This is a genomic window from Streptococcus mitis SK1080, assembly GCF_000220085.1.
Taxonomy (GTDB): Bacteria; Bacillota; Bacilli; order Lactobacillales; family Streptococcaceae; genus Streptococcus; species Streptococcus mitis_K.
Window position 1 is genome coordinate 1 of sequence record NZ_AFQV01000012.1, and the last position, 40,984, is coordinate 40,984.

A 40,984-nucleotide genomic window follows, 5' to 3' on the forward strand; every position below is an offset into this window, starting at 1 on the left:
AGAGCGTTGACTATTTTCTCATTATCCTTGAGAAAAGTTTTAAAGACGGTCTGAAAAAGAGGATGAACCTGCTTAAGATTGTCCTCAATGAGTCCGAAGAATTTCTCAGGGTCCTTGTTCTGAAAGTGAAAAAGTAAGAGCTGATAGACATTGTAGTGGTGTTTCAAGTCTTCTGAATAGCTCAAAAGCTTGTCTAGAATTTCTTTATTTGTTAAGTGCATACGAAAAGTAGGGCGATAAAATCGTTTATCACTCAGTTTACGACTATCCTGTTGAATGAGCTTCCAGTAACGTTTGATGGCCTTGTATTCATGAGATTTTCGATCGAACTGATTCATGATTTGAACACGGACACGACTCATAGCACGGCTGAGATGTTGGACAATGTGAAAGCGGTCGAGAACGATTTTAGCGTTAGGAAAAAGTTTTCTGGCAATATCGTAGTAGGGGCTAAACATATCCATAGTAATGATTTTCACTCGACATCGGACGGCTCTATCATATTTAAGAAAGTGATCTCGAATGACAGCTTGTGTTCTACCTTCAAGAACGGTGATAATGTTGAGATTATCAAAGTCTTGTGCAATGAAACTCATCTTTCCTTTAGTGAAGGCATACTCGTCCCAGGACATAATCTCAGGAAGACGAGAAAAATCATGCTTAAAGTTGAAATCATTGAGCTTTCGAATGACAGTTGAAGTTGAGATGGAAAGCTGATGGGCAATATCGGTCATAGAAGTCTTTTCAATCAACTTTTGCGCAATTTTTTGGTTGATAATACGAGGAATTTGATGATTCTTCTTGACGAGTGAGGTCTCGGAGACCATTTATTTTAGAGCAATGATAGCACTTGAAACGACGTCTTTTTAAGGAGGATTCTGGTAGGCATACCAGTTGTTTCGAGGTAAGGAATTTTCGACGGTTTTTGAAAGTCATATTTCTTCATTTGACTTCTGCAATCAGGGCAAGATGGGGCCTCATAATCCAGTTTAGCGATGATTTCCTTGTGTGTATCCCTATTGATGATATCCATAAATTGGATATTTGAGTCTTTGATATCGAGTAGTTTTGTGATAAAATGTAATTGTTCCATATGAATCTTTCTAATGAGTTGTTTGGTCGCTTTTCATTATAGGTCATATGGGACTTTTTTTCTACACAAAATAGGCTCCATAATATCCATAGGGGATTTACCCACTACAAATATTATAGAGCCGATTATTTCTTGCGAAATTTTTTTCCGACATTCAACGATTGAAAGTTTATTACGAGAATATCGAAGAAATAGCCAATTAAGACAATTATGCGGACTTCAATCACATTATATTTCTATGAATCATACTAATAATTATGTTCGTATAGTGCCAAGTTCTGCTACGATGTCTCGTTTTATAAAAAAATTAAAGGAACAGCAAGAAGAATTACCGGATGTTGGAAAAGAAGTAGCCGTTGATGGAAAAATTATTCAAAGTTAAGCCAATAAAGTATCTACTAAGGAACCAGATGGCAGAAGAGAAACTCAAGCAGATACGACAGCTAAAACTTATTATTCAAATAACGGAACTAAAACTATGAAGTACCATTTTGGTTTCCGATTTCATTTATTAGCAAATGTAAATTATGAACTATCGTTGGCTTTTAAAGTGACTCCAACAAGTAAAGGAGAACGTGAAGTCGCTGAAGAAATTCTTACAGAATCAGAATTACTATTGAAAAATACAAAGGCAGTGATGGCAGATAAAGGGTATGATAGTGTTGAATTTAGAAAATTCATCGAAGAACAAGGATTGATTGCGATTATCCCTCCAAGACATATGTGGAAAGATGAAGAAAGCCGCCAATATAAAGATACAGCCCTTTATTATAATCAAGATGAAGAAGTATTTTATCGAACAGAAGATTTTCAATTAATACCATTAGTGTACAAAGGGACAGATTCATTGTGTTACGGATTTCATCCAAAATATAATGATAACCGCATTTTTAGAATAAATCGTTCAGAAGATATTCGCATCTTCCCTAAAGTATCACAACAATCACATAAATTTGAGAGACTTTACAATAAGAGAAGTGCCATAGAAAGAATTAATGGTCGGTTAGATAGAGACTTTATGTTTGAGAATCATACGATAAAAGGATTAGAAAAAGTAACTTTATATGTCACAATGGCTTGTTTATGCACATTAGGATTTGCTTATTCAAAAGTGAAAAAACAAGAAACAGAACATTTAAATAGTTGGGTTACTTAATAATTGTATAACTTTTTTTAAAATCGTGAAAATTTAAGGGGGATAGTCTATCCTTTTTTAGGAACTGAGGCTGTCATTGAATCATTACACCTTAAAATGAAAAGGAAATTTACTTTATGAGATATTTTTTTGATTTCTGAAACAGATTTTTATTTTCAAAATTCATGATATCGCTATTTTTGCCCCCAAAAAGGACACAGCGTAAATGATTCACTTGACTTGACAATTCACGATAAAAAGATGATAATACATGGTAGATATTTTAGACAAATTTTATGTAGAGGTTGAGGTGGAAGTTTTGAACAGTGATAACATAGGAGAATTTTGTGGGAGCGTTTTGCTTTCGGAGGATTGTTGGGACAAGAATAAACTGATAAAAGATCTTAGAGATGAGTGGAGTATTGAAATCCCAAATGAAGATTTAACAGATGAAGCTGACGATGTAATCTTTACAGATATCAATGGATATCGTGTGGTTATCAGTAAATTCCCGAATCCCGTACCAAACGAAGAGGCGGAAATCAATGCTTCCAATAATTATATGTGGAGAGAAGCGGTAGAGGTTACTAAAAGCCATAAGGCACATATTGTCGTTGCTGTTTTAGGTGATGGAGAAGATATAAAAGAAAGAGGACTTATTTATACTGAGATTATGGCAGCTTGCAGCATGCAGGAAAATGCCATAGGCGTATTTACAAGCGGAGTGGTCTTTGAACCAAATTCTTATATTGACTGCGCTCAAATGATTAAAGAACAGGAATTACCTATTTTTAACTGGATATGGTTCGGTCTTTATCAAACTGACAAGGGAATATCCGCATACACTTATGGAATGTACGTGTTTGGAAAATATGAGCTTGAGATAATAGATGCAGATGAAAATCCGGGGAATCTAATAAAATTTATATCTTCAATCGTATCGTACATACTCCTTGAGGATGTAGATTTGCAGGATGGTGAGACCGTAGGGTTTTCAAAAAATGACAAGCATAAAATTACATTAAGCAAAGGTGTTGCTCTTCCGGATCAAGACACATTGAAAATTGCTTATTAAGCGGAAACAAGAAAATCTTGGTGGAGGAAATAGAGTGAAGTGACCCCAAAAGTTAGATTTTTTATATCTAGTTTTTGGGGTGTAGTATAAAAGGCTGGGGCAACCTAGTCTTTTTTGTTGGAAAGAATGTTATGTTAGAAAATGCGATATAAAAAGTAAGAGAGCTCTTGACATTTATGTCATACTCAATTATTTTAAAAAAGCAACCTTGTCCACTGTCAGTAGGCTCATATGTCACAATGGCTTGTTTATGTACATTAGGATTTGCTTACTCAAAAGTATAAAAACAAGAAACAGAGCATTTGGACAGTTGGGTTGCTTAATAGTTTTCTAATTTTTTTAAAATGAGAAAATTTAAAGGGCACAGTGTAAATGATTCAGGAGGAATCTTTGGGCTAATCATGGTATAATAAAAGGTAATGAAAAATTCCAACGAGGCAGAGATGAAATTACTTTATACTGATATTCGGACTTCTTTGACAGAAATCCTAACCAGAGAGGCGGAGGAGTTAGTTGCTGCGGGCAAGCGGGTCTTCTACATCGCCCCCAACTCTCTTTCTTTTGAAAAGGAACGCGCCGTGCTGGAATGCTTGTCCCAGCAGGCTTCTTTTGCGATTACCGTCACGCGCTTTGCTCAAATGGCTCGTTATCTGATTTTGAATGACTTGCCTGCTAAGACCAGTCTAGATGACATCGGTCTTGGGATGGCCTTTTACAGATGTCTTGCTGAACTTGTTCCCAAAGATTTACGAGTATACGGTGCCATCAAGCAGGATCCTCAGTTTATCCAGCAGTTGATTGATCTTTATCACGAGATGACGACTGCTCAAATGAGTTTTTTGGACTTGGAGAGTTTGACGGATGAGGACAAGCGAGCAGACTTACTCTTGATTTTTGAGAAAGTAACGGCCTATCTTAATCAAGGTCAATTGGCTCAAGGAAGTCAGTTGTCCCATTTGATTGAGGCTATTGAGAATAACAAAGTTAGTAGTGATTTTACTCAACTCGCCTTGGTTATTGATGGATTTACTCGTTTTTCTGCTGAGGAAGAGCGGATTGTGGACTTACTTCACGGCAAGGGTGTTGAGATTGTTATTGGGGCTTATGCTAGTAAGAAAGCTTATACCAGTCCATTCGCTGAAGGCAATCTCTACCAAGCCAGTGTGGAGTTTCTCCATCATTTAGCTGCAAAATACCAAACTCCTGCTCAAGACCGTTCTCAGACTCATGAGCAGATGGATAGTTTTGATAAGGCCTCTCGTTTGCTGGAGTCTTCTTATGACTTTTCAGAACTCGCTTTGGATGTCGATGAGAAGGACCGTGAAAACTTACAAATCTGGTCTTGCTTGACGCAAAAGGAGGAGTTGGAGCTAGTAGCCCGTAGTATTCGTCAGAAATTACATGAAAATGCAGACCTGAGTTACAAGCATTTCCGTATTCTCTTGGGGGATGTAGCTTCTTATCAGTTATCTCTTAAAACCATTTTTGACCAGTATCAGATTCCTTTCTATCTTGGTAGAAGCGAATCCATGGCGCACCACCCTTTAACTCAGTTTGTCGAGTCTATTTTGGCTTTGAAACGCTATCGTTTCCGTCAAGAAGATTTGATAAATCTTCTCAGAACAGGTTTGTATAGTGACCTTAGCCAAGCGGATATTGATGCTTTTGAGCAATATATCCGCTATCTTGGTATCAATGGCTTGCCAGCCTTTCAGCAAACCTTTACCAAATCCCACCATGGAAAATTTAATCTGGAACGTTTAAATGATCTTCGTCTGCGTATTTTAACACCTCTTGAAACTCTGTTTGCCAGTCGAAAACAGAAGGCTGAAAATCTCTTGCAAAAGTGGAACTCTTTTCTAAAAGAAGGATTAGTGACCAAGCAACTGCAAGATTTGACAGCCACTATGGAAGCTATAGAACAGGAAAGACAGACTGAAGTTTGGAAGGCTTTCTGTCATGTTTTAGAACAATTTTCAACCGTTTTTGCTGGTTCACAGGTTAGTTTAGAGGACTTTCTAGCCTTGCTCCATTCTGGGATGAGTCTATCTCAGTATCGCACCATTCCAGCAACAGTGGACACTGTTCTGGTGCAGAGTTACGATTTGATTGCGCCTTTGACAGCTGACTTTGTCTATGCCATTGGTCTGACTCAGGACAATTTACCAAAAATCGCGCAAAATACCAGTCTTTTGACTGATGAAGAAAGACAAAGCTTAAACCAAGCAACCGAAGAAGGCGTTCAATTGCTGATTGCCAGCAGTGAAAATCTCAAGAAAAATCGCTATACTATGCTTTCCTTGGTCAATTCTGCTCGTAAGCAGTTGGTCTTATCGGCTCCAAGCCTTTTTAACGAAAGTGAAAGCAAGGAATCAGCTTATCTTCAAGAGCTAGTTCATTTTGGATTTAGGCGAAAAGAGAAGAGGATGAATCACAAAGGGCTGTCTAAGGAAGATATGGGTTCCTATCACAGTCTTTTGTCCAGTCTGGTTGCCTATCACCAGCAGGGCGAGATGAGTGAGACTGAGCAAGATTTGACCTTTGTCAAGGTTCTGGCGCGTGTGATGGGTAAAAAACTAGAACAGCAAGGTCTGGAAAATCCAGCCCTCCCAACCAGCCCAAGCAGTAAACCCTTAGCAAAGGACACCTTACAGGCTCTCTATCCTGCTGAACAGGAATTTTACCTGTCTACCTCTGGTTTGACGGAGTTTTACCGCAATGAATACAGTTATTTCCTCCGCTACGTGTTAGGCTTGCAGGAGGAATTGCGCCTGCGTCCAGATGCTCGTAGTCATGGGAATTTCTTACACCGCATTTTTGAACGTGCCTTGCAGTTGCCTGACGAAGATTCCTTTGACCACCGTCTAGAACAAGCTATTCAAGAAACCAGTCAAGAACGCGAATTTGAAGCCATTTATCAAGAAAGTTTGGAAGCCAAGTTTACAAGGGAAGTTTTGCTTGATGTTGCACGGACGACTGGTCATATTCTCCGACACAATCCAGCCATCGAGACTATTAAAGAGGAAGCAAATTTTGGTGGGAAAGAGCAGGCCTTTATTCAATTGGACAATGGACGCAGTGTTTTTGTACGAGGCAAGGTTGACCGCATTGACCGATTGAAAGCTGATGGAGCGATCGGAGTGGTAGACTACAAATCCAGTCTGACTCAGTTCCAGTTTCCTCATTTCTTTAATGGGCTTAATTCCCAGTTGCCAACCTATCTAGCTGCCTTAAAAAGAGAAGGGGAGCAGAACTTTTTTGGTGCCATGTACTTGGAAATGGCTGAGCCTGTCCAATCTTTGATGACCGTTAAAAGTCTAGCAGGTGCAGTAGTAGAAGCCAGCAAGTCAATGAAATACCAAGGCCTCTTTTTAGAAAAAGAAAGCAGTCATTTGGGCGAATTTTATAACAAAAACAAGGCTAATCAGCTGACAGATGAGGAATTCCAGCTCCTGCTGGACTACAATGCCCACCTTTACAGGAAAGCAGCTGAGAAGATTTTAGAAGGTCAGTTCGCCATTAACCCTTATACTGAAAATGGCAGAAGTATTGCACCGTATGTTCAGCAACATCAAGCCATCACAGGATTTGAAGCCAATTACCACTTGGGTCAAGCCCGTTTCCTAGAGAAGTTGGACCTAGCTGATGGCAAACGTCTTGTCGGAGAAAAACTCAAGCAAGCTTGGTTTGAAAAAATAAGAGAGGAGTTGAATCGATGAAGCCCATTCCCTTTTTAACCGAGAAGGAAATTCAAAAACTGCAAGAAGCAGAAGCAAATTCGAGCAAGGAACAAAAGAAAACTGCCGAGCAAATAGAAGCTATCTACACTTCTGGTCAGAATATCCTTGTATCAGCGTCGGCTGGTTCTGGGAAGACCTTTGTCATGGCCGAGCGCATTCTGGATCAGTTGGCGCGTGGTATCGAAATTTCTCAACTCTTTATCTCAACCTTTACTGTCAAGGCTGCCACAGAGCTTAAGGAACGTTTGGAGAAAAAAATCAGCAAGCAAATCCAAGAAAGCAGCGATGTCGACCTCAAACAACACTTAGGACGCCAGTTGGCAGACCTACCCAACGCAGCCATCGGAACCATGGACTCTTTTACACAAAAATTCCTTGGCAAACACGGTTATCTGATTGATATTGCGCCTAATTTCAGGATTTTACAAAACCAGAGCGAGCAACTTCTTCTCAAAAACGAAGTCTTCCATGAGGTCTTTGAAGCGCATTACCAAGGTAAACAGAAAGAGACCTTTAGTCATTTGCTGAAAAACTTTGCTGGGCGCGGCAAGGATGAACGGGGGCTGCGCCAGCAAGTCTATAAAATCTATGACTTCCTCCAATCCACCAGCAATCCTCAGAAATGGCTGAGTGAGTCTTTCCTCAAAGGCTTTGAAAAAGCTGATTTTACTAGTGAAAAAGAAAAACTAACTGAGCAAATCCAGCAAGCCCTTTGGGATTTGGAGAGCTTTTTCCGTTACCATCTGGATAACGATGCCAAGGAGTTTGCAAAGGCTGCTTATTTAGAAAATGTTCAGTTGATTCTGGATGAAATTGGCTCCCTAAATCAGGAGTCCGATAGTCAGGCTTATCAGGCAGTACTTGCGCGTGTTGTCGCAATTTCGAAAGAGAAAAACGGTCGATCTCTGACTAATGCCAGTCGTAAGGCTGATTTGAAACCTCTTGCTGATGCCTACAACGAAGAAAGAAAGACCCAGTTTGCTAAACTAGGACAACTGTCAGACCAGATAACCATTCTCGACTATCAAGAACGTTATCATGAAGACACCTGGGAACTAGCTAAAACCTTCCAAGCCTTCATGAGTGATTTTGTGGAGGCGTATCGAGAACGTAAACGCCAGGAAAACGCCTTTGAATTCGCTGATATCAGCCATTATACCATTGAGATTTTAGAGAAATTCCCGCAAGTTCGTCAGGCTTATCAGGAGCGCTTCCATGAAGTCATGGTCGATGAGTATCAGGATACCAACCATATTCAAGAACGGATGTTGGAATTGCTATCTAATGGTCACAATCGCTTTATGGTGGGAGATATCAAGCAGTCTATCTACCGTTTCCGTCAGGCAGACCCGCAGATTTTCAATGAAAAGTTCCAACGCTATGCGCAAAATCCAAAAGAGGGTAAGCTTATTCTCCTTAAAGAAAATTTCCGTAGTAGTTCAGAAGTGCTGTCAGCAACCAATGATGTCTTTGAACGTCTCATGGACCAAGAGGTCGGCGAAATCAACTATAATAACATGCACCAGCTTGTTTTTGCCAATACCAAACTGACTCCCAATCCAGACAACAAGGCAGAATTTCTCCTCTATGATAAGGACGACACAAGTGAGGAAGAAGAGGGGCAGGCAGAAACGAAACTAACAGGTGAAATGCGCTTAGTTATCAAGGAGATTCTTAAACTCCATCAGGAACAAGGTGTTGCCTTTAAAGAAATTGCCCTTCTGACCTCCAGTCGCAGTCGTAATGACCAGATTATCCTCGCCCTGTCTGAGTACGGAATTCCTGTCAAAACTGACGGAGAGCAAAACAATTATCTCCAATCCCTAGAAGTGCAAGTCATGCTGGACACCCTTCGTGTCATTCACAATCCCCTGCAAGACTATGCCTTGGTTGCCCTTATGAAGTCTCCAATGTTTGGCTTTGATGAGGACGAGTTAGCACGTTTATCTCTTCAGAAAGCAGAGGATAAAGTCCAAGAAAATCTCTATGAAAAACTGGTCAATGCACAAAAAATGGTAACAAGCCAGAAAAACTTGATTCACACGGCTCTAGCTGAGAAACTAAAGCAATTCATGGACATCTTGGCTTCTTGGCGCTTGTATGCCAAAACCCACTCCCTCTATGACCTGATTTGGAAGATTTACAACGACCGTTTTTATTATGACTATGTTGGGGCTTTGCCAAATGGTCCTGCTAGACAAGCCAATCTCTATGCCCTAGCTCTGCGTGCTGATCAATTTGAAAAGAGCAATTTCAAGGGTTTGTCAAGATTTATTAGCATGATTAACCAAGTTTTAGAAGCCCAGCATGATCTTGCAAGCGTGGCCGTCGCACCGCCAAAAGATGCAGTAGAGCTCATGACCATCCACAAGAGTAAAGGGCTGGAGTTTCCTTACGTCTTTATCCTCAATATGGATCAAGATTTCAATAAGCAAGACTCTATGTCAGAAGTCATTCTCAGTCGTCAGAATGGTCTTGGTGTCAAATATATTGCCAAAATGGAGACAGGAGCAGCGGAAGATTACTATCCTAAAACCATCAAACTCTCCATTCCTAGTCTAACCTATAGGCAGAATGAAAAGGAATTACAGCTGGCAAGCTACTCAGAGCAGATGCGTCTGCTGTATGTTGCCATGACGCGGGCTGAGAAAAAGCTCTATCTTGTCGGCAAGGGTTCTCGCGAAAAGCTGGAAGCCAAGGAATACCCAGCAGCTAAAAATGGAAAACTAAATAGCAATACTAGACTGCAAGCACGGAATTTCCAAGATTGGCTTTGGGCTATCAGTAAAGTATTTACCAAGGATCATCTCAACTTTAGCTATCGTTTTGTTGGTGAAGATCAGCTGACTAGAGAAGCTATCGGAGAGTTGGAAAACAAAAGCCCTCTCCAAGATAGCTCCCAAGCAGACAATCGCCAGTCTGAAACTATTAAAGAAGCTCTTGAAATGCTAAAAGAGGTGGAAGTTTATAATACTCTTCACCGGGCAGCCATTGAACTGCCTAGTGTTCAAACCCCAAGTCAAATCAAGAAATTCTACGAACCAGTTATGGATATAGAAGGTGTTGAGATTGCAGGTCAAGGCCAGTCAGTAGACAAGAAAATCAACTTTGATTTGCCAGATTTTTCAACCAAAGAAAAGGTAACAGGAGCTGAGATTGGTAGTGCTACCCACGAACTGATGCAGAGAATGGACCTCAGCCAGCAACCAACCCTTGCTAGCCTGACAGAAACTCTCAAACAAGTTCAAACCAGCCCAGCTGTCAGAGACAAGATTAATCTTGCTAAAATTCTTGCATTCTTTGACACAGCACTCGGTCAGGAAATTCTCGCTAATACCAACCATCTTTATCGCGAGCAACCTTTCTCCATGCTCAAACGAGATCAAAAGAGTAACGAAGACTTTGTTGTCCGTGGTATCCTTGATGGCTATCTGCTTTATGAGGATAGAATCGTTCTTTTCGACTACAAGACAGACCGCTATGATGAGCCCAGTCAACTCATAGACCGTTATCGTGGTCAGTTAGCCCTATACGGAGAGGCTTTATCTCGAGCCTATTCGATTGAAAATATTGAAAAATACTTGATTTTACTCGGTAAAGACGAGGTTCAAGTTGTAAAAGTATAATCTAGAAAGGAGACCTCATGACACTTCCAGTTAGAAAATCCCTACATGATGCGGTTTTACAGGCTTCAAAAGCTGATACTTGGGAACAAGCTACCAAGGAATGGAATGAAGTTTCCTTGATTTTTAACGGTATCGGCCGTAGCAATTGTGTCTGTGGAAATGCCATCAAGTACGCCTACGAACTCTTTAACGGTGTCACAGGTCAACGCCTCTTTCCAATTGGTAGCGACTGTGTTCGTCATTTTCATCGATTGACCCTTGACCAGCAACTGGAAGAGGAAGAAAAACTGCTCAGAAAGGTTGAAAATCTGACCAGAAAAGCCCAGAAAAAGGAAAAAATCAAAGTCAATAAAAGTGACTTTGACGAGCGTCTTCTAAAATGGCTCTGGGAAAAAGGTGTTTTTAAACCCAATCGTGGCAATCAGTTCTCACCTGAGAAAGACTACCAGCTCTTCCTAGAAGTCTTTCAAGGAGGAAGTTGGACCAAGGCGGAGCCAAAGAAAAAGGCTCGGATGGAAGAAGTCCTTGAAAAGTGTATCAAACCCTTTTTACTTGGAAAACCAGATGACCAACTCTACCTTGTCAAGCTAGGCAAGGAGAAAATTGACTACGAGCAAGAACTCCGTATCCAGGCAGAGAAGGAGCGCAAGAAGAGGGATAAAATCGCCAAGCAATATGCAGACAATCTAGTTCTAGCCATGGGCCCGGCAGAGCGTGCCTATCAAGATTACTTTGGCTTTACAGAGACCCTGACTCAAGAAGAACGCAAGTGGGAGAAAATTCTTTTTGGTAAAAATCGAGCAGAACGGGCTATCAAGGCCAAACAATACCAAAAAGAGTTGGAAAAAGACCAACGAATTGCCGGTCAAGATCCAATTGAAAGAAAGCAGAAGCAGACCTGGCTCCTCAATTCTTACTTTCGTGAACTTCCTGAAGAAAAAGCTCGATTTGCTCGCCTCTTATTAGAATATCGAAAAAGTGGAGAAGTGCCTTTTTCAACTGAATACTTATCAGACCATCTGCTAGACTTTTTCTATAAAATGAAAGCCTTTGAGTTTGAAATCGCACCAGAACAAGTCCGAGATTTTCTAAAAGAAAGCCTGCAGACAGAACATCTATCCTCAGCACAAGAAAGTTGGATAGAAGGAATTCTCCTCAACTGCCTCAAACCATTTTTAGAACGATTATTGATATAACTAACACCTACCGTGGAAAATTCCATGGTAGGTGTTAGTTTATCCAAAAAAAATAGAGAAAAGTTGAATATTTTCTGTTAATTTAAAAATCAGAAGAACACATATATTACATAATTTATTTTATGCAATATATGTGTTGTGCAAAATCAAAAGCCTATGCAAAAGCGCTCAAATTATGATAAAATAGACTATAAGAAAAACACTATTTATATTAATTAAATTTTTATTTTATAAGGAAAAAAACTCAATGGCTACTATTCAATGGTTTCCTGGTCACATGTCTAAAGCGCGTCGACAGGTGCAGGAAAATTTAAAATTTGTTGATTTTGTGACGATTTTGGTGGATGCACGCTTACCTTTATCTAGTCAAAATCCTATGTTGACCAAGATTGTTGGTGACAAACCAAAACTCTTGATTTTAAACAAGGCAGACTTGGCCGATCCAGCAATGACCAAAGAATGGCGTCAGTATTTTGAATCACAGGGAATCCAGACGCTGGCTATCAATTCCAAAGAACAAGTAACTGTAAAAGTTGTAACAGATGCGGCAAAAAAGCTCATGGCTGATAAAATTGCTCGCCAAAAGGAACGTGGTATTCAGATTGAAACCTTGCGTACCATGATTATCGGGATTCCAAACGCTGGTAAATCAACTCTCATGAACCGTTTGGCTGGTAAGAAAATTGCCGTTGTCGGTAACAAACCAGGGGTTACCAAGGGACAACAATGGCTTAAAACCAATAAAGACCTGGAAATCTTGGATACACCAGGGATTCTCTGGCCTAAATTCGAAGACGAAACTGTTGCTCTTAAACTAGCCTTGACTGGAGCTATTAAAGATCAGTTGCTCCCTATGGATGAGGTGACCATTTTTGGTCTTAATTATTTCAAAAAACATTATCCAGAAAAGCTAGCTGAACGCTTCAAACAAATGAAAATTGAAGAAGAAGCGCCTGTGATTATTATGGACATGACCCGCGCCCTCGGTTTCCGTGACGACTATGACCGTTTTTACAGTCTCTTCGTGAAGGAAGTCCGTGATGGCAAACTCGGTAACTATACCTTAGATACATTGGAAGACCTCGATGGCGACGATTAAAGAAATCAAAGAACTCCTTGAAACGGTCAAGGAGTTAGAAAGCCCTATTTTTTTAGAGCTTGAAAAGGATAATCGCTCTGGAGTTCAAAAGGAAATCAGCAAGCGTAAAAAAGCTATTCAGGCAGAATTGGATGAGGATCTTCGTTTGGAATCCATGCTTTCCTATGAAAAGGAACTGTATAAGCAAGGATTGACCTTAATTGCTGGTGTTGATGAAGTCGGCCGAGGTCCTCTAGCTGGGCCTGTGGTTGCTGCAGCCGTCATCTTACCTAAAAGTTGTAAGATTAGAGGTCTCAACGACAGCAAGAAAATTCCTAAAAAGAAACATCTGGAGATTTTCCAAGCCGTTCAAAATCAAGCCTTATCAATTGGCATTGGTATCATGGATAATCAGGTCATCGACCAAGTCAATATCTATGAAGCAACCAAACTGGCCATGAAGGAAGCAATCTCCCAGCTTAGTCCTCAACCTGAGCACCTTTTGATAGATGCCATGAAACTGGATTTACCAATTTCACAAACATCTATCATCAAAGGAGATGCTAATTCCCTTTCAATTGCAGCAGCTTCTATAGTAGCCAAGGTGACACGTGATAAATTGATGAAGGAATTCGATCAGCAGTTCCCTGGCTATGATTTCGCTGCTAATGCAGGATATGGAACTGCTAAACACCTGGAAGGACTTGACAAACTAGGAGTTACCCCAATTCACCGAACCAGCTTTGAACCCGTTAAATCACTGGTTTTAGGTAAAAAAGAAAGTTAATTGAAAGGAAATACCATGGAGGAACAGTCGGAAATAGTCCGTTCTAAGAAAGAATTCGCCTTTGCATCCAGCACTATACTATCCCAAGTTGGTCGAGGAATCATTGTCGGCCTCGTCGTTGGAATTATCGTCGGATCCTTTCGTTTCTTAATTGAAAAGGGCTTCCACCTGATACAAGGACTTTATCAAGATCAAGCGCACCTAGTGCGCAATCTTTTTATCATTGGTCTATTTTATTTAATAGTTTGTTGGCTCAGTGCGAAATTAACTCGATCAGAAAAAGATATCAAAGGCTCAGGAATTCCTCAAGTCGAAGCCGAACTGAAAGGCCTCATGTCCCTCAACTGGTGGGGCGTTCTTTGGAAAAAATATGTGCTAGGTATTCTAGCTATTGCCAGTGGTCTTATGCTGGGGCGTGAAGGTCCAAGTATCCAACTGGGAGCAGTTGGTGGTAAAGGTATTGCCAAGTGGCTCAAATCCAGTCCAGTAGAGGAACGTTCCTTGATTGCAAGTGGAGCTGCAGCAGGATTAGCCGCAGCCTTTAATGCACCAATAGCAGGCCTCCTCTTTGTAATAGAAGAAGTTTATCACCATTTTTCGCGCTTTTTCTGGGTTTCTACACTAGCAGCCAGCATCGTAGCAAACTTTGTCTCTCTGCTCATATTTGGTCTAACACCCGTACTGGATATGCCAGATAATATCCCACTCATGACCCTAGATCAGTATTGGATTTACCTCCTCATGGGAATTTTTCTGGGTCTTTCCGGTTTTCTCTATGAGAAGGCTGTACTCAATGTCGGTAGAATTTATGATTGGATTGGTCAAAAAATGCGTTTAGATAGAGCTTATTATCCAATTCTGGCCTTCATTCTCATCATACCAGTCGGAATCTTCTTACCCCAAATCCTTGGTGGTGGAAATCAGCTGGTTCTTTCCTTAACTGAGCAAGATTTTAGTTTTCAAGTTCTATTAGCTTACTTTTTGATCCGTTTTGTTTGGAGCATGATTAGTTATGGAAGTGGTCTTCCAGGAGGAATTTTCCTACCTATTTTGGCTCTCGGTTCCTTGCTTGGTGCCCTAGTTGGTGTCATTTGTGTCAATCTTGGACTTGTCAGTCAAGAGCAATTCCCTATATTTGTCATTCTAGGAATGAGTGGATACTTTGGAGCAATATCCAAGGCTCCCTTAACTGCTATGATACTCGTAACTGAGATGGTAGGAGATATTCGCAACCTCATGCCACTTGGTCTTGTCACTCTTGTTTCTTATATTATCATGGATTTACTCAAGGGTGCACCAGTCTATGAAGCCATGCTGGAAAAAATGCTTCCAGAAGAAGTATCTAGCGAAGGAGAAGTTACACTTATCGAAATACCAGTTTCTGATAAAATTGCTGGGAAACAAGTTCATGAACTCAACTTACCACACAACGTCCTCATCACTACCCAAGTCCATAATGGCAAGAGCCAAACAGTTAATGGTTCAACCAGAATGTATCTCGGAGATATGATTCACCTAGTTATTCCAAAAAGTGAAATTGGGAAAGTAAAAGATTTATTGTTGTAGGAGTTTTTCACATAATTTATGTTATGTAAAAATAAATTTCTTAATTAAATACACTAGAAAACCGATTCTCAGTAATGAGATCGGTTATTTTTTAGAGATAAGACATCTCACATACAAATAATTGAACTTTGGTAAAAATTAGTATTTGGAAACTATAAAAAGCACTAGATAATAATTCACAATAATAACTCCAAAGATTTAGATCTGTTTTGTTTGCAGGTCTAAGTTTTTTGATCATTTTAACAACTAAAAATTTATCTACTTTTCCCTAGACAATGGATAAACCCTTGATACAACTGGGTTTAAAGGGTAATGTACACTCTCTAAAAAATGTACTTTATAATTGAAATGTACTTTATTTTAAGGCAAGATAAAGTACATTTTTTGATTTAGTAGCTTAGATGTATAAAGTACATTTTCAGCCCTTACCAAACCCCTTGTAAGCCTAAAAACGTTGATTTAATAAGGTTGTGAGATTTAGTAAAGTACATTTTCACTAAAATGTACATTTTAGACAATTTTGAACGAAAAAAAATTTTTTAGTTATAGTTTTGGTCTAAGTCTTTTTTAAAGATCTCTACAACATTTTTCCGAAAAACTATAATTTTCTTGAAAAATATGCAAGTCTATGCTATACTACTAATAGACTTACTTTATGGAGAAAATACATGAAACGTGAGATTTTACTAGAACGAATCGACAAACTAAAACAAATCATGCCCTGGTATGTTCTGGAATACTACCAATCTAAGCTTGCTGTTCCTTACAGTTTTACAACCTTGTACGAATATCTCAAGGAATATGATCGATTTTTCAGCTGGGTTTTAGAGTCTGGTATCTCAAACGCTGATAAAATGTCTAATATTCCTTTATCTGTCTTGGAAAACATGTCAAAGAAAGATATGGAGGCTTTTATCCTTTATCTTCGAGAACGTCCTTTGCTGAATGCTAATACAACCAAGCAAGGAGTTTCTCAGACAACTATCAATCGGACTTTGTCAGCACTTTCTAGTCTTTACAAATATCTTACCGAGGAGGTTGAAAACGATCAGGGGGAACCTTATTTTTATCGTAATGTAATGAAGAAAGTTTCAACAAAGAAAAAGAAAGAAACGCTTGCTGCCAGAGCTGAAAACATAAAGCAAAAACTCTTTCTTGGTGATGAAACAGAAGGTTTTCTAACTTATATCGACCAAGAGTACCCTCAACAACTTTCTCATCGAGCTCTTTCATCATTTAACAAAAATAAAGAACGTGATTTGGCCATCATTGCCCTTCTCTTGGCATCTGGCGTCCGCTTATCTGAAGCTGTTAATCTGGATCTAAGAGATCTCAATCTCAAGATGATGGTTATCGATGTCACTCGAAAAGGTGGCAAACGTGACTCGGTCAATGTCGCTGCCTTTGCAAAACCTTATTTAGAGAATTATCTCGCCATTCGAAATCAACGCTATAAGACGGAAAAAACAGATACAGCCCTTTTTTTGACTCTCTACAGAGGAGTTCCTAATCGTATCGATGCTTCCAGCGTTGAGAAAATGGTTGCTAAGTATTCTGAGGACTTCAAAGTCCGTGTAACACCCCATAAACTGCGCCATACGCTAGCAACTAGGCTATATGATGCTACTAAATCACAAGTTTTGGTCAGTCACCAGCTAGGACACGCCAGTACACAAGTCACTGACCTCTATACCCATATCGTCAACGATGAACAAAAAAATGCCTTGGATAGTTTATAAACTACATAAAATAAATTATGTAAAACAAAATTCAAAAAAAGAAGTTGCTTGTTTTAGCAACTTCTTTTTCTTTATATCTGATACCAGTAAAGTAGCGTGGAATATCAATTGTTTCTATATTTTTGAAGTTCTCGTCTACCTACTACTAATTAAAATAATGTAGATAAGGAAGGATATTTTTGCTTGTAGGAATTCTAAAAATCAAGCTTTTCTGGATTCAAATCTCTTCATAATCACAGTTAAACGCCAACGGTAAAGAACCCCACTCACGATTAGACTAATAATCAAACCAATCCAGTAAGAATAAGCTCCAAAATCTGTTAGAGAATCGAATACCATAGCTACTGGGAGTGTCACCCCCCAGTAACCAACCAAACCAAGGTAAAAAGGAATAACGGTATCCTTATACCCCCGTAAAATTCCCTGAAGCGGTGCTGCAAAGGTATCTGCTAACTGGAAAAAAAGACTGTAAGTTAAAAAGCGCGCTGTCAAATCGATAAATTCTGGGTCGTTACCATAAAGACTAGCCACATTTCCTCGAAAAATGTAAAGGAAGGATAAGGTGAATGCCGCAAAAATAAGGGCAGTCCATCTTCCTAGACCAATATAGGTTTTCGCATCATCAAATTGCTTGGCTCCCACTTCATAAGACACAACTATAGCCATAGCCGATGAAATACTCATAGGAAAGGCGTACATAAGACTTGAAAAGTTCATGGCTGACTGGTGACTAGCAATAATCAAGGACGAGAACTTAGCCATAATCAAGCCAACCACGGAAAAGATAGCCACTTCCGCAAAGACAGTTCCCCCAATAGGCAGACCTAAGCGAACTCCTTCCTTAATTTTATCCATATTAAGTGGAATTCGTTTCTCAAGGTGTAAGGCTTTGAGCTTCTCCTGTTTAAATAAAACCAGAATAGAAATCCCAAGCAAGACCCAATAAGCCAAGGAAGTACCTAAACCAGCACCAGCACCTCCCAGTTCTGGAACACCAAAGGCTCCGAAAATCAAGAGATAGTTAAATCCACTATTGAGAGGAAGTAACAAAAGCATGAGGTACATGGACAATTTGGTCAGCCCTAGAGAATCCAGCAAGGAGCGAATGACACTAAAAAGCAACAGGGGGATAATTCCGATAGATAAAAACCAAAGATAGCGAACCGCTACTGCCGCCACTGGTGCTTCTAGTCCGATATGATTTAAAACGGGTGGTGCCAGGAAAACTACCAGTCCCAGCAAGACCACAGATAGACCCAAGGCCAGATAGATGAACTGGTAAAAATCAGATGCAACTTCTTCCTTTTTGCCTCGACCAAGATGGTGACCAATGATGGGCACCAAGGCCGACACAATCCCTGTCAGAAATGTAAAGAAAGGATTCCAGATACTGGTTGCCATAGACACACCAGCCAAGTCCATAGTATTGTATTGACCTGTCATTGCAGTGTCAACAAAAGAGGCAGAATAATTGGCAAATTGGTAGATCAGGATTGGGAAGAAAATTTTTAAAAATAATACTAACTTCTCTCGTAAACACTTTGTCTTATACATACTTCTCTTTCTATTCTGATTTATCTAAACCAAAGAGTTTCAGACCATAGTTTTTCAAACTTAGCGGAGGGTTATTAGATTTTGAAGTAGTATGCCAACACGCACATGTTCGACAATAATAGCTTCTAACTAAATCTCCATTATCATATTGAACCGCATGGTCAGCTTTTTCTTTAGTTTCATATTGAATTTTAGAACGATTAGATGCGGGACAGTAAATTCCGCTATTAGATTTTGCTTTTCTCTCCCTACGTTTTCGAAAATAATTCATATTCCAACTCCTATCAAGCTTGATAGACGATTTGTCCCTTACAGATGGTATATTTAACCTGCCCTTTTAAGGTTTCACCGATGAATGGTGAATTAGCTGCTTTCGAAGCAAAATGGGAGTCCACAAGGCGGTCAGCCTTAGCATCAAAAATAGTGATGTCCGCTGGACCATTCTCAGCCAAGTAACCTGCTTCAAAGTTGTAAAGCTTGGATGGGTTGTATGTCATTTTTTCGAGTAATTCCATCAAGCTTAACTCACCAGCTTCGACCAAATAAGTCAATCCAAGAGATAGAGATGTTTCTAAGCCAGTCATACCAGATGGCGCCTTGGTAATATCTTCGACATTTTTCTCATCTGCATGATGAGGCGCGTGGTCAGTTGCGATAACTGTGATGACGTCTGATTTGAGACCTTCAATCACGGCACGACGGTCTGATTCCAAACGAAGCGGTGGATTCATCTTAGCATTGCTTCCTTGTGTCAAAAGGAGCGCTTCGGTCTTAGAAAAATGCTGTGGCGCTACTTCTGCTGTTACTTGCGCACCTAACCCTTGAGCAAACTCAACTACTTTAACACTTTCTTCCTTAGACAAATGCTGGATATGAACATGGGCCTTAGTTGCATAGGCAATCATGACATCACGCGCCATCATAGCGTACTCAGCCACCCCAGTCGCACCGCAGATATGGAAATGTTCTTTAGCAATATTTTCATTAAATCCAAGTATCCCATTCAAACCTGGATCTTCCTCATGGAGACTAATAAAGGTATTAAGCTTTTGGGCTTCCTCCATGGCTTCCTTGACAACTTTACTGCTTTCAAGTGGGATACCGTCATCAGAGAAACCAACCGCACCAGCTTCTAAAAGTGCCTTAAAGTCAGTCAAATCTTGCCCATTAAAATTCTTCGTAATGGTCGCAACCGTCTTAACATTGATTTTTTCCTTGGCAGCAGATTGAAGAACTTCTTGCAAAGTCTCCACGTCTGAAATGGTTGGACTAGTATTAGCCATCATGACGACAGTTGTAAAACCACCTACAGCAGCAGCTAGGGCACCAGTATGGATATCCTCCTTGTGGGTCTGACCAGGTTCACGGAAATGAACATGGATATCGACCAAGCCAGGAGCAACTACAAGACCAGTAGCATCAAGCACTTCTGCCCCTTCTTCTTTAATTTCAGGTGCAATTTTGATAATTTTCCCATCTTGAACTAAGACATCACACACTTGATCCAAACCAGACTTAGGATCCATTACACGACCATTTTTGATTAGTAGCATCTACTTTCTCCTTTATTCATAGAAATCAACTTGGGTATCCAACAATTTATCCCCATCATAAACAAACTTGGCTGAAAAGAAGGGTTTGTCCTCTAAAAGCCATTCAACAAAGGTGTGGTCACCCTCCCAAGTTGGCTTGCTCAAAACCTCATCATAGGGAACCCATTCTAGCGTCCCCTCGTTGCAATCAATCAAGTCACCCTCGAACTCCGTCACCTTAAAAACATAGGTGTACCAGTCTAGATCTGGCGTGAATTCAGGAAAAGTGATAACACCTTTTAGAACTGGCTTAGCTTTGAGCCCTGTTTCTTCAAGGATTTCACGCGCTGCGCATTCCTGAGGGGTCTCACCTCTCTCTATCTTACCACCCACACCAATCCATTTCCCTTCATGAACATCATTGGGTTTCTTATTACGGTGGAGCATAAGCAGTTCTTTCCCGTTATCAATGTAGCAAATTGTCGCTAACTGAGGCATATTTTCTCCTTATCTAAGCCAATCGATTGGCTCTTGTCCTGTCTCTTTTAAGAATGCATTGGCCTTGGAAAAAGGCTTGGAACCCCAAAATCCTCTATAAACCGATAAAGGACTTGGATGGGCTGATTCGATAATCAAGTGGTGAGGATTGGTAACTAAGGCCTTCTTCTTGCGTGCATAAGCTCCCCAGAGTACAAAAACGACTGGTCTATCTAGTTGATTGACCACCTGAATCACAGCATCTGTAAATGGCTCCCATATTTGACCAGCATGACCATTGGCCTGTCCAGCAGGAACAGTCAGACAGGTATTGAGAAGTAAGACTCCTTGCTCAGCCCAAGCTGTCAAATCATGAGATTTCTTAACCCCGATATCATCTGACAATTCTTTCAAGATATTTTGCAAGGATGGCGGAGCTTGGATAGAGTCAGGTACAGAAAAACTCAAGCCCTGCGCTTGACCTGGCCCGTGATAGGGATCTTGCCCTAGAATCACCACCTTAACCTCTTCAAGCGGTGTTGTCAATAGAGCTTGAAAAACCTTTTCCTTAGGCGGATAAATAGTCCCTTGAGAATAGACCTGCTCCATAAACTGATTGATTTTCCCAAAATAACCTTCAGGCAATTGCGCCTTAATCAAAGCATGCCAAGACGAGTGTTCCATAGCCGACTCCTTCGTTTTTACTGCCTCTATTATAGCAAAAAGTGGCTATCTAAACCACTTTTTACAGTTTATCTAAACAATCCAGCAAGTCTTGGTAAGAATGGACTTCGTAAGTCGGCTGGGCTTGTGTGTGATTTTCGAGGTGATGAGGGTTGTACCAAATCGTGTCAATCCCAGCATTATTGCCACCTTGGATATCGGCAGTTAGAGAATCTCCAATCATCAGCGTCTTTTCTTTACTAAAACCTGCAATCTGCTGACCAATTTTTTCATAAAAGAGAGCATCCGGTTTTTGTGTTTGTAGCTGTTCAGAGATAAAAACTTGATTGAAATAAGGTGCTAGACCCGATTGAGCCAAACGCCCCGTCTGAATGGCAGTAATGCCATTTGTCGCAGCATACAGCTCATAATCACGCTCGATGAGGCTATCTAAAAGTTCATGAGCACCTGAAAAAGCTTGCCCCTGTTGGGATAGGTAAAACTGGTAACGTTGGGCTAGAAAACTACCGTCTTTTTCCTGTCCAAAATGAGCAAATAAACGAGAAAAGCGCGTGTTAACCAGCTCTGGTTTACTGATTTTCTTTTGCTCTAAGTCCTTCCAGAGAGCCTTGTTCATAGGGACATAATAGTCTTTATAAGCCTGAATATCTGCAACCCCTTCTTCTTTTAGAAGTTGCGTCAAAGCCACATCCTCAGCAGCATCAAAATCAAGTAAGGTGTGGTCGAGGTCGAAGAGTAGAAATTTGTAGGACAATTTGAGAGTTTTCCTTTCTAGGATAAACAACTTTCACTTCAGTCGGCTGTTTAATGTAAAAACTTAAAAGTAGTAAATTATAACAAAAATAATAGTTCCAATTGATTAACTAATCCATACTATTCTAGTCAAGTTTATTTTTATTATAGAAAAATCTTCTATAAATTCGAGCAATAGTTAAAATAAATACGGAGACTACCCCTATAATAGTTAAAGTTAATTTTCCTACCCCTGTTTCAGCATTTATTATGTAAGTGTGAAATAAAGGTGCTAGACCTAGCAAAACATATAAAATGTAGAAAGCTAATTTTATCTCTCCGATACCAGCAAAAAAATGTTTCATTTTAAATATTCTCCTTTGAAGCCCCTAATGTTTAAAAATAATGACTTCTTAAAATTAAACAGCTCTAAAATCTAAATATTTGTCAGAGATAAGCTATACTAAGATTATTTTTTAAGCACAACCTTCTTGCTCTTATGGTTTAATTATATTATAACACTATAAAATTTTCAATTTAATTGATATTTACCATTTAATCATATTCGATGAGTTGTATTTTACAGCTTAATATTATTTAGCCTTCTTTTTTAGTCACTTTTTAATTCTCAAATTCACTTTGTTTATACAACCATAATATTATTGGAAAACAACTTGAGATTAAAGATTTTCATCCTTTTTTATTCTGGTAGCACTACACACTCAACTCAACCAATTTATAAAATTCACCTTTCCTATCCATCAAGTTATCAAAAGAACCATCTTCAACAATAACTCCATTTTTCATAAAAAGAATTCTATTGTACTTTTTCAACATGCTCTTATTTAACTTATGCGTAACAACAAGAACCGTCAAATCTTGAATTTCTAAAATTGAATTTTCAATTTCAGTAGTAACTTTATTATCTAAAGACGAGGTAGCCTCATCTAATAATAAGATTGGTGTTTTTCGAATTAAAGCACGCGCAATACTAAGTCTCTGTCTTTCTCCCCCAGATAGATTTGATCCATTCTCGCCACATAAAGTTTGTAGACCTAATTCATTTTCTAAAATAGAACTTTCTAAACCAGACTGCTGTACAGCTTTTTTTATATCATCTTCAGTAAAGGATTGACTAAGGGTAATATTTGCTTTTAAAGTATCATCAAAGATATAAACGTCTTGTTGAACAATAGTCATTAAGTTATAAAGGCTCCCTGCTGAAATAGCTTGTATATCTTGATTATCAATTGAAATATGTCCACTTGTTACATCATAGAAACGCAGTAATAGATTGAGTAAAGTTGATTTTCCACTACCTGACATACCTACTATTGCAATTTTTTCCCCCTTTTTGATCTGTAAAGATAAATTATTAAAAATCTTTTCCTCAGCATTAGGGTAGGAAAAATCTACATTTGAAAAAGAAATGACATCATCAAAATATTCTTTCGTTTTACCAGTTTGAAGTTCGATTACATCTTTTACCTCAAATGAATTCAGTGTAGCCTGACCTTCACGGAATTTACTCATTCCCATACCAATTTCATTTAGTGGCATTACTACAAAATTGACTAGTTGAACAATAGCTGTAACACTCCCAATTGTGGTATGCCCACCGAAGACCAGATACATTCCTCCACCAAAGGCTACTAAAAAAACAATCATCCCTGAAAGTTGAGAAATAACATTAGATAAAACATCAAATTTCCCTTTGATGAAATATATCTCATCCAATTTTTCGCTTTCGTTTTTGTAATCTTGACGGATAGCATCTTTCACATTAAAACTTTTTATAACGAGAAACCCTGCTAAAATATCTTTAACCTTAGCTAAATATTTCTGATCGGCTATCATAGAACTATTTTGTAGAGAGGCTGATTTTTGTCCAATAAATCCTGAAATCATCATAGGAATAATGCTAGCAATGATAACTAATAAGGTCAAAAACCAATTACCTATAAACATGGCTACTAGTGAGAAAATCATTAAGGAAATATTTTTTGAAATATTAAAATATTGGTGCAAATAATCCTGCTCAATTTTCTTCATGTTCTCAGTTAATATTGAAATAAATTTTCCTGATTTTTCCTTAGAAAATTCTCTATAATCCCTATCTAAAATAGATTCAAACACCTTATTTTTGTATCTTGACATAATCTGCCTAACAAGTTTATTTCTTAATCGAAGGGATATAAAATTAAGACTGGCATAGATAAATATTACGATAGCACCTATTAGTATCGCTTGGGTTAGAGCTTCCCTATTTTGGGACATTCCACTATCAATTATAATTTTAATAGAATAAGCAAAAGCAATATTAGTTAAAGGAACTAATATATTAAAAATCATGAAAGTATAAAAATACTTCTTATGGTACTTTGTCAATTGTTTCATTCCTAATCTACCTCGTAATTCTTACATTTCATTTAGAAAATGTGACATAAAATATTCTTCTAAGTCAATATTCTCCCTCCTAATCTCTTTCATAGAGACCTGTTCTAGCATTTCTCCATTTTTGATAAAACCAATTTTATCTGCTATCTGTGAAATTTCCGATAATATATGACTCGATATTAGTATTGTAATTCCATGCTCCTTAGAAAGAGACAACAAAAGATTTCGAATTTCTTGAATTCCTATTGGATCTAAACCATTGATTGGCTCATCTAAAATTAACAATTTAGGTTTTGTTAGAAAGGCACGAGCTAAACCAAGCCTTTGCCTCATTCCTAACGAAAACTCTTTTACTTTTTTAGTCGTATTCTTTAATCCGACCATTCTTAAGGCTCTTATTATATCTGATTCAATAATATTTTTCCCCATATACTGAGCGTGAATTTCCAAAATTTCTTTTGCTGTGAGGTTTTCATAAAAAATTGGTGTTTCAATAACACTTCCAACCTGACTTAGAATCTCCTCTCTGTGATCTTGTAAATTTTTTCCAAAGATTTCAATACTACCAGATGTAACAGTTGATAAGGATAACATGCATTTCATTAAAGTTGTTTTCCCTGCGCCATTTGGTCCTAAAAATCCATAGATTTCTCCTTCAGCAATTTGAAGGTTGATACCACTTAAAATTTCTTCTTTATCAATTGTTTTAAAAACTTCTTTTACTTCAACAATATTTCTCATTTCTATCTCTCTTTCTATATCTAACTTTAAATGCAAGGATTTTTCTTCAGGAGCATAAATACCAATTTATCCAGCTCTTCTTTTAAAGTAATCATTAAAGAATTATCATTTTACTTCCATTAAATTCAGCTATACTACTTGATATTAATATCTTGTCTTGAAATAGTATAAATTGAAAATGAAGTAATCATTAAACTTATGAAACTTGCAAATATCAAAAAGAATAAGTTATCAGCAATATTATTAGATAAACTTCCTGGACTTACATTTGAAAGTAATGCTGCTAAACCAAGTCCTGTAAGCATTGTTATAGCTGTTGAATGCTTAATCATACCTAAAACAAATGGTAGTATTCCGATTAATACTGTTCCAACCGTAATTCCAGCTAAGTTAATCATTTGATTAGCTATTGGGATATAATTTGATTCGGTTAAAACTGCTACTAATTTAATTAATAATTGAATAACTAAATGTGCAGTAAAATGAGCAATAAATGATATCAGAATTACTGTAAGCACTTTTCCCCATAGTAACTTTATTTTAGAAACAGGGTAGGAAAACAGCTGAAAAATTGTTCTTCGTTTAAATTCATCAATAATAATCGTAGACAATAAATAAGATTCGAAAATCAAAAATGCTGCTTTGGTAAATAAAGATGCAAACAATGATGTTGTAATTGCCCAACCTTCCCATTTACCAGTAACTCTAATAACATTAGAATCCTGTCCAGTGAATTCTCCTAGTTTATTGTCAGTACCTAATCCCATAATAATGATTGCTGTAATACCTAACACTATGAATATAGTACCCAACCAGGCTAAAAATAATTTAGATTTAGAAACTTTATTTAATTCAATTTTAATAAGCGACAACATAGATTTTTCCTCCAAAAAATTTTGTTAATATTAATTACACTATTTAAAAAGCACCTTACATACTACCGGTATGTTAAGATTCAAAAAATAAACATACTAAAGGTATGTATACTGGAATTTTTAATACCATATCTAGAGTATGGTATTTTTTAAAATATCAATACTTAAAATTTATTTGACACCTTTTAAGTGATCAAATAATTGGAAAATTACTTCCATCATTTCATCAGTAATCAACTGCACCCCCAAACCTTCAAAAGTTAGTTTAATGAACTTCATTTTACTCTTTAATTCTTCTACTGAATAAATAGAAATTTGGAACCCAATCCAAATATTCAAAGTTAAAACAATCAAATCAGCTAGCTCTTCAGGATATTCTGTTTTAATCGATTTATCTTTAACACCTTCGAAAACTTTTTCTCTAATCCCTGGTAAAAAATCAGAAAATAAACTTAAATACTGCTCTCCTAACAAACGTGGACTTCTTAGCATAATTGAGACAGAGTATACTAATCTTTGTTGTTCTAAATTAGAGAACGCATCCATCAAAGAATTTTGTATTTTTTCTAATGCAGTATTTCCTCTCCAATTGTAATTTAAAATTTCTTGATTATTTTCGCTAATGATTGATTGCAATATTTCATCTTTAGACTCGAAATGATGATAAATAACACCTTTCGTCAATCCACCTAACCCATCGATTATATCTTGTATTGAGGTATTATCAAATCCTTTTTCTAAAAATAAGTCTTTCGAAACTTCTAATATTTTTTTCTAGTCTCATGTGAGTTTCTATTCCTTGCCATCATATCCCCTTTCTATCATACTGTCGGTATGTAATTCTATTGTAATCTAAGAAATTAATATTGTCAAGATTCTTTTTATCCCCTCTAATTTTCAAAATTCATTGGTAAAACACTATCCTATACAATTGACAGCTCAAATCTTTCAGAATAGAACAATCCTATCTATCGAACACCCTAACTTCATAAATATCTATGTAATTCTAGATCTAGAATTCCTATGAACTAAATGTTTTCGCACTATTCTAAGCGATTGATTGCCTTAAATTTTAATTTTTGAAGAATTCTAAAGCTAGAATAGTCGTCCCATCACAATCAGTTTTGAATTATTATACTCAATGAAAATCAAAGAGCAAACTAGGAAACTAGCCGCAGGCTGTACTTGAGTACGGCAAGGCGACGTTGACGTGGTTTGAATTTGATTTTCGAAGAGTATTAACAATTTAGAAACGCTATGATTCCACTCCTTTTACATTAAAAAGGAACTGCCCAAGCAATCCCTTTCTGATTTTGAAATTATTTACTTAAAATTTTATAGTTGAGATAATCAATAGTCCACCTATAAAAAGAGTTATAGTAAAATTCCTTATTTATTGATTTCAAGCTCCGCCAACTGTGTTTGAATAACTGACAGTTCTGCACCAGCCTGAAGAAGAGCTGCTGCAGTATAGGCACCTTCTACAATTGGAACCCTATTGATCATGATACTTTTATCACTGAAATCAGCCACCATTTCTAAGTTCATTTTAGCAGAACCTAGGTCAAAAAAAGCTAATAAAGTATCTGCTGGATTTTCGGAAACAACCCTATCTACTTGATCAAAACTCGTTCCAATTCCTCCATCTTCGGTTCCTCCTACATAAGTAATCGGAACATCTTTAGCTACTTCACTAATCAGTTCAACAACACCTTCTGCAATGTGTTTGGAATGTGAAACGATAACAAGACCAATACTTCCCATTAAAACACCCCAGTTTCTAAAAGAGCAGTAAAGAGCAATCCTGATGAGAATGACCCAGGATCAATATGTCCAAGAGAACGTTCTCCTACATAAGATGCCCTTCCTTTAGTTGCAAGTAAATCTTTGGTAGCATTCACTACCTTATCAATAACGTCTTGAGTCAATTGACCAGCAGACAAAGCAGCAATAACAGGAGTCCAAACATCAACCATTGTCTTTTCTCCAACTTCTGCTTTCCCACGTTTGACAATCATATCCAAACCGCTTTGTAAGATTTCCTCTATTTTCGAATTAGAATCAGCCTTGGCCATGCCCATAAAAGCAGAGCCATACAGAGGACCAGAAGCACCGCCTACCTTACTCAGTAGTTGCATTGAGACAAGTTTAAACACATCACTGCTTGTCTCAAATTGCTTTCCTTCTAAGTTTTCCATAACTGCAGCCATTCCACGCGCCATATTTCCACCGTGGTCTCCATCTCCTATAGGAGTGTCTAACTCACTAAGGTAATCTTTCTGTTCTTGAATCTTTTCATTAAAAAGCTTCATCCATTCAAGAGCTTGTTCAACATTCATGCGACATTTCCTCCTTGAGTTTTACCAAGCTGGTGTAGTAACAGGTGCATTTAGAGCATCCAACCACTCATCATCTGCCAATCGAATCAATGTTAATGACAAGCCAGCCATATCGATTGATGTCATATAGTTTCCAATTTTCTTAAACGCCAACTCAACACCTTTTTCATGGAGTAATTTAGCCACATCATTTGCAAATACGTATTGTTCCATAAGAGGAGTGCTTCCTAAACCATTAATGAGAAGGCCATAGCGTTCACCAGCTTTAAGTCGGAAACCTTCAGATAATTTTTCAACCAATTCTGAAGCCAATTGTGCTGAAGATTGCATTTTCTCTTTTTTATATCCTGGCTCACCATGAATACCAACTCCATATTCAAATTCATCATCTTCTAGAACAAAACCTGGTTTCCCAACCTCAGGAACGGTTGCTCCAGACAAGGCCAACCCAATTGTTTTAATTTCTAAGACAAGTTTGTCGGCCAAGTCCTTCATTTCAGATAATGATTTACCAGAACGAGCTGCATCACCCAAAATTTTATGGACTAAAATAGTACCTGCAACACCTCGACGCCCTTGGGTATAGAGACTATTTTCAACAGCAATATCATCATCAACCACAACGCTTGCTACATCAATACCTTCCATTTCAGCAAGTTCTTGTGCAATTTCAAAGTTCATGATGTCCCCAGAATAGTTCTTGATGACCATGAAAACTCCAGCACCTTCATCAGCCGCCTTGATGGCTTCTAAAATTTGGTCCGGAGTAGGTGAAGTGAAGACTGCTCCACAAATGGCAGCAGACAACATTCCATCTCCTACAAATCCAGCATGACTTGGTTCATGTCCTGAACCTCCACCTGAAATGAGTCCAACTTTTCCTGTCTTTTCTGCCTTTCTAACGATGACATCAAAACCATCTAAACGTTCTACCAAGTCATCATGCATGAATGACAATCCCTGCAACATTTCATCAACAACTTGTGTCGGTTTATTTATAATTTTTTTCATGAGAAACTCCTTTCGGCATGTACCTTTGTTTTCGCTTTCATTATATATTTTTTATTGCTGGCTGATAAGGGACAGATTCTATTATTTGTCCCCTTTTAAACCCGTTTCAAACATTTTTTTGGTAAAATGAAGGAAGTAAAAGAAAGGTTTCCTATGGCATCATCACTCATTACAAAAAAACGGATTGCCAAGGCATTTAGAGACCTATTAACTACTAGAGAATTTGACAAAATCTCTATTGTAGATATCATGGAATCAGCTGGCATTCGTAGACAGACCTTTTATAATCACTTTCTTGACAAATATGAACTGCTCGACTGGATATTTGAAAATGACTTAACCGAGTATATCACCAATAACTTGGACTTCATTTCAGGCCAAAAACTATTACAAGAATTTTTTTTATTTCGAAAAAGAGCGTGACTTCTATATTCAACTTTTTGATATTCAAGGGCAAAATAACTTCTATGACCAATTTATAAGTTACTGTCGCTTGCTTGTATCAAAAATTTTAAGAGAATATGGCCAGATTAATATCGATTCATCTGCTTATACTTGTTTTTTGTTAGACTATCATTCACATGCTCTAGCAGAAATCGTGAAGGCTTACGTCAATAAAAAAAGTCCAGTTCCACAACCAGACTTTCTAATCATGACAATTATTGGAAAGAGACCACAATGACATTTATTTCAAATCATAAACAGAAAATTATTTCAAGTTACATTTCGGCAACTGTCAGCAGCCATCCTGAATTAGAAAAACACCCTACCTTACCATTAGTCTATCAAAAAAATCGCAATCCTCATCAGGTTCCAATATTGTCGGGTGGAGGTTCAGGTCACGAACCTGCTCATATTGGATATGTCGGAGAAGGAATGCTTACTGCTGCTATCTATGGCCAATTATTTACTCCTCCCACAAGAACTGAAATCTTAGAGTCCATTCGTTTTTTAAACAATGGTCACGGTGTCTTCATCATTGTAAAAAATTTCGAAGCAGACATCAAAGAATTTAGTTCGGCCATTAACACTGCTAGACAAGAAGGAATTAAGGTCGGCTATAGTCTAGCACACGACGATATTTCAATTGAACCTCACAATAAATTTCAAATTAGAGGAAGAGGGCTTGCAGGTACAATTTTGCTTCATAAAATCCTAGGGTATGCGGCTCAGAACGGTGCTGACATCGAGCAACTAACTGATTTAGGTCATCAGCTTGCTCCCGAAATCGCAACAATTGGCTTTGCAACGAAAGCTGCTAGTCTCCCCCAAGCCCCCCTTCCACTATTTAACTTAGAAGAAGGAAATATTTCTTATGGTATTGGGATACATGGCGAAGAAGGCTATCGTATCGTCCCATTCCAATCATCGGAAATCCTGGCAAATGAAATTATAAGTAAATTAAGATTGCACTATCATTGGAAAAAGGGTGATCAATTTATATTGCTTGTAAATAATCTAGGCACTACCAGCAACTTAGAAATGGGCATATTTATCAATGATCTCCTTCAACTCTTAGAAATTGAAGGAATCACTATTACCTTTATAAAATCAGGAACATTTATGACCAGTCTAGATATGGCAGGTATATCCGTAACTCTTTGCCCCGTAAAAAATAAACAGTGGTTAGAAGCGCTCAATGCTCCAACGACAGCTTTTGCATGGTAATTTAATTGTATAACTCAAAAGGGCTACATCACTTGATAGCCCCTTGCTTTTATCTTATACTCAATGAAAATCAAAAAGCAAACTAGGAAACTAGCCGCAGGCTGTACTTGAGTACGGCAAGGCGACGTTGACGCAGTTTGAATTTGATTTTCGAAGAGTATTACGTTTAAAAGAACTCATTCTTGCAATTTCAAATAGGCCATCTATCCCTTACAATTCTTCCGATGAACCTTGAGCTTTTTCGTAGCCCAATCATAGTGGCTTGACGTGCTACTAACAAAGTAGGAACCTAGACTTGTTCCTCCCGTCCACTTATAGATACCTTTGGTAAAGAGTTCGTCATTGCTAAAAACTTCTATCAACTCTAAAACCTCCCTATGTGATTGTTCTAGGAGTCTAGTCGCTTCTTCTAAGGACGTTTTCTGGTGCTTCTTCCAAAAAACGACATTCATTTGTCCATAAGTTTTCCAATTATAAAGTTCAGGGAGAAAAGGTCTTTCGTGACCTTCTTGATTAGAATGTACCCAAGTCAAAAGTAACTGCTGCCATTCATAAAGATGGATCAAGACATCCCGTAGATTTTTATCCCTTTTCCAGTGAGCTTCTTTTTTCTTTGGGTCTCTTGAAAAATCAAACGGAGTCTGTAGCTCATCTTCACTTAGTTGGGAGATGAAATGATTGAGCTTTTCATAGTTTTCCTTAGAGGCTAATACTAGTTCCTCTTTCGTTCTCGGTCTAGGCACAGAGTTCTCCCTTTATTTTCAAGTAGGTTGAGGTGTTTTCTTACTTCATTATACCACAATAAAACTGGCTGTTTCTCTCAACAACCAGTTTTTTCATTTTTAAGCTAATTACTTACTGTTTTTCTTCTGAAAGAAAAGTGATACTATAGCTAAGATAGCAAAAGATATACCAACATACCAGTAGGGTTGATCTAGGGCCGTTGAACGACCTGATAGATTGACGATTCCGCGAAAAAGCATACCAGTTGTTAGAACGGCTACTGACGAGTTCCATAAGTTTAGACTGATTCGCCCTAAGTTTGGAATGATTTTCAACAGTAATGCCAGAATGACGCCCCCTACTAGAGGGACTACAAAAAGATAGTGCATATGAAGGGAGGTTTCCCCAAAACTGAAAGACTCGTAGATACGGCTAAATACTAAAAAGAAAATAGTAAGAATGCTATAGCCGACTAGCGCCTTTTGGAGACGTTTGTTTTTATTTTTAGTAACCGATATAGACAATATCACTCACCGCCCTTTCTGATATTTTGCTTCCACCTGTAGTCGGTTTATTGATTACCTGACCATTAAAGTAGAGAGTTGAAGAACCTCCACCATCTAGGTTGTAGGCCGTCTTCACTCCGTAAGATTTCATCACTTCTGCCATCTGGTAAAGAGACAAGCCCTTGCTCTCCGAGGTACGACCATCTGAAACAACAATGATATAGTGGTTTTCATCGATAATTCCAATAGCTGTACGAGGATTTGAAGCCATAGCCTGACCAACTTCTGTATTGATACCGACAGAAATCTCACCATTTTCAACTAGAGACGGACCAAATGCCAGTAGATTAACTACACCATCTTGAACTAACTGGTCAGCTGAGATTTGGTTCTCGTAAATGATTTTAAAAGAGCCATCCTTGTAAATGGCAAGGTCACCATTACTGGCGTCTTCACGGACACTATCCCGATAGACGACACCATTACGGATAACATAACCTGAGCTATTAGCTCCATAGTAGTCGCCATTGACAGCTAAAATAGCATTATTTTTAGCTGCTGTCACGGAGGTTTTAGCTGTGACGTTAGTTCCATAAGAATTTTGAGCTAGGGCTGTTTTCAGATAATCTGCAGAGCTCAGAGTCACATCCGCCACATAGATTTGCGTATCATTCACCGTCTTTTCAGTTAGATTGACACTGATATTTCCATCTGAATAGCTGGTATCCGTTACTTGGGCATTTTTTGCTGCTTGACTTGCTACTGATGTGTTAAATGTCGAGTTAGTATTAGATACAGTGGAGATAGTCTCCGCTAGTACAAATGTCTTTAACATCGAATAGGTAAAGGAACTTGTCAGAAGTAAGCCAAAGACCGAGGCGTATAGATAAGCTTTCTTAAAAAATTTCATACTGGATAACAAGTCCTTTCTTTGAAAATAAATCGTGTTTGAACAGTCCAAGATACCACAAAGAGAAGCATTCCTACAAAAATTTTAGCCATGAATAAATTGATTCCGAAACCTGTATTAAAAAGGCTAATTAGGAGAGTATCTAAGAAAAAGAGAACAACAGACAAGGTTAAATAACCTGCACCTGTTTTTAAATTACTTGCTTTATTTTTAAATACCAATTTTTTATTAGTCGAAAAGTTGAAGATAGAGCTGGTCACACGAGCCAGCCCATTTGATAGGAGGAGGTGTAAACCTGATGGAATAAAGCTCAAGAAAAGAATAGAAAAAGCATAAACTAGATAATCCACGATAAAACTACTAAATGATGAAAGAGCGAATTTCAAAATGTTTTTGTAAATCATTAAACCATCTCGAATAGGTCGGGAGTGAGAAGCTTGATTGTCGTTTATATAGACTGTTTCAATAGGAACTTCCAAAATCGGATATTGCTTGCTGGCTTCCAATAGCATGTTCATTTCATACTCATAACGTTGTCCTTCCACTTCCATCATAAAAGGAATCAAGTCTGTCGTGAAAGCACGAAGTCCTGTCTGTGTGTCTGAAACTGCTACGCCTGTTTGGATTTTAAATAAGATACGTGTCAAGCTATTTCCAAAGCGACTACGCAAGGGAACCTTGCCAGTAAAAGCACGAACACCAAGAACCAGAGTGCTAGGATTTTCGTTGGCCTTGTTACTAGTACGGAGTATGTCCCAAATCTTGTGTTGACCATCCGCATCTGCTGTAACGATAGTTCCAGGCATCTTGAGTGATTGAATGTAAGCAAAAGCTGTTTTCAAAGCCTGACCCTTACCTTGATTGACCTGATGACGAAGTACAGTTCCATAGTTTTCAGCCTGAGCAAATATTTCTTTACATTCAGGAGAACTACCATCATCAATCACAATGATAGAAAAATCACCCTTCTTGTGAATTTTTTCAATCAGTGTTAGCAGATTAAAATCAGGTTGATAAGCTGGAATAACTAGATAATTCATAGCTGTACCTCTTTCTTTTTGTTTGTATAAGTATACGTTCGCTTGCTTAAAAAATCCTTATAACTGCTTTTTTATAAAAATAAATTGATGATTTCTCAAAAATAGACCATAAAGAGAAAACTCCATAGAAATGATTTCTACAGAGTTAGAACAGTATCTTTATAATAAATCTCTATAACTTATCCTTTAATTTCTCAACAAAGAGATAGGCTGCTGGACAGGTCAAGGTATTCTTAATCGTCAAATGGTTGATTTGATGGATCTTTTTGCGGTCTGTATGGGGAAATTCACGACAGGCCTTTGGACGAACATCATAGATAGAGCAGAGATTATCTCCTCCTAAAAATGGGCAAGGCATGGATTTGAAAACCTTGTCCCCATCTTCATCTACATGCAGAAATTCAGCTTCAAAGGCCGGCAATTTCATTTTGAAATACTTGGCAATACGGGTGATGTCTGCCTCTTTGAAGTCAGGACCCAAAGTCTTACAACAGTTAGCACATGCAGTGCAATCAATCTCCGCAAAGACTTCTTCATGAATCTGCTGGGCTATCTTGTCTAGATTTTTTGGTGGCTTTTTCTTTAAATTGGCTAAGACTTTGCGATGTTCCTTCTGCTTTTGTAAAGCTAGCTGGTGGTAATACTCAATATCAATTTCTTTAGACATGGTTTCTCTCTTATTCTATTTGTTTCCCCCTATTATATCATGCCTCTGACTCATTGAAAAGTGGACTTTATAAGACCATACTTTTCCCAAAATGCGTCAAAAAAACCTTGCAACTAGGTTACAAGGTTAATGACATTAATCGAAGTTAACGTATTCTTTTTGAAGTTCAAGAACTTCTTCCATTGTTGAACACTCTGTAAGGGCACGTTTAGCGTACTCTTCCATCTTAGCAGTATCCAATTTCTTCATCAAGCTACGTGTACGGAGTACAGATGTTGCTGACATAGAGAATTCATCCAAGCCCATTCCGACAAGAAGTGGAACAGCTGTTTGGTCACCAGCCATCTCACCACACATACCAGCCCATTTACCTTCAGCGTGAGCTGCCTTGATAACGTTGTTGATCAAGCGAAGGATTGATGGGTTATATGGTTGGTAAAGGTATGAAACTTGCTCGTTCATACGGTCTGCCGCCATTGTATATTGAATCAAGTCGTTTGTACCAATTGAGAAGAAGTCTACTTCTTTAGCAAATTGGTCTGCAAGCATAGCTGCTGCAGGGATTTCAATCATGATACCAACTTGGATGTTATCCGCCACTGCAACTCCTTCAGCAAGAAGGTTTGCTTTTTCTTCATCAAAGACTGCTTTAGCTGCACGGAATTCTTTCAAAAGGGCAACCATTGGGAACATGATACGCAATTGACCATGAACAGAAGCACGAAGAAGGGCACGGATCTGTGTACGGAACATTGCATCTCCAGTTTCAGAAATAGAGATACGAAGGGCACGGAATCCAAGGAATGGGTTCATTTCGTGTGGCATATCGAAGTAAGGAAGTTCCTTATCTCCACCAATATCCATTGTACGAACAACTACTGGTTTTCCATTCATTCCCTCAAGAACAGCCTTGTATGCTTCATACTGCTCATCTTCAGTTGGGAAGTCTTGAGAATCCATGTACAAGAATTCTGTACGGTAAAGTCCAACAGCTTCTGCACCGTTGTTGTTAACACCTTCAACGTCTTTTGGAGTGCCGATGTTAGCAGCCAACTCGAAGTGTTTACCGTCAGCAGTCACTGTTTGAGCATCTTTCAAAAGTGCCCATTCAGCTTTTTGTTTAGCATAAGCTTCACCAGCTGCTTTAAATTCTGCCGCTTGTTCATCTGTTGGGTTGATAATCACTTCACCAGTAATTCCGTTAACGGCAAGGATATCACCGTCTTTCACCACTTCAGTGATGTTATTTGTTCCCAATACAGCTGCAATTTCAAGTGTACGTGCCATGATAGCTGAGTGGCTTGTACGTCCACCGATGTTTGTTACAAAAGCTTTTACAAAGTTTTTGTCCAATTGAGCTGTATCAGATGGTGTCAAGTCATGCGCAATCACGATTACTTCTTCATTGATAGAAGCTGGGTTTGGCAATTTCTTACCAAGAAGGTTTGCCAAGACACGTTTTGTCACGTCGCGGATATCCGCTGCACGTTCTTGCATGTATGGGTTGTCTTCCATGCCTTCAAAGATAGTGATGAACATATCAGTCACTTCTTTAAGACCTGCTTCTGCATTGACTTTCTTAGCACGAATTGTTTCTTTAATCTGACCAATCAATTCTGGGTCAGAAAGAACCATCAAATGAGCGTCAAAAACTTGAGCCGCTTCTTCACCAAGCGTACCTACAGCTTTCTCGCGGATAAGAGAAAGCTCGTTTTGAGAAGCTTCAAGAGCAACATCCAAACGAGCCTCTTCTGCGTTTGTATCTTCGACTGAAATAGTCTCGAATGACAAATCCGGTTGAACGAGTAGATATGCTTTTGCAACTGCAACACCGTCAGATGCCGCGATTCCTTTAAGCATTTCTGTCATTTCCCTTATGCCAATCCTTCTTTTTCCATTGTTTCTGAGATTGCAGCGATAGCGTCATCTGCATCTGCACCTTCAGCTGAGATAGTTACGTCAGCACCTTGGCCAACACCAAGACTCATAACACCCATAATTGATTTAAGGTTAACTGATTTACCTTTGTACTCAAGAGTGATATCTGAAGCAAATTTGCTAGCAGTTTGCACCAACAATGTTGCTGGACGTGCGTGAATACCTGTTTCTGCCACTACGTGGAAATCTTTAGAAGCCATAGTTTGACTCTCCTTTTGTTCTTTCTTTTTTGAGTTATATGTGATAACCCTTACAATTTGGTATTATACCATCTTCTAGGATTTTTTTCAAGCATTTTCTGGATTTTCCTTCAATTTCCTTTCAGATAACTTGCTGAAAATCTTCTATCCTAGATAACAAAACACAGGATATAGTTTCTTTAAAAACGATTTATAGGATAATCATTGCTGTTTTATAAAACAAACACTACATATTGTGTTTTGTGAGCTTGACTAGAAAAAAAGACCACTATATTTAGTTCAAATCATTGACAAAATTTTATTTTCTGATATACTAGGATAGAATTAAATTTTAAAGAGGAGTTACACAATGGTAACCGTTTATTCTAAAAACAATTGTGTCCAATGTAAAATGACCAAGCGTTTCTTGGACAGTAATAACGTTGAATATAAAGAAATCAATCTTGATGAGCAGCCTGAGTACATCGATCAAGTCAAAGAACTCGGTTTTAGCGCAGCTCCTATTATTCAAACACCAACTGAAGTCTTTTCAGGTTTCCAACCAGGAAAACTGAAACAATTAGCATAATCTTAGTACATCATCCAGAAGAGACTGCTTCTAGGGCCAACTTAGAGGCCTTTCTTTTGTAATTAGATAAGGGAAATTTTATGGGATTAAAACATCTTGAGGACGTGACTTACTTCCGTCTTAATAACGAAATCAACCGTCCTGTCAATGGACAAATCATGCTTCATAAAGATAAAGAAGCCTTGGATGCCTTCTTTAAAGAAAATGTCGTTCCAAACACTATGGTTTTTGATTCAATTAAAGATAAAATCAACTACCTCATTGACCACAACTACATCGAAACAGCCTTTATCAAGAAATACCGTCCAGAGTTCTTGGAAGAATTGTCACAATTTATCAAAGACCAAAACTTCCAATTCAAGTCTTTCATGGCTGCCTATAAATTTTACAATCAATATGCCTTAAAAACCAACGACGGTGAATATTATCTTGAAAGTATGGAAGACCGTGTCTTCTTTAACGCCCTTTATTTCGCTGATGGGAATGAAGCTGTTGCAATCGATATTGCCAATGAAATCATCCACCAACGCTACCAACCTGCTACTCCTTCCTTCTTGAATGCTGGACGTGCTCGTCGTGGGGAGTTGGTATCTTGTTTCCTAATCCAAGTGACGGATGATATGAACTCTATCGGACGTTCTATCAACTCAGCTCTTCAACTTTCACGTATCGGTGGTGGTGTGGGAATTACTCTCAGCAACCTTCGTGAAGCTGGCGCACCTATCAAAGGTTATGAAGGAGCCGCTTCTGGTGTCGTTCCAGTTATGAAACTCTTCGAAGATAGCTTCTCTTACTCTAACCAATTGGGTCAACGTCAAGGTGCTGGTGTTGTCTACCTCAACGTCTTCCACCCAGATATTATCGCCTTCCTTTCAACTAAGAAAGAAAACGCCGATGAAAAAGTTCGTGTTAAGACCCTTTCACTTGGTGTTGTGGTGCCAGATAAATTCTACGAATTGGCGCGTAAAAATGAAGAAATGTACCTCTTCAGCCCTTACTCCGTAGAAAAAGAATACGGTGTGCCATTCAACTACATCGACATTACTGAAAAATACGATGAATTGGTCGCAAATCCAAATATTCGCAAGACAAAAATCAAGGCGCGTGATTTGGAAACTGAAATCTCTAAATTGCAACAAGAGTCTGGCTATCCTTATGTCGTCAACATTGATACGGCTAACCGTGCAAACCCAGTTGATGGTAAGATTATCATGAGTAACTTGTGTTCTGAGATTCTTCAAGTTCAAGAACCAAGCTTGATCAACGATGCTCAAGAATTCCTTCAAATGGGAACGGACGTTTCATGTAACCTTGGTTCAACCAACGTGGTTAACATGATGACTTCACCTGACTTTGGTCGTTCTATCCGTGCTATGGTTCGTGCTTTAACTTTCGTTACAGATAGTTCACACATCGTGGCTGTACCTACGATTGACCATGGAAATAGCCAAGCCCACACCTTTGGTCTTGGTGCTATGGGACTTCACAGCTACCTTGCCCAACAACTGATTGAATATGGATCGCCTGAGTCTGTTGAATTTACAAGCATCTACTTTATGCTTATGAACTACTGGACTTTAGTTGAGTCAAACAATATTGCGCGTGAACGTGGTATCACCTTCCACAACTTTGAAAAATCAGACTATGCTAACGGAAGCTACTTTGACAAGTATGTGACTGGCGAGTTTGTTCCAAAATCAGACCGTGTTAAAGAACTTTTCAAAGATGTCTTTATTCCTAGTGCTGCTGATTGGGCTGAACTTCGCGACAAGATTCAAGCAGATGGTCTTTACCACCAAAACCGTCTTGCTGTAGCTCCAAATGGTTCGATCAGTTACATCAATGACGTTTCTGCTTCTATCCACCCGATTACGCAACGTATCGAAGAACGTCAAGAGAAGAAAATCGGTAAAATCTATTACCCTGCTGCTGGCTTGTCAACAAAAACCATTCCTTATTACACTTCTGCTTACGACATGGATATGCGTAAAGTGATTGATGTTTACGCTGCTGCGACTGAGCACGTGGACCAAGGACTTTCACTCACCCTCTTCATGCGTAGTGACATTCCAAAAGGACTTTACGAATGGAAGAAAGAAAACAAACAAACGACACGTGACTTGTCTATCCTTCGTAACTATGCCTTTAACAAGGGTATCAAGTCTATCTACTACGTCCGTACCTTTACAGATGATGGTGGAGAAGTCGGTGCCAACCAGTGTGAAAGCTGTGTGATTTAATGGAAAAAATTTTTACTACTTGTTTAAATAGTAAATGGGGGCCAATTTACGTTATACTTGTTCTTGGCTCCATGACTTTTATTGCTTACTCCGCAATAAAAGAATATGATACCATTGAAATAGGTTCTATAAAACTAAGCAAGGCTGCATAATAATTACTATTACATTGGAGAAATACACCTTATGGAAACTTACTACAAAGCCATTAACTGGAATGCCATTGAAGATGTCATCGACAAATCAACTTGGGAAAAACTGACCGAGCAATTCTGGCTCGATACACGTATCCCCTTGTCAAATGACTTAGATGACTGGAGAAAGCTATCAAGTGTAGAAAAAGACTTGGTTGGAAAAGTCTTTGGTGGTTTAACCCTTCTAGACACTATGCAATCTGAAACTGGAGTTCAAGCCCTTCGCGCAGACATCCGTACACCGCATGAGGAAGCTGTTTTCAATAACATCCAATTTATGGAATCTGTCCACGCAAAATCTTACTCATCAATCTTTTCTACCTTGAATACCAAGGCTGAGATTGAAGAAATTTTCGAATGGACTAATACCAATCCTTATCTACAAAAGAAGGCTGAGATTGTCAATGAAATCTACCTCAACGGTAGCCCACTTGAAAAGAAAGTTGCCAGCGTTTTCCTTGAAACCTTCCTCTTCTACTCTGGTTTCTTCACTCCCCTATACTATCTCGGTAACAACAAACTAGCCAACGTTGCGGAAATCATCAAATTGATTATTCGCGATGAGTCTGTTCACGGAACTTACATTGGTTACAAATTCCAACTTGGTTTCAATGAATTGCCTGAAGAAGAGCAAGAAAAACTCAAAGAATGGATGTACGACCTGCTCTATACTCTTTATGAAAATGAAGAAGGCTACACAGAAAGCCTCTATGACGGTGTTGGTTGGACGGAAGAAGTCAAAACCTTCCTTCGCTACAATGCTAACAAGGCTCTCATGAATCTAGGGCAAGATCCTCTTTTCCCAGACTCAGCAGATGATGTCAATCCAATCGTTATGAACGGTATTTCAACAGGAACTTCCAACCACGACTTCTTCTCTCAAGTCGGAAATGGTTACCTCCTTGGTGAAGTTGAAGCCATGCAAGATGATGACTACAACTACGGTTTGGACTAAT

At 38.5% G+C, this 40,984-nt stretch carries 33 protein-coding genes and 4 pseudogenes; 15 read left to right on the plus strand and 22 right to left on the minus strand.

The window, feature by feature from the left end; translation table 11 throughout:
• Positions 1 to 1,093 (minus strand): annotated as a pseudogene (locus HMPREF9957_RS12260) (ISL3 family transposase); the annotation flags it as partial.
• Between the two features lie 13 nt (positions 1,094 to 1,106).
• Between HMPREF9957_RS12260 and HMPREF9957_RS12510 the strand changes: the two are divergent.
• The 10 genes and pseudogenes from HMPREF9957_RS12510 (at position 1,107) to xerS (ending at position 17,035) form a co-directional block, all read left to right on the plus strand.
• Positions 1,107 to 1,475 carry a hypothetical protein gene (locus HMPREF9957_RS12510; RefSeq protein ID WP_080563508.1) on the plus strand — a complete coding sequence of 123 codons (369 nt, stop codon included), beginning with the start codon at positions 1,107 to 1,109 and terminating at the stop codon, positions 1,473 to 1,475.
• Positions 1,476 to 1,559: 84 nt separating this feature from the next.
• A pseudogene (locus HMPREF9957_RS05240) lies at positions 1,560 to 2,249 on the plus strand (transposase); the annotation flags it as partial.
• A 250-nt stretch (positions 2,250 to 2,499) separates the two neighbouring features.
• The gene (locus HMPREF9957_RS05245) at positions 2,500 to 3,303 is read left to right on the plus strand and encodes a DUF4261 domain-containing protein (protein WP_004242227.1); all 804 of its coding nucleotides are present in this window, start codon (positions 2,500 to 2,502) and stop codon (positions 3,301 to 3,303) included.
• Between the two features lie 443 nt (positions 3,304 to 3,746).
• Positions 3,747 to 7,022: an ATP-dependent nuclease subunit B gene (gene rexB, locus HMPREF9957_RS05250; RefSeq protein WP_004242230.1), complete on the plus strand. Its 3,276-nt coding sequence runs from the start codon at positions 3,747 to 3,749 to the stop codon at positions 7,020 to 7,022.
• Complete coding sequence (addA, locus tag HMPREF9957_RS05255) at positions 7,019 to 10,669, plus strand: helicase-exonuclease AddAB subunit AddA (RefSeq protein ID WP_000802641.1); 3,651 nt, start codon at positions 7,019 to 7,021, stop codon at positions 10,667 to 10,669. Before rexB ends, addA begins: the two co-directional genes overlap by 4 nt.
• Before the next feature lie 17 nt (positions 10,670 to 10,686).
• Positions 10,687 to 11,865 carry a hypothetical protein gene (locus HMPREF9957_RS05260; protein ID WP_000174782.1) on the plus strand — a complete coding sequence of 393 codons (1,179 nt, stop codon included), beginning with the start codon at positions 10,687 to 10,689 and terminating at the stop codon, positions 11,863 to 11,865.
• Between the two features lie 247 nt (positions 11,866 to 12,112).
• Positions 12,113 to 12,964, plus strand: a complete 852-nt coding sequence (gene ylqF / locus HMPREF9957_RS05265; protein WP_000201322.1) for a ribosome biogenesis GTPase YlqF — start codon at positions 12,113 to 12,115, stop codon at positions 12,962 to 12,964.
• The gene (locus tag HMPREF9957_RS05270; RefSeq protein WP_000201114.1) at positions 12,951 to 13,730 is read left to right on the plus strand and encodes a ribonuclease HII; all 780 of its coding nucleotides are present in this window, start codon (positions 12,951 to 12,953) and stop codon (positions 13,728 to 13,730) included. The genes ylqF and HMPREF9957_RS05270 overlap by 14 nt, the downstream gene beginning before the upstream one ends.
• 15 nt (positions 13,731 to 13,745) lie before the next feature.
• Positions 13,746 to 15,296 (plus strand): ClC family H(+)/Cl(-) exchange transporter, encoded by a 1,551-nt coding sequence (locus tag HMPREF9957_RS05275; protein ID WP_000392562.1) that lies wholly within the window; start codon positions 13,746 to 13,748, stop codon positions 15,294 to 15,296.
• Between the two features lie 668 nt (positions 15,297 to 15,964).
• Positions 15,965 to 17,035 (plus strand): tyrosine recombinase XerS, encoded by a 1,071-nt coding sequence (xerS, locus tag HMPREF9957_RS05280; RefSeq protein ID WP_000817862.1) that lies wholly within the window; start codon positions 15,965 to 15,967, stop codon positions 17,033 to 17,035.
• Positions 17,036 to 17,236: 201 nt separating this feature from the next.
• On the opposite strand, the gene pdrM is transcribed toward xerS, so the two are convergent.
• The 14 genes and pseudogenes from pdrM to dhaK form a co-directional block, all read right to left on the minus strand.
• On the minus strand, positions 17,237 to 18,589 hold the full coding sequence (gene pdrM, locus HMPREF9957_RS05285; RefSeq protein WP_000278522.1) for a sodium-coupled multidrug efflux MATE transporter PdrM: 1,353 nt from the start codon (positions 18,587 to 18,589) through the stop codon (positions 17,237 to 17,239).
• Between the two features lie 10 nt (positions 18,590 to 18,599).
• Positions 18,600 to 18,860, minus strand: coding sequence for a hypothetical protein (locus HMPREF9957_RS0102255; RefSeq protein WP_001105919.1), 261 nt, complete (start codon positions 18,858 to 18,860; stop codon positions 18,600 to 18,602).
• Positions 18,861 to 18,873: 13 nt separating this feature from the next.
• Positions 18,874 to 20,142 (minus strand): dihydroorotase, encoded by a 1,269-nt coding sequence (locus HMPREF9957_RS05290; protein WP_000924477.1) that lies wholly within the window; start codon positions 20,140 to 20,142, stop codon positions 18,874 to 18,876.
• A gap of 12 nt (positions 20,143 to 20,154) precedes the next feature.
• Entirely contained in the window at positions 20,155 to 20,619 is a 465-nt protein-coding gene (locus HMPREF9957_RS05295) for an NUDIX hydrolase (protein ID WP_001135760.1), read from the minus strand.
• A 9-nt stretch (positions 20,620 to 20,628) separates the two neighbouring features.
• Positions 20,629 to 21,282 carry a uracil-DNA glycosylase gene (locus tag HMPREF9957_RS05300; protein ID WP_000401330.1) on the minus strand — a complete coding sequence of 218 codons (654 nt, stop codon included), beginning with the start codon at positions 21,280 to 21,282 and terminating at the stop codon, positions 20,629 to 20,631.
• 61 nt (positions 21,283 to 21,343) lie between these two features.
• Positions 21,344 to 22,036, minus strand: coding sequence for a pyrimidine 5'-nucleotidase PynA (pynA, locus tag HMPREF9957_RS05305; RefSeq protein ID WP_000120617.1), 693 nt, complete (start codon positions 22,034 to 22,036; stop codon positions 21,344 to 21,346).
• Between the two features lie 124 nt (positions 22,037 to 22,160).
• On the minus strand, positions 22,161 to 22,379 hold the full coding sequence (locus HMPREF9957_RS0102260) for a hypothetical protein (protein ID WP_000680080.1): 219 nt from the start codon (positions 22,377 to 22,379) through the stop codon (positions 22,161 to 22,163).
• Between the two features lie 349 nt (positions 22,380 to 22,728).
• Positions 22,729 to 24,411 carry an ABC transporter ATP-binding protein gene (locus HMPREF9957_RS05310; RefSeq protein WP_004242241.1) on the minus strand — a complete coding sequence of 561 codons (1,683 nt, stop codon included), beginning with the start codon at positions 24,409 to 24,411 and terminating at the stop codon, positions 22,729 to 22,731.
• Positions 24,412 to 24,432: 21 nt separating this feature from the next.
• On the minus strand, positions 24,433 to 25,152 hold the full coding sequence (locus HMPREF9957_RS05315; protein WP_001244588.1) for an ABC transporter ATP-binding protein: 720 nt from the start codon (positions 25,150 to 25,152) through the stop codon (positions 24,433 to 24,435).
• Between the two features lie 134 nt (positions 25,153 to 25,286).
• Positions 25,287 to 26,027 carry an ABC transporter permease gene (locus tag HMPREF9957_RS05320; protein ID WP_000949750.1) on the minus strand — a complete coding sequence of 247 codons (741 nt, stop codon included), beginning with the start codon at positions 26,025 to 26,027 and terminating at the stop codon, positions 25,287 to 25,289.
• A gap of 171 nt (positions 26,028 to 26,198) precedes the next feature.
• Positions 26,199 to 26,833, minus strand: a pseudogene (locus HMPREF9957_RS05325) (TetR/AcrR family transcriptional regulator).
• Between the two features lie 583 nt (positions 26,834 to 27,416).
• Positions 27,417 to 27,791, minus strand: a complete 375-nt coding sequence (dhaM, locus tag HMPREF9957_RS05330) for a dihydroxyacetone kinase phosphoryl donor subunit DhaM (protein ID WP_000534737.1) — start codon at positions 27,789 to 27,791, stop codon at positions 27,417 to 27,419.
• Positions 27,791 to 28,366: a dihydroxyacetone kinase subunit DhaL gene (dhaL, locus tag HMPREF9957_RS05335; protein ID WP_001100266.1), complete on the minus strand. Its 576-nt coding sequence runs from the start codon at positions 28,364 to 28,366 to the stop codon at positions 27,791 to 27,793. The genes dhaM and dhaL overlap by 1 nt, the downstream gene beginning before the upstream one ends.
• A 21-nt stretch (positions 28,367 to 28,387) precedes the next feature.
• A complete protein-coding gene (dhaK, locus tag HMPREF9957_RS05340) occupies positions 28,388 to 29,377 on the minus strand; it encodes a dihydroxyacetone kinase subunit DhaK (RefSeq protein WP_000720771.1) in 990 nt (329 codons plus the stop codon).
• 153 nt (positions 29,378 to 29,530) lie between these two features.
• Here dhaK and dhaS point away from each other — a divergent pair.
• Positions 29,531 to 30,059: pseudogene (dhaS, locus tag HMPREF9957_RS05345) on the plus strand (dihydroxyacetone kinase transcriptional activator DhaS).
• The gene (gene dhaQ / locus HMPREF9957_RS05350; protein ID WP_000142826.1) at positions 30,056 to 31,045 is read left to right on the plus strand and encodes a DhaKLM operon coactivator DhaQ; all 990 of its coding nucleotides are present in this window, start codon (positions 30,056 to 30,058) and stop codon (positions 31,043 to 31,045) included. Before dhaS ends, dhaQ begins: the two are co-directional and overlap by 4 nt.
• Before the next feature lie 203 nt (positions 31,046 to 31,248).
• On the opposite strand, the gene HMPREF9957_RS05355 is transcribed toward dhaQ, so the two are convergent.
• The 7 genes from HMPREF9957_RS05355 to HMPREF9957_RS05380 form a co-directional block, all read right to left on the minus strand.
• Entirely contained in the window at positions 31,249 to 31,788 is a 540-nt protein-coding gene (locus HMPREF9957_RS05355; RefSeq protein ID WP_001137925.1) for a ClbS/DfsB family four-helix bundle protein, read from the minus strand.
• A gap of 108 nt (positions 31,789 to 31,896) precedes the next feature.
• A complete protein-coding gene (locus tag HMPREF9957_RS13490; RefSeq protein ID WP_000603765.1) occupies positions 31,897 to 32,298 on the minus strand; it encodes a hypothetical protein in 402 nt (133 codons plus the stop codon).
• Positions 32,273 to 33,184: a phosphodiester glycosidase family protein gene (locus HMPREF9957_RS05360; protein ID WP_000667756.1), complete on the minus strand. Its 912-nt coding sequence runs from the start codon at positions 33,182 to 33,184 to the stop codon at positions 32,273 to 32,275. The genes HMPREF9957_RS13490 and HMPREF9957_RS05360 overlap by 26 nt, the downstream gene beginning before the upstream one ends.
• On the minus strand, positions 33,181 to 34,224 hold the full coding sequence (locus HMPREF9957_RS05365; protein WP_001108590.1) for a bifunctional glycosyltransferase family 2/GtrA family protein: 1,044 nt from the start codon (positions 34,222 to 34,224) through the stop codon (positions 33,181 to 33,183). Before HMPREF9957_RS05365 ends, HMPREF9957_RS05360 begins: the two co-directional genes overlap by 4 nt.
• Positions 34,225 to 34,396: 172 nt before the next feature.
• Positions 34,397 to 34,891, minus strand: a complete 495-nt coding sequence (locus HMPREF9957_RS05370) for a YkgJ family cysteine cluster protein (RefSeq protein ID WP_000031470.1) — start codon at positions 34,889 to 34,891, stop codon at positions 34,397 to 34,399.
• 135 nt (positions 34,892 to 35,026) lie between these two features.
• Entirely contained in the window at positions 35,027 to 36,760 is a 1,734-nt protein-coding gene (gene ptsP, locus HMPREF9957_RS05375) for a phosphoenolpyruvate--protein phosphotransferase (protein WP_000138122.1), read from the minus strand.
• A gap of 5 nt (positions 36,761 to 36,765) precedes the next feature.
• Positions 36,766 to 37,029 (minus strand): phosphocarrier protein HPr, encoded by a 264-nt coding sequence (locus HMPREF9957_RS05380; protein ID WP_000146947.1) that lies wholly within the window; start codon positions 37,027 to 37,029, stop codon positions 36,766 to 36,768.
• A 349-nt stretch (positions 37,030 to 37,378) separates the two neighbouring features.
• Between HMPREF9957_RS05380 and nrdH the strand changes: the two genes are divergently transcribed.
• The 3 genes from nrdH (at position 37,379) to nrdF (ending at position 40,983) form a co-directional block, all read left to right on the plus strand.
• Entirely contained in the window at positions 37,379 to 37,597 is a 219-nt protein-coding gene (nrdH, locus tag HMPREF9957_RS05385; RefSeq protein WP_000259242.1) for a glutaredoxin-like protein NrdH, read from the plus strand.
• An 80-nt stretch (positions 37,598 to 37,677) separates the two neighbouring features.
• Complete coding sequence (gene nrdE / locus HMPREF9957_RS05390; RefSeq protein WP_000523238.1) at positions 37,678 to 39,837, plus strand: class 1b ribonucleoside-diphosphate reductase subunit alpha; 2,160 nt, start codon at positions 37,678 to 37,680, stop codon at positions 39,835 to 39,837.
• A gap of 183 nt (positions 39,838 to 40,020) precedes the next feature.
• The gene (nrdF, locus tag HMPREF9957_RS05395; RefSeq protein WP_000451389.1) at positions 40,021 to 40,983 is read left to right on the plus strand and encodes a class 1b ribonucleoside-diphosphate reductase subunit beta; all 963 of its coding nucleotides are present in this window, start codon (positions 40,021 to 40,023) and stop codon (positions 40,981 to 40,983) included.
• Position 40,984: the final 1 nt, after the last annotated feature.

Excerpts from the sequence above, each read along its gene's own strand:
- HMPREF9957_RS12510 (WP_080563508.1), top strand. The coding sequence starts at position 1,107 with ATGAGTTGTTTGGTCGCTTTTCATTATAGGTCATATGGGACTTTTTTT.
- HMPREF9957_RS05245 (WP_004242227.1), top strand. The coding sequence starts at position 2,500 with ATGGTAGATATTTTAGACAAATTTTATGTAGAGGTTGAGGTGGAAGTT.
- rexB (WP_004242230.1), top strand. The coding sequence starts at position 3,747 with ATGAAATTACTTTATACTGATATTCGGACTTCTTTGACAGAAATCCTA.
- addA (WP_000802641.1), top strand. The coding sequence starts at position 7,019 with ATGAAGCCCATTCCCTTTTTAACCGAGAAGGAAATTCAAAAACTGCAA.
- HMPREF9957_RS05260 (WP_000174782.1), top strand. The coding sequence starts at position 10,687 with ATGACACTTCCAGTTAGAAAATCCCTACATGATGCGGTTTTACAGGCT.
- ylqF (WP_000201322.1), top strand. The coding sequence starts at position 12,113 with ATGGCTACTATTCAATGGTTTCCTGGTCACATGTCTAAAGCGCGTCGA.
- HMPREF9957_RS05270 (WP_000201114.1), top strand. The coding sequence starts at position 12,951 with ATGGCGACGATTAAAGAAATCAAAGAACTCCTTGAAACGGTCAAGGAG.
- HMPREF9957_RS05275 (WP_000392562.1), top strand. The coding sequence starts at position 13,746 with ATGGAGGAACAGTCGGAAATAGTCCGTTCTAAGAAAGAATTCGCCTTT.
- xerS (WP_000817862.1), top strand. The coding sequence starts at position 15,965 with ATGAAACGTGAGATTTTACTAGAACGAATCGACAAACTAAAACAAATC.
- pdrM (WP_000278522.1), bottom strand. The coding sequence starts at position 18,589 with ATGTATAAGACAAAGTGTTTACGAGAGAAGTTAGTATTATTTTTAAAA.
- HMPREF9957_RS0102255 (WP_001105919.1), bottom strand. The coding sequence starts at position 18,860 with ATGAATTATTTTCGAAAACGTAGGGAGAGAAAAGCAAAATCTAATAGC.
- HMPREF9957_RS05290 (WP_000924477.1), bottom strand. The coding sequence starts at position 20,142 with ATGCTACTAATCAAAAATGGTCGTGTAATGGATCCTAAGTCTGGTTTG.
- HMPREF9957_RS05295 (WP_001135760.1), bottom strand. The coding sequence starts at position 20,619 with ATGCCTCAGTTAGCGACAATTTGCTACATTGATAACGGGAAAGAACTG.
- HMPREF9957_RS05300 (WP_000401330.1), bottom strand. The coding sequence starts at position 21,282 with ATGGAACACTCGTCTTGGCATGCTTTGATTAAGGCGCAATTGCCTGAA.
- HMPREF9957_RS0102260 (WP_000680080.1), bottom strand. The coding sequence starts at position 22,379 with ATGAAACATTTTTTTGCTGGTATCGGAGAGATAAAATTAGCTTTCTAC.
- HMPREF9957_RS05310 (WP_004242241.1), bottom strand. The coding sequence starts at position 24,411 with ATGAAACAATTGACAAAGTACCATAAGAAGTATTTTTATACTTTCATG.
- HMPREF9957_RS05315 (WP_001244588.1), bottom strand. The coding sequence starts at position 25,152 with ATGAGAAATATTGTTGAAGTAAAAGAAGTTTTTAAAACAATTGATAAA.
- HMPREF9957_RS05320 (WP_000949750.1), bottom strand. The coding sequence starts at position 26,027 with ATGTTGTCGCTTATTAAAATTGAATTAAATAAAGTTTCTAAATCTAAA.
- dhaM (WP_000534737.1), bottom strand. The coding sequence starts at position 27,791 with ATGGGAAGTATTGGTCTTGTTATCGTTTCACATTCCAAACACATTGCA.
- dhaL (WP_001100266.1), bottom strand. The coding sequence starts at position 28,366 with ATGAATGTTGAACAAGCTCTTGAATGGATGAAGCTTTTTAATGAAAAG.
- dhaK (WP_000720771.1), bottom strand. The coding sequence starts at position 29,377 with ATGAAAAAAATTATAAATAAACCGACACAAGTTGTTGATGAAATGTTG.
- dhaQ (WP_000142826.1), top strand. The coding sequence starts at position 30,056 with ATGACATTTATTTCAAATCATAAACAGAAAATTATTTCAAGTTACATT.
- HMPREF9957_RS05360 (WP_000667756.1), bottom strand. The coding sequence starts at position 33,184 with ATGAAATTTTTTAAGAAAGCTTATCTATACGCCTCGGTCTTTGGCTTA.
- HMPREF9957_RS05365 (WP_001108590.1), bottom strand. The coding sequence starts at position 34,224 with ATGAATTATCTAGTTATTCCAGCTTATCAACCTGATTTTAATCTGCTA.
- HMPREF9957_RS05370 (WP_000031470.1), bottom strand. The coding sequence starts at position 34,891 with ATGTCTAAAGAAATTGATATTGAGTATTACCACCAGCTAGCTTTACAA.
- ptsP (WP_000138122.1), bottom strand. The coding sequence starts at position 36,760 with ATGACAGAAATGCTTAAAGGAATCGCGGCATCTGACGGTGTTGCAGTT.
- HMPREF9957_RS05380 (WP_000146947.1), bottom strand. The coding sequence starts at position 37,029 with ATGGCTTCTAAAGATTTCCACGTAGTGGCAGAAACAGGTATTCACGCA.
- nrdH (WP_000259242.1), top strand. The coding sequence starts at position 37,379 with ATGGTAACCGTTTATTCTAAAAACAATTGTGTCCAATGTAAAATGACC.
- nrdE (WP_000523238.1), top strand. The coding sequence starts at position 37,678 with ATGGGATTAAAACATCTTGAGGACGTGACTTACTTCCGTCTTAATAAC.
- nrdF (WP_000451389.1), top strand. The coding sequence starts at position 40,021 with ATGGAAACTTACTACAAAGCCATTAACTGGAATGCCATTGAAGATGTC.